This is a genomic window from Bacillota bacterium (genome assembly GCA_013178415.1).
Taxonomy (GTDB): domain Bacteria; phylum Bacillota; class SHA-98; order Ch115; family Ch115; genus Ch115.
Genome location: JABLXA010000014.1, coordinates 1 through 57671, shown reverse-complemented (window position 1 = coordinate 57671; position 57671 = coordinate 1). Strand labels below are relative to the sequence as shown.

51 protein-coding genes, 2 tRNA genes and 1 pseudogene (1 of these 54 running past the window's edge) are annotated in these 57671 nt (G+C 50.4%); 7 read left to right on the top strand and 47 right to left on the bottom strand.

The genetic code is table 11. The features are described 5' to 3' along the window. The 4 genes from HPY52_11645 to HPY52_11630 form a co-directional block, all read right to left on the bottom strand. Positions 1–1645, bottom strand: the 5' portion of a protein-coding gene (locus tag HPY52_11645; protein NPV80910.1) for a glycoside hydrolase family 2 protein. The gene continues 842 nt to the left of window position 1, outside the view; only the first 1645 of its 2487 coding nucleotides appear in the window; the start codon lies at positions 1643–1645; its stop codon lies off the left edge, out of view. A 17-nt stretch (positions 1646–1662) separates the two neighbouring features. Next, positions 1663–2271 (bottom strand): hypothetical protein, encoded by a 609-nt coding sequence (locus HPY52_11640; protein NPV80909.1) that lies wholly within the window; start codon positions 2269–2271, stop codon positions 1663–1665. After that, positions 2268–2987 carry a hypothetical protein gene (locus HPY52_11635; protein ID NPV80908.1) on the bottom strand — a complete coding sequence of 240 codons (720 nt, stop codon included), beginning with the start codon at positions 2985–2987 and terminating at the stop codon, positions 2268–2270. Before HPY52_11635 ends, HPY52_11640 begins: the two co-directional genes overlap by 4 nt. A gap of 70 nt (positions 2988–3057) precedes the next feature. After that, complete coding sequence (locus HPY52_11630; GenBank protein ID NPV80907.1) at positions 3058–4104, bottom strand: NAD(P)-dependent alcohol dehydrogenase; 1047 nt, start codon at positions 4102–4104, stop codon at positions 3058–3060. 936 nt (positions 4105–5040) lie between these two features. On the opposite strand from HPY52_11630, the gene HPY52_11625 reads away from it, so the two are divergent. Further along, positions 5041–6678, top strand: coding sequence for a hypothetical protein (locus tag HPY52_11625; GenBank protein NPV80906.1), 1638 nt, complete (start codon positions 5041–5043; stop codon positions 6676–6678). A 79-nt stretch (positions 6679–6757) separates the two neighbouring features. Here the strand turns inward: HPY52_11625 and HPY52_11620 are convergent, their stop codons facing one another. Further along, positions 6758–8371, bottom strand: a complete 1614-nt coding sequence (locus tag HPY52_11620; GenBank protein NPV80905.1) for a PIG-L family deacetylase — start codon at positions 8369–8371, stop codon at positions 6758–6760. Between the two features lie 212 nt (positions 8372–8583). On the opposite strand from HPY52_11620, the gene HPY52_11615 reads away from it, so the two are divergent. Beyond that, positions 8584–9432, top strand: coding sequence for a sugar phosphate isomerase/epimerase (locus HPY52_11615; GenBank protein ID NPV80904.1), 849 nt, complete (start codon positions 8584–8586; stop codon positions 9430–9432). Between the two features lie 562 nt (positions 9433–9994). Here the strand turns inward: HPY52_11615 and HPY52_11610 are convergent. The 10 genes from HPY52_11610 to HPY52_11565 form a co-directional block, all read right to left on the bottom strand. Further along, positions 9995–10070 (bottom strand) — tRNA-Ala (locus HPY52_11610). A gap of 138 nt (positions 10071–10208) precedes the next feature. Then, positions 10209–11732, bottom strand: a complete 1524-nt coding sequence (lysS, locus tag HPY52_11605) for a lysine--tRNA ligase (protein NPV80903.1) — start codon at positions 11730–11732, stop codon at positions 10209–10211. A gap of 23 nt (positions 11733–11755) precedes the next feature. Continuing rightward, positions 11756–12232, bottom strand: a complete 477-nt coding sequence (greA, locus tag HPY52_11600) for a transcription elongation factor GreA (protein ID NPV80902.1) — start codon at positions 12230–12232, stop codon at positions 11756–11758. A 238-nt stretch (positions 12233–12470) separates the two neighbouring features. Beyond that, positions 12471–13613 (bottom strand): hypothetical protein, encoded by a 1143-nt coding sequence (locus HPY52_11595; GenBank protein NPV80901.1) that lies wholly within the window; start codon positions 13611–13613, stop codon positions 12471–12473. A 130-nt stretch (positions 13614–13743) separates the two neighbouring features. Beyond that, positions 13744–14646 (bottom strand): quinate 5-dehydrogenase, encoded by a 903-nt coding sequence (locus HPY52_11590; protein ID NPV80900.1) that lies wholly within the window; start codon positions 14644–14646, stop codon positions 13744–13746. A 122-nt stretch (positions 14647–14768) separates the two neighbouring features. Then, positions 14769–15341, bottom strand: coding sequence for a transcriptional regulator (locus HPY52_11585; protein ID NPV80899.1), 573 nt, complete (start codon positions 15339–15341; stop codon positions 14769–14771). Between the two features lie 176 nt (positions 15342–15517). Then, positions 15518–16558, bottom strand: coding sequence for a tRNA dihydrouridine synthase DusB (gene dusB / locus HPY52_11580; protein ID NPV80898.1), 1041 nt, complete (start codon positions 16556–16558; stop codon positions 15518–15520). Between the two features lie 73 nt (positions 16559–16631). Then, positions 16632–17414 (bottom strand): type III pantothenate kinase, encoded by a 783-nt coding sequence (locus HPY52_11575; GenBank protein NPV80897.1) that lies wholly within the window; start codon positions 17412–17414, stop codon positions 16632–16634. Positions 17415–17429: 15 nt separating this feature from the next. Then, positions 17430–17717 (bottom strand): TMEM165/GDT1 family protein, encoded by a 288-nt coding sequence (locus tag HPY52_11570; GenBank protein ID NPV80896.1) that lies wholly within the window; start codon positions 17715–17717, stop codon positions 17430–17432. Between the two features lie 240 nt (positions 17718–17957). Further along, positions 17958–18779 (bottom strand): M55 family metallopeptidase, encoded by an 822-nt coding sequence (locus HPY52_11565; GenBank protein ID NPV80895.1) that lies wholly within the window; start codon positions 18777–18779, stop codon positions 17958–17960. 220 nt (positions 18780–18999) lie between these two features. On the opposite strand from HPY52_11565, the gene HPY52_11560 reads away from it, so the two are divergent. Next, positions 19000–19986: a magnesium transporter CorA family protein gene (locus HPY52_11560; protein NPV80894.1), complete on the top strand. Its 987-nt coding sequence runs from the start codon at positions 19000–19002 to the stop codon at positions 19984–19986. Between the two features lie 49 nt (positions 19987–20035). On the opposite strand, the gene HPY52_11555 is transcribed toward HPY52_11560, so the two are convergent. The 10 genes and pseudogenes from HPY52_11555 to HPY52_11510 form a co-directional block, all read right to left on the bottom strand. Continuing rightward, positions 20036–20536, bottom strand: coding sequence for a class I SAM-dependent methyltransferase (locus HPY52_11555; protein ID NPV80893.1), 501 nt, complete (start codon positions 20534–20536; stop codon positions 20036–20038). Positions 20537–20631: 95 nt separating this feature from the next. Then, positions 20632–21756 (bottom strand): glycosyltransferase, encoded by a 1125-nt coding sequence (locus tag HPY52_11550; protein ID NPV80892.1) that lies wholly within the window; start codon positions 21754–21756, stop codon positions 20632–20634. A 13-nt stretch (positions 21757–21769) separates the two neighbouring features. Further along, entirely contained in the window at positions 21770–22288 is a 519-nt protein-coding gene (locus tag HPY52_11545; GenBank protein ID NPV80891.1) for a hypothetical protein, read from the bottom strand. 9 nt (positions 22289–22297) lie between these two features. After that, complete coding sequence (locus HPY52_11540) at positions 22298–23464, bottom strand: glycosyltransferase family 4 protein (GenBank protein ID NPV80890.1); 1167 nt, start codon at positions 23462–23464, stop codon at positions 22298–22300. A gap of 99 nt (positions 23465–23563) precedes the next feature. Then, positions 23564–24241: pseudogene (locus HPY52_11535) on the bottom strand (glycosyltransferase). 158 nt (positions 24242–24399) lie between these two features. Next, positions 24400–24861, bottom strand: coding sequence for a hypothetical protein (locus tag HPY52_11530; GenBank protein ID NPV80889.1), 462 nt, complete (start codon positions 24859–24861; stop codon positions 24400–24402). Positions 24862–24970: 109 nt separating this feature from the next. Further along, the gene (locus HPY52_11525) at positions 24971–25735 is read right to left on the bottom strand and encodes a hypothetical protein (protein NPV80888.1); all 765 of its coding nucleotides are present in this window, start codon (positions 25733–25735) and stop codon (positions 24971–24973) included. 189 nt (positions 25736–25924) lie between these two features. Next, positions 25925–27178, bottom strand: coding sequence for an MFS transporter (locus tag HPY52_11520; protein ID NPV80887.1), 1254 nt, complete (start codon positions 27176–27178; stop codon positions 25925–25927). Positions 27179–27221: 43 nt separating this feature from the next. After that, complete coding sequence (locus tag HPY52_11515; GenBank protein NPV80886.1) at positions 27222–27665, bottom strand: hypothetical protein; 444 nt, start codon at positions 27663–27665, stop codon at positions 27222–27224. Positions 27666–27778: 113 nt separating this feature from the next. Then, complete coding sequence (locus HPY52_11510; GenBank protein ID NPV80885.1) at positions 27779–28861, bottom strand: aldose 1-epimerase family protein; 1083 nt, start codon at positions 28859–28861, stop codon at positions 27779–27781. Positions 28862–29186: 325 nt separating this feature from the next. Here HPY52_11510 and HPY52_11505 point away from each other — a divergent pair, with 325 nt between their 5' ends. After that, positions 29187–30275 (top strand): DUF362 domain-containing protein, encoded by a 1089-nt coding sequence (locus HPY52_11505; protein ID NPV80884.1) that lies wholly within the window; start codon positions 29187–29189, stop codon positions 30273–30275. A gap of 46 nt (positions 30276–30321) precedes the next feature. On the opposite strand, the gene HPY52_11500 is transcribed toward HPY52_11505, so the two are convergent. Then, positions 30322–30993, bottom strand: coding sequence for a Crp/Fnr family transcriptional regulator (locus tag HPY52_11500; GenBank protein NPV80883.1), 672 nt, complete (start codon positions 30991–30993; stop codon positions 30322–30324). 247 nt (positions 30994–31240) lie between these two features. Between HPY52_11500 and HPY52_11495 the strand changes: the two genes are divergently transcribed. After that, positions 31241–31318 (top strand) — tRNA-Arg (locus HPY52_11495). Positions 31319–31351: 33 nt separating this feature from the next. Here the strand turns inward: HPY52_11495 and HPY52_11490 are convergent. The 8 genes from HPY52_11490 to HPY52_11455 form a co-directional block, all read right to left on the bottom strand. Continuing rightward, the gene (locus HPY52_11490; protein ID NPV80882.1) at positions 31352–31552 is read right to left on the bottom strand and encodes a hypothetical protein; all 201 of its coding nucleotides are present in this window, start codon (positions 31550–31552) and stop codon (positions 31352–31354) included. Positions 31553–31723: 171 nt separating this feature from the next. After that, on the bottom strand, positions 31724–33013 hold the full coding sequence (locus HPY52_11485; GenBank protein NPV80881.1) for a hypothetical protein: 1290 nt from the start codon (positions 33011–33013) through the stop codon (positions 31724–31726). Next, positions 33014–34021: an ABC transporter ATP-binding protein gene (locus HPY52_11480; GenBank protein NPV80880.1), complete on the bottom strand. Its 1008-nt coding sequence runs from the start codon at positions 34019–34021 to the stop codon at positions 33014–33016. Then, positions 33999–35015 (bottom strand): ABC transporter ATP-binding protein, encoded by a 1017-nt coding sequence (locus tag HPY52_11475; GenBank protein NPV80879.1) that lies wholly within the window; start codon positions 35013–35015, stop codon positions 33999–34001. Before HPY52_11475 ends, HPY52_11480 begins: the two co-directional genes overlap by 23 nt. 23 nt (positions 35016–35038) lie before the next feature. Further along, on the bottom strand, positions 35039–35887 hold the full coding sequence (locus HPY52_11470; GenBank protein NPV80878.1) for an ABC transporter permease: 849 nt from the start codon (positions 35885–35887) through the stop codon (positions 35039–35041). Between the two features lie 15 nt (positions 35888–35902). Next, positions 35903–36916 (bottom strand): ABC transporter permease, encoded by a 1014-nt coding sequence (locus HPY52_11465; GenBank protein ID NPV80877.1) that lies wholly within the window; start codon positions 36914–36916, stop codon positions 35903–35905. 348 nt (positions 36917–37264) lie between these two features. Then, complete coding sequence (locus HPY52_11460; protein ID NPV80876.1) at positions 37265–38974, bottom strand: ABC transporter substrate-binding protein; 1710 nt, start codon at positions 38972–38974, stop codon at positions 37265–37267. A 113-nt stretch (positions 38975–39087) separates the two neighbouring features. Beyond that, entirely contained in the window at positions 39088–40302 is a 1215-nt protein-coding gene (locus HPY52_11455; protein ID NPV80875.1) for a GntR family transcriptional regulator, read from the bottom strand. A 323-nt stretch (positions 40303–40625) separates the two neighbouring features. On the opposite strand from HPY52_11455, the gene HPY52_11450 reads away from it, so the two are divergent. Next, on the top strand, positions 40626–40856 hold the full coding sequence (locus HPY52_11450) for a hypothetical protein (GenBank protein ID NPV80874.1): 231 nt from the start codon (positions 40626–40628) through the stop codon (positions 40854–40856). Between the two features lie 233 nt (positions 40857–41089). Here the strand turns inward: HPY52_11450 and HPY52_11445 are convergent, their stop codons facing one another. Continuing rightward, positions 41090–42352 carry a Glu/Leu/Phe/Val dehydrogenase gene (locus HPY52_11445; protein ID NPV80873.1) on the bottom strand — a complete coding sequence of 421 codons (1263 nt, stop codon included), beginning with the start codon at positions 42350–42352 and terminating at the stop codon, positions 41090–41092. Between the two features lie 424 nt (positions 42353–42776). Between HPY52_11445 and HPY52_11440 the strand changes: the two genes are divergently transcribed. Next, positions 42777–43508 carry a type II toxin-antitoxin system Phd/YefM family antitoxin gene (locus HPY52_11440; protein NPV80872.1) on the top strand — a complete coding sequence of 244 codons (732 nt, stop codon included), beginning with the start codon at positions 42777–42779 and terminating at the stop codon, positions 43506–43508. Between the two features lie 188 nt (positions 43509–43696). Here HPY52_11440 and HPY52_11435 read toward each other — a convergent pair whose 3' ends face one another. The 12 genes from HPY52_11435 to HPY52_11380 form a co-directional block, all read right to left on the bottom strand. Further along, the gene (locus tag HPY52_11435) at positions 43697–44422 is read right to left on the bottom strand and encodes a trehalose utilization protein ThuA (GenBank protein NPV80871.1); all 726 of its coding nucleotides are present in this window, start codon (positions 44420–44422) and stop codon (positions 43697–43699) included. Positions 44423–44612: 190 nt separating this feature from the next. Further along, positions 44613–46493, bottom strand: coding sequence for a DUF4091 domain-containing protein (locus HPY52_11430; protein ID NPV80870.1), 1881 nt, complete (start codon positions 46491–46493; stop codon positions 44613–44615). A 132-nt stretch (positions 46494–46625) separates the two neighbouring features. Then, a complete protein-coding gene (locus HPY52_11425) occupies positions 46626–47687 on the bottom strand; it encodes a uroporphyrinogen-III decarboxylase-like protein (GenBank protein ID NPV80869.1) in 1062 nt (353 codons plus the stop codon). A 46-nt stretch (positions 47688–47733) separates the two neighbouring features. Then, positions 47734–48573, bottom strand: a complete 840-nt coding sequence (locus tag HPY52_11420; GenBank protein ID NPV80868.1) for a carbohydrate ABC transporter permease — start codon at positions 48571–48573, stop codon at positions 47734–47736. A gap of 69 nt (positions 48574–48642) precedes the next feature. After that, positions 48643–49932 (bottom strand): ABC transporter substrate-binding protein, encoded by a 1290-nt coding sequence (locus HPY52_11415; protein NPV80867.1) that lies wholly within the window; start codon positions 49930–49932, stop codon positions 48643–48645. A gap of 148 nt (positions 49933–50080) precedes the next feature. Then, positions 50081–50896, bottom strand: coding sequence for a sugar ABC transporter permease (locus HPY52_11410; protein NPV80866.1), 816 nt, complete (start codon positions 50894–50896; stop codon positions 50081–50083). A gap of 210 nt (positions 50897–51106) precedes the next feature. Next, positions 51107–52255 (bottom strand): Gfo/Idh/MocA family oxidoreductase, encoded by a 1149-nt coding sequence (locus HPY52_11405; GenBank protein ID NPV80865.1) that lies wholly within the window; start codon positions 52253–52255, stop codon positions 51107–51109. Positions 52256–52297: 42 nt separating this feature from the next. Beyond that, the gene (locus tag HPY52_11400; GenBank protein NPV80864.1) at positions 52298–53266 is read right to left on the bottom strand and encodes a Gfo/Idh/MocA family oxidoreductase; all 969 of its coding nucleotides are present in this window, start codon (positions 53264–53266) and stop codon (positions 52298–52300) included. A 14-nt stretch (positions 53267–53280) separates the two neighbouring features. Beyond that, positions 53281–54066: a sugar phosphate isomerase/epimerase gene (locus HPY52_11395; protein ID NPV80863.1), complete on the bottom strand. Its 786-nt coding sequence runs from the start codon at positions 54064–54066 to the stop codon at positions 53281–53283. Positions 54067–54104: 38 nt separating this feature from the next. Continuing rightward, the gene (locus HPY52_11390) at positions 54105–55109 is read right to left on the bottom strand and encodes a Gfo/Idh/MocA family oxidoreductase (protein ID NPV80862.1); all 1005 of its coding nucleotides are present in this window, start codon (positions 55107–55109) and stop codon (positions 54105–54107) included. A gap of 158 nt (positions 55110–55267) precedes the next feature. Further along, positions 55268–56116, bottom strand: a complete 849-nt coding sequence (locus HPY52_11385) for a sugar phosphate isomerase/epimerase (protein NPV80861.1) — start codon at positions 56114–56116, stop codon at positions 55268–55270. A gap of 121 nt (positions 56117–56237) precedes the next feature. After that, positions 56238–57458, bottom strand: coding sequence for an ROK family transcriptional regulator (locus HPY52_11380; protein NPV80860.1), 1221 nt, complete (start codon positions 57456–57458; stop codon positions 56238–56240). Between the last annotated feature and the right edge of the window lie 213 nt (positions 57459–57671).

Below are 57671 nucleotides of genomic sequence, written 5' to 3'. Positions count from 1 at the left end.
CTTCCACCATTTTATTATGGGCAAGCATAACAGGACTGAGAATATGTCTATCCTCAGGTGCAGTAAAGGATAGCACCGTTCTCCAATCTGGCATGGCCTGGAATCCAAATTCGCTCAGGAAACGTCCGGTATCATGCACATACTGCCCGTAGTCTATCCATCCAGACCAAACATTCCACGCATGCCTGTCACCCTCTGCCTCGCTATTAGGATCTTCCCCACCATATGGGCTCGAAACCCAATAAGGCCGTGATGGATCAAGCTCTGCGCAGACCCCGGGAAGAATCTGCTTATAAATATAGTTGCCAAGAAATTCGGGATCTCCAACCTTCCACCATGAATGGAATCCCCAGTTGTTTTCATTGTTGCCGCACCACAGCACTATGGACGGGTGATTGCGAAGGGCCTTGACCACAGACACAGCCTCTTTACGAGCGAGATCCCTGAACCATTCAAACTGGTCGGGATATTCGGCGCATGCATACATGAAATCGTGCCATATCATGATTCCGTAACGATCGCAAGCCTCATAAAATGCCTCATCCTCATAGATCCCGCCGCCCCAAATTCGGAGCATATTCATATTCGCATCCCTGGCGAGCCTTATATACTCATCATAATCTTCTGGGGTCAGGCGCGGGAGAAGATTATCAGCGGGTATCCAATTAGCGCCTTTGGCAAAGACCTTGACCCCATTTATCTCGAATATAAAGCTCGTGCCCTGGTCATCTTTCTGCTGCAGAAGCCTTACTGTCCGTATGCCGGAGCGAAAGCTCTTCTCATCTATCGCTCTGCCTTCTTTAAGCAGAGTTATTTTTATCTCGTAGAGGGGCTGTTCACCCACGCCATTGGGATACCAGAGCCTGGGAGAGTCAATGGAAAAGAAAGCGTCTATCCCCTCCCCGCCTCTTTCGGGCTTTACCGGAACCGTACAGGATGCCACGTTTTCTCCTTCATATGCAACCTCCACCCTGGCGGAAAGCTCTCCATCAACATGCCTCTGTACCTCCGCTCTGACACTTACAGAAGCTTTCCCGTTTTTTATCTCACGAGTGAAGAAAAATGGATGTTCGATCTTGGCATCCTCTATGAGTTCCAAGTACACAGGACGCCAGATGCCTACCTGAGCGATGCGCGGACCCCAGTCCCAACCATAGGAATACTGGGCCTTGCGCACATATGGCCGCGCGGATTCGCTGCTCGACGCAAGCCGGACAGGGCTATTCCTTTCCATAGCCTTTATTTCGTTGATGGGAGAAGCAAACCTGACCTCAATGATGTTCTTTCCGACCACCAACGTATCCGTAACGTCATATCTGTATGGTATGAACATGTCCTGCGCTCTGCCGAGATAATGCCCATTGATATAGATGTCAGCAAATGTATCCAAACCCATGAAGACCAGCTCAGCCGCATGATATTTCCCGCCCGCGAAATCAAATTCTTTCCTGTAAACCCATTCCTTATCTTCAAGCTCGTGAGCATAATGCTCATTCATCCTGTAAAATGGATCAGGAAGTTTTCCGAGGGCCATGAGATCCAGCTGTACGCATCCTGGCACTCTGCCAGCCGCCCATTTACCATCCCGGGCCTCAGATGCCTCAGCAAACTGCCACTCGCCGTTCAAAGAGATCCTGCAAATCAAATTAGCTCCCTCCTTGCTCATTTCATCAAGCGTACGCGTCCCACGGACGCCGTAGTGAGGCCGCCAAGGCCGCCGGCCGTCTTTTGGATCCCCTCAGGAGCCTCAACTCCTCCAGGCGTCGCAGGAACACGAATTCTCGACGCTGCAAACAGGTTCATAAATGCTACACAAGCTGCCGCAAGAAATACATACTCGAACCCCATTTTCTGCCATAGCAACCCACCAAGGGCAGGAACACTCATGGAAACCACATGGTCCATAGAAATGCCCATAGCAAGAGTAGGCGTAAGATCCGCCGGAGTATCAGCGATCTTATTGAGGTATGTAGTCCGCGCAATACCGACGGCCATCATGAGCTGATCTAAAACAAAACATGCGCAGGCAAGATATAGACCAATATTCATACCCCATAACCTCACCCCATCGCCCGTACAGTAGCCAAGACATATCAGGATAAGGACTACAGCCTCACCCATAAGGATCTTACGCTCGCCCAGGGAATCGACCAGTCTACCTAGTATGGGTTTGAAGAGGATTCCCAATGTGGCAGAAATGATCCACAAGAGCGCGATGGTGGAGGCCGGCTGTCCGAAGATCTTGATAAGCACCCATGGCCCGAAGGTCAAAAAAACCTGCTTTCTAGCGCCATAGAGCACGTTGAGGACGTAGAATAGGCCATATTTGCGTTTGAGAACCAGCGCCGTCGTGGAGGTGAAGCAGGAGCGGGACTGTTATCGTCACGAGAGGGCTGGATCTTCATGAGGAGAAAAGCGATTGCCGCAAGAGAAGTAGAAAGTGCCGCAAGACCGAAGATGGATCTATAGCCCACCCCAAGGAATCGGTTACCGATCATGATGAACCCCGCCCCGGCGATCACTGCCGCCGTATTGGCACCGGCAAAGTTACCAAGATATCTTCCAACTTTACCCTTTTCCGCGACACTCACGCCAATGGCCTGGCTGAGAGGCATATAGAGGTGCGTCCCGATGCTCCAGAGCATCATCCATACCACCAGCATGGAGAAACCTGAGGCGAAAAAAGCAAGTCCAGCAAGGCCGGCTGCCCACATGGCTACGGCTAATGAGGCCATTTTGGTTTCCGGCAGGAAACCCAAGAGCATAGATACAAAGACGATACTGACTCCTGGGAATTCCCTTGGAAACTCCAGCCAGCCTCGAGTGCTGGCTGACATCTTGAAGACATCATTCAGGTAATTGTTGAAGGTTGAGTCATACATCCCCCCTGTGACCCCGAGGAAAATGCCAGCTGACAAAAACAACAGCCAGTTCCTCTGCATGCTCGACATGGGTCGGGCATCACGGAAAAGAAAGGGTTGTCTCAATTCTTCCTCGCGCTCCTCTCAGGACAAGGGCTTATCAGAAAAAGGGCTTATCGGCATAAGGGCCTATCGACTATGGATTAACAATGACCTTTATCGCCTGGTCCTTCTTTGTATCTGCCAGTTCCAGCGCCTCTTTTGTCTTCTCGAGGGGAAAATGGTGAGTGACCATGGTCTTGAGACCGATCTTGCCTGCTGAAACCAAATCTATCGCCTTGCGATAGACATTCGCATACCTAAAGATTCCAAGGACGTCCAATTCCTTGCCAGATACATCCACCACGTTGTATTCAACCTGATCTTTTGCAGAGAGCCCTATCAAAACCACCTTGCCGCCCCTTCTGGCGATCCTGGTTGTCATCTGTATCGTGGGCACAGCCCCTGCAGCCTCAAAGACTACATCTGCTCCCCCCTGCCCTATGGCTTCTAGCACCTTATCCAACGCATTCGCGTCTCGAGAGTCTATTACGAAGTCTGCCCCGAGCTTCCTTGCCATGTTCAACCTGAAATCACTTATATCCAACACTGCCACGGGGCCTGCGCCATAGGCCTTTGCCGCCTGGAGGGTCACGAGGCCGATAGGTCCGGCTCCCAATATCACGGCACTAAGGCCCGGTTTGATACCCGCCCGCTCGGATGCATATATGCCTACGGCGAGGGGTTCGATCAGTGCCCCTTCATCGAAGGAGACATTATCAGGGAGCTTGAATGCAAAATCCTCAGGGAAGGCCACATATTCGACAAAGGCGCCATCAACAGGCGGAGTTGCCATAAACACGACATCTGGGCAGAGGTTGTAACGTCCCGTCTTGCAGAAAATGCACTTCCGGCATGGGATTCCGGGCTCCAGGCTCACCCTGTCGCCTATCTTTAGCGACCTCACCCCCTTGCCAGTCTCCACTATTTCGCCAGATGATTCATGCCCAAGGATGATAGGCTTCTCAACCACATATGTACCTATTCTGCCGTGCCTGTAATAGTGAATATCAGAGCCGCAGACACCAACAGACTTGATCCTCACGAGCACCTCGTCATCAGCCGGCTTTGGAACAGGAACATCTTCGATTTCAATGACGCCGACTTTTTTCAAGACCGCGGCTTTCATGGAAATCCCCCCGATGGATCATGCTATTTCACACATTGATTATGATTCCTCATTGATGATATCACGGCTCAAAGGGGGTGTCTATATGGATTCATGGGACCTGCAATCTGGGGCTTTCACACATGATGCTGCTGCTGCATATCATATGGACCGAGGGGGCATGAGAAAAACTCCCGCTCCCTCATGATGAAATCCACCTTTTCTGGTCTCTATGTAGCGCTGGGCTGATTGGCTTCGTAGATCCTTGACCCTATTCAGGCCAGGTCCCATAGACCCCGGCAAACTGATCGCAGACCGGGCGACCCGCATCCCCGGTCTAAAGTGGGTCGGGTCCTCGGGATCCAACCTGCTGATGGAGCCAGCAGCTCATGGTGGAGGTGAGCTAAATGGCAAGTTCTGGTAGTCACTGGCATTGGATTTTCATCCTTGCAGTCTTCACAATTGCAATCCTTGCTTTCTGGTGGGTATAAATGCGTTTTGACAATAACTCATAGGAAATCCGGCTTTCCTTCCCTCATTCCGGTCATGAAACGGCGGTGAGGGCAGCCCCACTAGAAATCGCCTTGAAGGCAGGGATAGGGAAATCCTATCCCTGCCATTCCTGAGAGGCTGGCCAATATATGCGACAATGGTATGCCGGATCGGCTGGCCCCTCGCGATGGAGGTGAAAGTAGATGGCAGATGAAGTAAGGACGAGTGAGGCTACTCCACTAGGGAGCAGTCCTGGTTTCTGGCCCTGGGTATTCATTCTGGCAGTATTCACCATAGCGGTACTTGCATTCTGGTGGTTCTAAGCCATTTCACACATGATAGGCAGGGACAGGGCAAACTTGTCCCTGCCTTTGTTTTTTCTCAGTCGTGTTTATTCAGATGCTCGAAAGGAGATAATACACAAACGATCAGAACATTAATTTAGCTTGGTGAGTTCCAGTGCCGGGCTGCCGCATACAAATGGTCATAACCGGGACTGTTCGTGGAACTGGCTTCCGCCCCCTGGTATACCGCCTCGCCTCTGAATATCCCCTTATTGGATGGATGGAAGATAGCGATGAAGGTATATGTGTCGTACTTGAGGGAACAGAGGAAGCCATAGCGCGGACGATCGCGAAATTCTATTCAAGTAACCCCCCCACCCTTCTAATCAAAGATGTAGAACTAAGAAGGATGGCCTCCTCGCTTTCGCGGCCTTTCGTCCATGCAGATGGCGCTTTTAAAGTCCTCAACGATCGTGGCGAGGAAGCTAATTCGCCGGCGATTACCCATTCGGGAGCAAATTCGCTGGCAAATATCCGTCCGGATCTCGGGAGACGTGTAAATGATTCAACCACCATGGCATTTCGTGGCCGCCGAAGGGTATCCACGCCGGACCGTGAATATGCCACATCACCCCTGCCAATTCTCTCTGGAAGCCAGGGGGCGACGACGCTTGGCTGGGGGGTTGATACCGGCAACTCTATTTGTATTCTTCATGAAGCAAATGCATTCTTGAGCCAGCCGGCTGGAGACATTGCAGCTCCCGAGGCCCGGGAAGAGGCTAGACGGGCGGCGCAAGAGTTCATTCGTTTGTTGCGCATAAGGCCCAATGTCATGGCATGTGATCTTGATCCTAGATGCAATTCAACCATTATAGCAAGGGAGGAGGCAAAGAAAGCGGATTATCCTCTCTTTGAAGTGCAGCACCAACATGCTCATGTAGCAGGCGCCATGGCGGAGAATGGGCTTACAGGTGAAGCCATAGGGGTGGTCTTCGATGATGCAGGTTACGGCACGGATGGAGGCATCTGGGGCGGGGAATTCCTTCTTGCCAATGCTGCGGAATTTTATCGCCTGGCTCATTTTCAATATGTTCCAATGCCAGGTGGGGGGAAAGCCATCCGTGAACCCTGGCGAATGGCCATGTCTTACCTTCGAGTGTGCGGTTTTTCCGAAAATGAGATCGATGAGATTCTATTCAAAACCGCAGCAGGCGCAGACACACCCACTCGGCATTCTGGGTACGGAGACTGGAAGATAGCATATCGAGCCTGCGAAGCAGGGATAAATTCACCACCGACATCGAGTGTTGGCAGGCTATTCGACGCAATAGCCGCAATCCTCGGGATTCGCCGAAAGATAGCCTATGATGGACAGGCGGCCCTCGAGCTTGAGAGCTACGCCGAAAGATGGAACCGGAAATCGCATGCGGTGGATAACAGCCTATCAAAGTCTATATGGAGATTCTCGATAGATACTACGGTCTTCCCATGGGTCATCAAACCGGCGCCGCTGATCAAGACGATCGCGGAGAGAGTGAGCTACAAAAGCAAATGTGCAACTATAGAAGATGAGGCCCCCAGGCTGGCATTTCAATTCCATGTAGCATTGAGCGAATTGATATTGAAAGTATGTGACCTTCTGGTAAAGGAAGGCTATCCTGATTCAATTGTGCTGAGCGGCACTATCTTCCAAAATCATCTCCTTTTTGAACTCACATGCTCGGCGTTGGAACGCAAGGGCTATAAGGTCTATTCAAATTGGAGATCACCAATCAATGATGGCGGGGTTGCTTTAGGGCAAGCGGTGATTGCCAGGGCGCTCATGAAACATTGACCAGCGGCCACAGGGTCAGGCCGGTACATGAATATCGGGCCGATATCTGAATTTCAAACCGATATCTGTCCGGGACATTCTAATGAAGCTCAAGGATTCGCCAGGTGGTGCGATCAACCATCATTCCCTGGAACCTACTTTCTATTCCAAGAAACAGGCTTCGGGGATTGCCGATAAGCCCAAGTGGAACTGCTATCTCGATTGTCTTTCCATGACTTGCAGCCTTGATCATCCTGAGATCGAGTTCTTTATGAGCCGGAGCAATAATATGAACCGGCCCTTTCTCTCTTGGCCTGAAAGTCAAGTCTATATCCCCTTCCGGCCCTTCGTGTCCACGGACATCTACCGAATGAAGATGCAGGCGATATAGAATTTCCCGGGACGCTTCGGTCCTGAGGTTCATGGCAAGATATAGTTCTGTTGCGTCTTTCCCCACCAGTATGCTCTCGAAGTCCCCCCCGCCTTCCACTTTTCTCACCAGACAATCCATCACAGGCTCCCTCATCGGCTTGATGGCAGCAGGCCAATCATCGAGCCTGCCATCAATGATGAGACCAGACGATGAAATATCAGGCACAGAGACTACCGTGGCTTCCCCGAATAACTCCGTAGCACGCGCAAAGCTCAAAAGGTAACTGGCCATAATGGACATCTGACTCTTATATGCTCTAATCGCCTCGCTTTTCGCAAGGACAGCCTCAGCGGAAAGCCGGTATACATCCCACTCAAAATCAGCATAAGCAAGAGCGTTCAATGGCAGAAGCCCTGTAGCAGGACGAAAACCTCTAGGATAAGGCCAGTTTCCCCTGTGGACCAGGTACCATAGCACATGCGGCCCGGGCCCCGGCAGCATTCCCTTCTGCGCAAGGCGTTCGATAACGTAAAGGGTGAAATTGTAGGTCGCCCAATGATCGGGATGCATATCAATGGGGGAAGCAGTCAGGATGATGGTGGGTCTCACCTTCAATATTATCTCCTCAAGATCTCTACATACATCCTGGCCACAATAAGAAGTTTCGGAATGATAGCTGTTGTAATACGGGCTCTTGGTTGCTTTCGTGAACCTGGAGAGATAAGGAGTGAGCCAATTCTCATGCCACATGGGGGCAAGGCCCCTATCTGGATATCCAAGAAAGAATACATTCCCCGCGGGTACCCCCAGGATTCCAAGCGCCTCAATGGACTCCTCCTGGCGTTTGTAGCCCAGCTCTATGAATTTTCTGGAAGTGACCCGTAAGATGCGAAATTCCCTATTTGCCGCAAGAGTGAATCCATCACCATTTGTCATCAAGGCCACATAGGCTGAGGCTCCACGCCTTATGGCGTCATACAAGAATCCGCCCGCCCCCAGAGTCTCATCATCACTATGAGGCGCAATTACCAGTATCCTGTCGCCGGGAGATGGTGCTATGCTCCTGAATGTGCCAAATCTCTTCATCATCTCCTGAGCGCGAGCAGGCTCAGGAATACCCTGGCCATGGCCCCCCAAGGCCGCAAGCATGCGCAAATATAGGAACAGCAAGGCCAGCGCGGATGCCAGCGCGACCCGAAGTTGATAAGCAGTCCTACTCGATCCAGAAGATCCGACATGATATCGGGACAGCGTCATAGAGATCTCCTTTGTGCTGGCATTGTCTAATTCTATCCCCGGACCGTGATGCCGGTTATCAGGCGTTGCATTCACTATCTTCATTCATTAAAGAAGCGGGGAATGCCACGTTCATTATACAGTATTTCAACCATGTATCGGTATGAAAGTCATTCAGTTTTTCAAGGCAAGATGGTAATTCGGGAATGAATTTACGGAGGCAAAGACAGCTTCTATCCTAAGATCGCAGGGTGTATCATCGCAGTTGTGAAGTACTGGAACATATGGTAGACTATTTTCAGAGGGAGGTGCCCCGAATGCGTATCGGAAGTTCCAGCTATTCATTCAGGCGGTTTGATTACGGCGGAAAAGAAGAAACACAAGTTGCATTGGAAGACATAATCCCGCTGGCCCATGAATATGGTCTCGATGGACTCGAGTTATTGGCGGTGCAGTTTACCTCAGAGGATGACGAATATGTGATGAGGCTCAAACGTCTGGCTGCTGAGCATTCCCTGGATATTTACGCATTGTCGCTCCATAACAACTTCGTTGCGCCCGATGAAGACGCTAGAGCCGCTGAAATCAAAAAGGTCCAGAAATGGATCGCCATCGGAGCCAAATTGGGGGTACCCATCATACGTGTGTTCGGAGGACGATGGGGTACCATCAAGAGTTTCATTGATTTAATGGCGAACGATGGGAAAGAACCCCCTCTATCAGGATATTCTTACGAACAGGGGGTACAGTGGAACATAGACTGCTTGAAGGAATGTACGGAATATGCACGTCGACATGGCATCATATTGGCGATTGAAAACCACTGGGGTCTCACCTATTCGGCTCAGGGTGTGCTGGATATCATCAACGGGGTAAATAGCGACTGGTTAAAAGTCATCTTGGACTGTGGGAACTTCAGAGAGAAAATGTATGAACAACTTGAGGCACTCGCCCCCCATACAGTACTAGTTCATGCAAAAACATATTGGGGTGGGGGGATTTTCTATGATTTCGGGTTGAACCCCGACTATGTGAGAATCTTAAGAATGCTTAAGCAGCATGGCTATAAAGGTTACCTATCCATTGAATTCGAGGGTAAAGCACCCTCAAGTGAAGGTATCCCTGCAAGTATACAGCTATTGAGGCAGGCTCTTCTACTAAGCTAGTACGCAGGATTACCGGTTCTGTAAGGCACTCAGCAATTACCGCTTCCTGAGTCGCCGCCTGACAAGACAACAACTCGTAACATTGCTATTATAGATTGCCGAGTCCAAAGTTGAAAGATAACCCAGCTATGTCACCACGCGGTTGCCAGGCGCGCCGCGCACGATTAGCTCATATTTCCAAATTCGAGCTTGGTCATCTATAGCTGACAGTGTCCCGGGGAAACTCATCGCACCTCAGCCACACTAATTGAGGGGGGCCTTACCTGTATCTGTTTGGCAGAGAGGCAAGGCCCCTGCGCCTTTGCGTACTCCGATGCAGGCCGGCCCCTGGAGTTGCCCCGATTTCGTGGACATGTTGACTTTTACAATAATCGGCATCATGAAATATATCTTTAGACATGATCCGACATTTTTTTAATATATCCGATATATCTCCGGCTAGGTATACTCAAAGACAGATATGATCATGGGGAATTGATGCAGATGATGAGCGGATCTCACTAGAAGAAAAGATTCCTGATTGCATGTTCTCATTCCCAATTCTTGTAACCCCTAAAAATATTGGTGGAGACGATGGGATTCGAACCCACGACCTCCGCAATGCGAATGCGGCGCTCTCCCAACTGAGCTACGTCCCCACACAATATCTTATGACTATACTATGTCTGCAGTCGCTATCTTAACATGATCCCACCCTAGCGTCAAGGTCCGAAAAAAGACCTGCCCGCCGAGAATATCCTCATTTATCATTCATCCGACGGTGCAGCCATGGAGGACTATCCCCTGGGCCGCATAGTCGGGAACAAAATCACATCTCGAATCGATTCTGCGCCGGTCAGTAGCATGATAAGACGATCAACTCCTATGCCAAGCCCCCCGGTAGGAGGCATACCGTACTCAAGCGCTCGCAGGAAATCCTCATCGAACATATGGGCCTCTTCGTCGCCGGCCTCTCTCTCCTTGAGCTGCTGGATAAACCTGTCACGTTGATCAATAGGATCATTGAGCTCCGAAAAAGCGTTGGCGATCTCGCGCCCGGTTATTATGAGCTCAAACCTATACGCATATCGTGGGTCATCCTTTTTCCTCTTCGCCAACGGGGAGACTTCAACCGGGTAGTCGATCACGAAAGTAGGTGACACTAGCTTTGGCTCGACTAGTTCTTCATAGATCGCAAATATGACCTTTCCCCTCGGCGCCGACTCGTCTACCTCCACGCCAAGGTCACGCGCGACCTTATGAGATTCAACATCCGAGGTCACACTGTCAAAATCTACCCCAGTATGGGTGCGAATCAATTCCACCATTGGCACCCGTGGCCATGGGGGTGTAAGGTCGATTTCCTTGTCATACCCCCTCAAAAATGGTGTCCCGAGGATCTCCATGGCGACGTTGTAAATGAGCCTTTCCGTCAGATCCATCATGTCTGTATAATCTGCATACGCTTGGTAAAGCTCCAACATTGTAAACTCAGGGTTATGTCTTGTGGAGATCCCTTCATTTCTAAATACCCGGCCTATCTCATATACCTTCTCGAGCCCTCCTACTATAAGTCTTTTCAAATAGAGCTCGATGGCAATCCTAAGGTAGAGATCCATATCAAGGGCATTATGGTGGGTGATGAACGGCCTGGCGGCCGCCCCACCGGCAATTGGGTGCATGCAAGAGGTCTCAACCTCGAGAAAGCCCTGCTGGTCGAGATAATCCCTGATAGCCTTGATGATACGGCTTCTGCGGATAAACACTTCGCGGCTCTCAGGGTTTACTATAAGATCAAGGTAACGCTGACGGTACCTGAGGTCGACATCCTTGAGGCCATGCCATTTCTCGGGTAATGGCCTGAGGCACTTGGTAAGAAGAACGAAAGACTCAGCGCCGACAGTAATTTCCCCTCTTCTTGTCCGGAAAACCTTCCCACGAACCCCTACGATATCCCCGATGTCAAGAGAAATAAAAAGACCATAGCCTTCATCGCCGAGCTGGTCAAGCTTGCCATAGATCTGAATCTTTCCCCCCAGGTCAAGAAGATCCATGAATGTTGCCTTTCCATGCCCTCGGATAGCCATGATCCTGCCGGCCACGGAAACACTCTGCCCTTCAAGCTCGTCGATCCCATTTATTATCTCGCTTGAAAGATGGGTCCTTTCGAATCTCCCTCCAAAAGGATCCAGGCCCCGGGCCCGGAGGTCGTCCAGCTTTTGCCGGCGAACCTTCATGAGTTCATTCAATTCCTCTTCCGCCGACTCGGCACTTTCGCCTGGTTCGACTCGTTCATGTATAGATTCGGGATCTTTGTTCATTAGATTTGACCTCCGGCTATTTCTTAGTGGACGACCTTAAGGATTTCCAACTCCAGTTTTCCCATCGGCACCTCGACTTCAACAATCGAACCGGCCTTCCTCCCAAGGAGAGCTCTGCCTACAGGTGATTCATTTGAGATTCTCAGTCTTGCCGGATCTGCCTCTGCAGACCCTACGATTGTATATTCCTTGGCTTCTTCCCCGTCTAGGCCCCTTACGGTGACGCGAGATCCCAATGTCACTGCGTCAGATTCCCCGTTGCTTTCGTCTATCACCCTGGCATTTCTCAAAAGCTTCTCTAATTGGATGATACGCCCCTCGACGAAAGCCTGTTCATTCTTGGCATCCTCATACTCGGAGTTCTCGGATATATCGCCAAATTCCTTAGCCTCTTTTATCCTGTTCGCGACCTCGCGCCGCCGAACCGTTTTTAGATAGTCAAGCTCCTGCTCAAGGCGTTTAATTCCATCAAGCGTCAGCAAGACTTCCTTATCTCCCATGAACTCCCGCTCCTTTATATGATCTCCTCCACTCCTCGGAGACCTTGATTGCCATGTATCCGCCCGACAAGACGGGTTGACCCCCGGATCCGGGCAATGGGATAAAAAGGAGTCGGGCAACCCACCGCCGTTATAAGCGGGCCGCCAGACTTCTACAAGTATCCAGCATTTGTATTTTAATCATGCAATTATTATGTCAAACGACCCAAGCATTGTCAAGCCATACTCCAGCATAAAATCAGGCATCTGAAATCGTTTCGTTCGCTTTTTGTCCGCTGGCAAGGGTCATTTTAGAGATCTCGGCCATGCTGACAATTCCACAGGCACTCTCAACAGCAACAGGGAAGAATCCTTGCCTATCCGCCAACTGCCCTATAGTATTGACCCATCCCATGGAGACTAATCGCCCCGGTGACCGTGTAAATCTTCCCGAATCCTCCATAGACAGGATCATTGGTTCAGCTATCCATGGGGGAACGACGGGATATTTAAGGAATGTGGCCGGTTCGATTCTCAAGTTGCCAGGAATGGAAAGATAGACCTCCTTTATCAAATAAAAGGGCAAGGCCTCCATTGATCCTTGAGCAGCTGCCTCTTGATCACATATAGGATATATTATGTTCTGATTTCCGATGGAATCTCGACGGAAGTCAAATAAGACAGCCCCTGAGCTGAGATATCCTGCGAGGAAACCGAGGTCGGGCCCCGCGGAATCACCCGAAAGTATGACCACCATGGCATCATCTAAAGCATATGTCCAATCACATATCGTGACAGCTAGGCCGCTTTCATGAAGGATCCTAGACGCCGTTATCTCGAGCCTTGCCATGCTGCTTCCGGAGATCGCCAGGTACCGGATGCGCTGGGCCAGGTATCTAGCCGCAATCGCCCCGATGGGGTGGTCAGCTTCCAAGACAGCTACCTTTTCGTCGGCCAGGTCAATGCCAAGTTCAAAGCATACCATCTCAACCGCCTTGAGTCTGGCCGCGGTAGACAGGCCAAGCCCCGCCGTAACCATAATCTGGTCATCCTGAAGGACAAACTGCCCATATCTTTCCAGAAAATGATCCAATGAACCGATTCCTACGACCGTAGCACCTTCTCTTTTTGCCCAGGAAAGCGAATCATTGAGTTTTCGCCTCAATAAGGGTGAACCAAGAGTTTGTAGCTGCCGCCCGGTGGCCGCTATCTCTATTGCGACGCCCTCAGCCACATCTCCGGCGATGGACTCTACACCGGCGATACGGCCAATAGAACGGGGCGGGAGCATTGTCAGGATCGGTTCGGTCGCCCAAGGGGGAAGCCATATTCCCTTGAATGGAAATCTCTCCTTAGCGATCGCGGCAGATGGAGGATAAGTAATAAAGGCAAACCGCCCCATTTTGGACCCTCCTCCCGCCCGCTTTCCAGAAGATGGCTCCTCCCGCCACAGCCCAGCTTCAGCGCAAAATGAGATGTCTTACCTGCGTGTCTGAGTTGTTCAATGATAGCTGCGCCATTCAGCCCCCTGATCAATTGAGATGCTCAACCCGCGGCTTAAACCCTGCCTCATCCAATAGGGCAACGTAATCTTTATCAGAAAGGCTGCCGCCAGGTTTTCCAGAAAGGACCACCAAGACTGCTTCTATGACGTTTGTCGCAAACGAGCGTCCCTGAATTTCGGGAGTGCCCGTGACCAGCATCTTTACTCCCCTTTGCCTCAGGGCATCAACATCGTCACTGGTTACCGTATTGGTTATGATCATCTTTCCAGACAAATCATCGGGCATGTGTCTCTTTATGAAATGGAAATCGCCTCCGATGATCTCAGCCCATCTATATGCATTTTCATATTTGGGCCGTATTTCGTCTTGGCTTTTCCCCACTGGATAAAGATATTTGATAGGGACAAAGCTCAAAAGCGGCATGGCGATATCCGCAACGACTTCGATGGTCCTCAGAGAACGGAGCCAGATGGGTATTCCCAAAGCAAAAGCCAGATCCCCGTACATCATCTGGCAGCCTGATCGCTTCAGGGCCTCAGCCATCCCAAATCTATCGATCACGCAGACTATAAGAGCCTTCTTGCCGGAAAGCGGTATTTTGAGTTCATCACGAATATATTCAACCGCCCTGGACTCTATAATTCCCTTTAAGCGGCTTCCGTCCAAAATCGGTGTCTTCTGGGCCGCCTTCGCTATCTTGATGGCATCTCTCAAAAGATAGGTCTTGTGACCTGCAACAAAGTGAAGGTCAGTACCTCCCATCCCGAAAGCGTCGACCTTACCATCCAATTCCCTGATTATGCTTATTGCTTTCTGGATATCCCCATCAGTGCCCACACGCTCTATCTTGAATTTCTCACCCACAAGCTCGATTTCCGCCACATGGTTCCTTTTAGATGAACCCAGGCTCACACTCACTATGTGTTTCATTTTCGAAGCCTCCTCAGCCCATATATCACAAAGGGGGCCAATTCGTAGATCCGCCTCGAGATGGCTCGGTACCGGCAGGAGCCCTTCTGGCGTCCGCGATAACAGAAGATATCAAACCCGGTTCAAAATTTGAGCTGATCTACTATCTCCTCCAATTTCGCAGGATCGATGCGACGATCCCCCTTTATCGGGCTATGACCTAGAGTAATCCCGATGACCTTATTTCCCAGGATAGTCTCAGCCAATTTCACCCGGAAATCTGATCCGGCGAAGATAACCGCATCAAATTGCCCAAGCTTGATGATTATCTGCATGACTTCATTGAAAAGCTCAATCCCGCTCCTATTCTTGACAAAGGCCCATCTTTCCTCATCTGTGAATAATAATACATACTCTATGCCAGCCCTTTTGGCGGCCTCCATGAGTTCTTGTTTGTTCTCCACGGGGAATGCCACAAGGGCTATTCGCTTACCCCTCCGGACCTCGCCGAGGGTCTCGAGACGAGAGATAAAAGTGCGATCTATTCCGAGATGGTCCCCTACCTCTTGCTGCGACTCGCCGGCGCACCGGAGCTCAAGGATCCTATCCACGATCCGGTAAATTCTTTCTTTGTCGATGAGTTTCTCTCCCACTCGAACAAGGTCCACGGAATCAACTCCTTTCAAAATGCATTGCCATAGATTGAAACCCTCCATGACTGAAGCCGCGACTGTGCGCCTGACTTTTCATCAATGAATGTTCACATTTCTGTGCACATATGTATTATACCAAACCTCGTGAGATACGGCAAGATAGAGATATCATTGTATGGGGTCATTATCATATCGTGGCCTCAAACCTGTAATATGAAACGCGGCCAAATGGGGGAGACTCAGGAACCCAGACATGGTTCATGGTCATCTGCCAATCCAGGATCCTCACCTAGATATAAATCGCGATTTTCTCTTACCTCGAGGCTCTCGAAATATCCGGCAATTGTCTTGCGTATTACTGATGGATCTCTTTCCACGTTGATGGCGTCTCGCAAACGGGCCGCCCCTGGAAGCCCCTTGAGATACCATGCGAAATGCTTCCTCATTTGGAGGACTGCAGTCTTTTCGCCTTTTGCCTTTATCATTTCATCGAAATGATGCAGCATCACTGACAGGCGCTCCTCCAAAGATGGTCCGGGAGGGATCTTCCCGGTCATGAGAAATTCCCGAGATTGTTTGAAGATCCACGGATAACCTAACGCCCCCCTCCCGATCATTACCGCATCGCACCCTGTCTCATCTAGCATCCGTTTCGCGTCCCTTGGTGATCTGACGTCGCCATTGCCGATCACCGGTATGGATACTGACTCTTTCACAGCGGCGATGATCCCCCAATCAGCATGTCCGCTGTAAAACTGGTCCCGCGTGCGGCCATGCACCGCAATAGCCTTGGCCCCTTCCCCCTCGGCGATTTGGGCGATCTGGACAGCATTTACACTCCCGCTATCCCAGCCCTTCCGAATCTTTACCGTCACAGGCTTGTCCACCGCCGATACCACGCTTCTCACAATCTGAGCTGCCAGGTCTGGATTTCGCATCAAAGCCGCTCCTTCACCATTCTTTACGATCTTAGGAGTCGGGCATCCCATGTTGATGTCAATGATATCAGCCCCGGCAGCGCTCACAATCTCCGCAGCTCTGGCCATAAATTCGGGGTCCGAACCGAAAATCTGACAGGCGACTGGCCTCTCACCATCGTTCAATCGGATCATTCCCTGCGTCTTTTCATTGCCAAAGACCAATGCCTTATCACTGAGCATTTCCGTATATACCAGATCCGCGCCCATAGACCTGGCTATACGTCGAAACGGCCCATCCGTGACCCCTGCCATGGGGGCAAGGATCAGGGGCCCGTAGATCTTTACCTCGCCTATGTTTATTGTATATAGCCTACCTTTCATGAATCCATGGTTCTCCCAACACAGGGCAATGACAAGCCCCTGGCCTGTTCTATTATGAAGCAACGGGCGTTGATCTGTTTTTATGATATAGCATGCGCAATCCCTCAAGGGTAAGATATGGATCGATCCGGTCGATCCCTTTACATTCGCTACCTATCAGGTCGGCATAACCGCCAGTTGCCACCACAAGAGGGTTTCCGCCCATCTCCCGCTTTATGCGACCAATGATGCCATCCACCAGCCCGGCGAAACCGTATACGATCCCTGACTGCATGCTGGTTATGGTATTGCGTCCGATGACCGTCTCAGGCTTTGCAAGCTCCACTCGCGGTAGCTTCGCTGCCCGCTGGAAGAGAGCCTCGGTGGCAATGCCGGCACCCGGCGCGATGACCCCTCCCAGGTACTCAGCTCTGTCAGAAATAGCGCAAAATGTTATGGCCGTCCCAAAATCCACTATGATCAAGGGGCCTCCATAGCGTTCATATGCCGCTACAGCGTTCACAACCCGGTCAGCGCCGACCTCTTTTGGATTTTCATACTTGATCACGAGGCCGGTCTTGGTACCAGGTCCCACTACCATCGGATCGACACCGAAATATCTCTTGCACATCTTCTCGAATGCGCCAATGACCGGAGGCACCACACAGGATATTGCCACGCCCTTGATATCGGAGAATGTAAATCCTCCCGTATCTAGCAACTGCCGAAACAGCATCCCGTATTCATCTGCCGTTTTTTCCCTATCGGTGGAGATCCTCCAGTCCCTGAGCAATTCATCGTTCTCATAAATGCCGACCACGATATTGGTATTTCCGATATCAATGACCAGAAGCAAGACGATCCCTCCCTCTCACGAGATGATGGTATGTACCGCCCGCCACAAGATCAAGACCCCCATTACAAGGAAGAAAGTCCCGGCGGCTATTTGCACATATGCAACAGGAACATACCGGGAAACTAGTTCCCCAAAGATGACTCCGATTAGCGTGACCACGATGAGCGCGGCTGAGGCCCCTACAAATACCGAAAACGGGGATTTATATTGGGCCACCATGGTAAATACCGCGAGTTGCGTCTTATCTCCAATTTCAGCGAGGAACAACAGCCCAAATGTTATAGCAGCCAATTTCCAATTCATCAACAACTGCCACCATGAGTTCCTTCTGCATTTTAGTCAGTAAAAGCGCGAAATCTCTAATACAGATGCAGAAAGAAAAACGGCGGCCATTCTCCCTCCGTTTCTATCTACAAAGATCCTGGCTTCCCGAAACCCGTCGAAATCTGGTCGAGACGCGGGCAGGCGAATCATTGCTATTTTACCACAACATGCCTATTGTTACAGCGGCAGGTTATATGGTCTCGGGCGCGAACCCGACTTCTATTCCCTTACTGTACCAGCAACCATGAGGAAAACCCGCATCAGCTTGAAGATCTCGAGGAAATCCTTGCCCTCATAGGCGATCCTAAAGGCACCAGTTCTCTGGACAGAAGGAACCAGCTCCACCATATCAGCCATGGTGGCGGTCTGGAATTCCATTTCGAGCCGCACAGGTTGCTGTATGATCAGAGGTCGGCATTCAGCCCTTTTGAGAAGCCCTTCCCTGGCCCCGGCCTTGATCATCTCCCGGACTTTGGCAGGATGGGACTCAAGTGCCGCTGTCCTGACTATGCTTTTCTTTACGGCAACACCCTTCGCCCAGGGAATGATCCTTGAAGCCTCTGCTGCAACAGTGGAGTCACCGCTGACCATCACCACAGGAACTCCAAAATATCCGCATACCGCGGCATTGATGCCAGTCTCACCCATTACCATCCCGTTAATGACCACCTTCCTTACCACGCCAGAATAGGTATGGTTCAAGATCCCGCCGGCCTCGCCCGCGGCGGCGTGATACCCTGTAAAGATAGCGGCGTCAAAGGATGAATCCAGCCCTTCAAGCATGCTGAGTGGTTTCGGGGAGCCGGTGATGAGCAGGGCTTCAGTCCGCAAGTCTTCGGGCAGCAGGTTACGCATCAGCCAATGGGAATCATTTACCACAATATAGTCTGCCCCTGCTTCCAGAGCTCCCTCAATTGCGGCATTGACCTCACCGGCCATGAGCTTGCGCGCTCGTTCATATGCCTGACCCGTGCCACCAGTCTGTTCATTATGGACTACTCCACATACTCCTTCGATATCGGCAGAAATGTATACCCTCATCTCGAATCACTCCTCCATGCCGCCCTGGCTGCCTATTGAACCATCAGAATGTCGGCGATCTATATTCAAAGTATTATTCAGGACCAATGAAGAAAATCCTGCGCGGAAATATATTCAGTTACCTCATGCCAAGGCGCGAATACTATTGACTTTGAGCTGATCTGAGGGATATAGTGGATACGTCTCCTACACTCAATCTTCCATACAAAGGGGGTCTCCCATGATAAAGGTCTATAAGACGACAATTGAAGGTAAGCTGGAAGAGACTGCTTCGCTAGTTGACAAAGGGATCTGGATCAACATGGTCCACCCCAATGAAGAAGAGATCCTGCGGGTGAACCGGGAGGCCAACCTGCATATGGACTTCTTACGAGCACCCCTTGATGAAGAGGAAAGGTCCAGAATTGAGGTTGAGGAAGGACAGATCCTGGTAATAATAAATGTCCCTGTGATTACTGAAAACGAAAATGGCGTTGGCTCCCTTTGCGATACCGTCCCGCTTGGGATCATCATAACTGAGAATATTATCGCGACCGTGTGCCTCCGTGAAAACGAGGTGATCAATGAATTCATAAAGGGCGGACCCAGGACATTCTTTACCTTCAAAAGGACGAGATTTCTCCTGCAGATCCTGTTTGCTACCGCCACCCTTTATCTCAAGTATTTGAGGCAGATTGACCGTCAGAGCAATCGTCTTGAACAGCGCCTCCATAGGTCTATGCGAAACGAGGAACTTGTGCAACTCCTGAACCTGGAAAAGAGCCTTGTGTACTTCAGCACATCTTTGAGGGCCAATGAAATCGTCATGGAGAAATTACTCCGGTCCCAGCTCGCCAAGGTGCCGCCTGACACCGAAATAGCTCCAAGAGTGCTGAAGATGTACGCTGAGGATGAGGATCTGCTTGAGGATGTTATAACCGAGAATAAGCAGGCTATAGAGATGGCTGATATATATACCAGCATCCTCAGCAACACGATGGATGCCTTTGCGTCTGTGATTTCCAATAATCTCAATATCGTGATGAAGTTCCTGACTTCGGTTACCATAGTCCTTTCGTTACCAACGATGGTGGCGAGCTTTTACGGCATGAATGTGAAGCTCCCGCTAGCAAATTATCCCTTTGCGTTCCTGATGATCCTAGGGATTTCCCTGGGAATATCAGGGGCGGCGGTGGCGTTCCTCGCCAAGAGGAGGATGTTCTTCTAATCATGCCAATTCGATCAGCGCTATCGATGAAAGGGGGCCCCCAATCACTTTACAATTCATTGATTTTCCGTGCCAGGAAACACCTGTCCACGAGGCCCCCAAATCTCTCTTCCCATAGCAGTACAGGTTTAAACCCGCTCTTGTGAAGAAGACTCGTCATTTGTCTGAAGTTCAGTACATATAGGTGATCATCGGCTTCGATCCATGATTCATCTGGCAGGCTTACAAAAAGGAACTTGTCAAACCTGATGGCCCGATTCATAGAGATAAGCGCGATGAAAGGGCTGTAAAAGTGTTCTAGCGATTGCCGGCAATAGATGAGATCAAATTCGCGGCAGAATATTGAATCAAGATCGTGGGCATCGCCCCTTATGGCGAGCAGGCCACGCTCTACGCAGGCATCCACCCCGGCTTGATTCAATGTGATACCCATGGCATCCTTGCCTGCAGATCGAAATAGTTCAAGCGCATAGCCATCCCCACAGCCAACATCCAGTATCCTCTCAATACCCGGGATGCACAGAAGCCTCCCGATGATGATCCTGGTCATGCCTTCTTGCGGGAGGTCTCCCCTCACCTTGCCGATACACATGGAATCTTGTTGAAGTAAAGGCATAAGATACCCCCCTTTTGCTCATGAGAGATCTACATTTCGATATATTCACTGATCAGGTCCTTTACCATCTTCGCTCGGTTTTCCCACGTCTCATCTTTTACCGCCTCTGCCCTCAGCCGTTTCGCGTCAGGGTCCCGGCTTTGAGAGAGGGCCCATTCCAATGCATCAATAAATCCTTCAACCTGACCACTGCTAGAATCTATGATCTTTATATCGCCCAAACCGCGAATTTCAGGCAAGTCAGTTGATACAACCGGCAGGCCGCAGGCAAGGTATTCATACGCCTTTATCGGACAGGCACTGCGGGTAACTTCACGGACCTCAAAAGGAATAATGGCGGCATCAAACCATCTGGCGTAGAAAGGCAGGCTCAAGTGATCGCGATCCCCCAGGAATGTAATATTAGATAGGCGGGGAAGAATGCTCATCGGGAGACCTATAGAGCCTATAAACACGAAGTGCCATGCAGGTTTCCTTGCGGCTATCCTGATCACCAGGTCCAGGTCAACCCAGGTTGTGATGGCCCCCCAGAAGGCGATGAGCTTCTTCGAGGTAACCCTGGCGCTGCCGGGAACAGGATTCTGAATGCCGAGGATTGTTGAGATCTCAAAAGGAACCGGGAGGTTATACGATGGATCCCATGCCATGCGAAAGAGCCTGTAGTCCGCCGCATTAGGAACCAAGTGAGCATTTGGATGCCTCTGGCTTATATCATCATAGATGGCCTTTGAAGCAGCTATGGCCACATCTGCGCATGAGAGTTTAGCAGTCTCAAAGGGCGCGAATTCTTCAAATTCTTCTTTACATACGTCAGCAAAGTCGCTCACTACCACCTTTGGATTGAAGTCGACCACAGATTCAGCATATGGCCCATGCGTAAGCCACATTACGTCAGGCCTGAGGTCCTTGACTGCCGCGACATCGGTACAAATAATGAAATTGTCTGTTAGGGGAATCAGAGGCCCGGGAGGTTGATACTTCTCGCCCGCAGGCCATATATGCCTGCCGGCCCATTCAGCAGCACGAGTCGCATATGAAGTAGGCTGGCAATAGATTACCTGAAATCCCTGTTTTGAAAGCTCCCAGAGCAGGGATTGTGGCCTTTGCCTGTGATGGAAATAGTCAAAACATGGCAAATATAGAATGGCGGGCACCAGCAATACCTCCTCATAATGGGGCGCACGCCCCATATGGCACCAAAACCACTATCTCCTTATGTATTGTCACAATGGCATCCAGATCAATCTGAACTCCAAAAACAAAGCCTCGATCACTATACCACCATACCGGCACAACGAAGGCATCCACCGAGGCGTCGGCACGCCTATGAAAAACCACATCTGGTAATTCCATCATAAAGGAAAGGGGTATCAATGAACGGGTGAAGGCCAGGATTCCATCAGGGCGTACCCAGAAGATCTCAATGGCCAATTCCCCGGAGATTACGATCCCGGTGCCTCCGGAAGTTTTCAGAGGCACCAAACTGCGGGAACAAACCGCAAATGAAGCCCCTATCTCCTTGACGGGCGATCTATAAGGAATGGCATCCAGTAAAGATGAGAACCATGTTGTGCCCTTTCCCCGCCCGATTATCACATCTGTCTCCACCAGGACTTTCATCATTTCCGGGGGTTTGATCCTGGGCCTTATGAGATTTCCCACATTCCTGGCAATGTATGTGAACATCTTCCCAAATCAATTGAATACCTCTCTTATCTCCCTTATCCACCGCCTTCGCCAGATATCAAGGGTAAAGGCAAAGGCTACATCATGCGCCGCCTTCCCAAGACTGATACGTTCTTCCCGGTTTTCGATCAATTCGGCAAGTGTTTCTACAAGTTTAGAAAAGGTCGGCTTTATAAGCCGCCCATTATATCCATCTATGATGAGGTCGGATAGGCCCCCTGTATAGCCGGCGATGATGGCACACCCGGCCCCCATGGCCTCAAGACAGGATAGAGACGTCCCCTCTGTAGATTTGGACGGAATCAAGGCGATATCCATGTTTTTGTAAGTCCAGGGCATGAGATGAGGCGGTCGCCAATAGTAATATATCTTTGGATTATTGCTTGCCCACCTGATCATGTGGTTCTCTAATATATCATCATGCGCCCGGCCGACGAAATGAAACTCCACATTATCATATTCAGCGCTGAGGATCTCGGCTGCCTTAGCTGCTTCATTCACGCCACGCACCGAGGTAAGCCGGCGCGGAAAGATCACGCGGACCTGGTCCCGGGGCTCCGGGTCAGGGAGCATGTCATAGGCTGGCAGGTCTACGAAGTTTGGGATGTAAGTTAGCTTCTCATATAAACCTGGCCATGTGGCATTTATCCAGTGGATGGTGGCTGTGTCCACAGAGACCACCTTCCTGACAGCTGATAACGCCAGAAATAGCCGCCTCTTCCATTCATGACGCCCTTCCCGCGACCCCAGAAGGGATTCAAAGGTGGGATAATCCCAGTAGATGCCATGAGATATGCTTATGCTCTTCTCCAGCGCGTATGGATAGGCGAGGAAAGTTACGAAGTATATAGCGTAGTCAATTCCTGTAGCCCGTTCATGGAATGTATGATTTAGACGAGGCGCTGTTTGAAACTGGACGTCCCCTTCGGAGATGGAATGAACAAACACCCCCGGCAGGAGTTCGCGTTGCCATCCCGACCCAGCCTGCCACCATTCAACACTGAAACCCATATCGAGTAGAAGCCTAGTGAGCTCAATACCATAACGTTCCGCCCCACCATACACAACACGACTGCCATCCGGGCTGAAGTGATTTGTCGTCAGAATGCCTACCCGTCTTCTGAGGCGGGATTTCGTTGCGTGGGTGGTAAGGACGCTATCTCCGGACGTGCCCAAGACTTCATGCAATACCCCATTTTCGCCTTTTTCGACTGCTGGACATCCTGAAGTGTCCGGATGCCATGATAACGAATAAGTCAAGGGCTTTGAATCAACCCATTTCTCCAGCTTTATTTCCTCAGGCGGCGCCAATATGCTTTCAGTATGTTTTGAAGGCGACCCACGTAGCGCGATCTCTTTGGCACGGTAGAGTTCATACTTGGCCCGGTGATCCTCGGCCCTCACCCATCCCAGATGCTTGACCCTGATATCAGAATGGAACGTCAAGAGAGGTCCTCTATACTCAAGGGGCCATCGCCCACAATGAATCGGAAGATCAGGCCATGTGCATGGCTTGCCCGGCATATATCTTACCAGGAGTCGCACGAAACGCGACCACGGATTCCATTCACCATCTATACGGTAATATTCAAATGAGCCCCAGAAATCGAAAAGTCTGAATTCAACGGCATCATATGATGATTGATCAATAAGAGGGCGAATTTCGTTTCTGATTCGGTTCTCGAAGATCTCGTCCGCATCTATTGCCAGGATCCACTGAGGGCTGACGCTTTCCACCATACTCCACAATTTGGCCCTCAATCTCCCCTCATGCTCTATGAAAAGAGGCGAAGGATTTCGCTCATATTTTATGATTTTATCATAGCTCCTGCATAGATCGGCGGTAGAATCATCTGATGCGTCATCCAGGATGACGATGTCATCAACCCATGCAGTTAAATCGTCAAGCACCTGGCGCAGGTATCTACTGGCTTCATTCCTCACCACCATCATGGCCGTAACCCTTTCTTTCACGACGATTTCCCCTTTCCGAAACAAGGGGCGAGGGATCCAAAGATCTGCCCCGCCCCCATGATTTCTTGCGGCAACTATATGATATTCTCGGAATATTCTCGGAGGGCGACATTCGCTTTACGGGAAGTAGTGCCAGATTATGCCTGGGTCGCAACGAAGATGAAGTCTATCGAGAGATCCTGGTTCTGAACAAGGTTTCCTGCATCAGGTGATAGGGCCAAAGTAAAGGTTGCCTCCTGCACCGAGCCGAGCGGCAACGATTGCCCGCCCGACGGCTGGTCAACGAGGCCGGTCAAGGCTCCTGTATATATTGTCGTGGTCGGCGGGCTCGCTACAACGCTTACATTCAATGAACCCGCCAGGATCTGGGCCATGCTCGCCGTGGTCGTTCCAGCTGCCGCCCAGTTTGCTGATATGAAATACAGGCAATTCACATCGCCGGCATTTGATACTGCGACAGTGCCTACCACTGAAGCGCCCGGAAGCAGCGCAGGTGAAGCCAGTACCGCACTTTCTGGTGATATGGCTACACTTACGGTAGCAGTAAGCACCTGGTTGCCTGTGTTGGCTGCATCATTGGTAAAGGTAAATGAAGGCATTGTATCCCCCCTAGCTGGCAGGACAGCGTTACATGAATCGTCCTGCTGGAATATACAATATGCCAGGGGGGATCAATATGTGAGAGACAAGGGGTGTATGTAGAATCCTCTAGAAACGATCTGACAATCCAAGATAAGGGTAGCCGGCCGGAAACATGGCCTCTAACATGACCTCATAGCGGTGGGGCAAACTAAGCTTGAGCTCGTGAGCTAGGTTTCCAACCCGCTTGTAACCCATGATCAATGTAGTAAGCTGGGATTGGTCGATTTTGAGCACATAATCGGCCTGCGAACAACCGGATTCGACCCTCAGACGGCCATTATCAATTAGAAGGAGAATGTCCCCGATATCGGTGGAAATCCCAAGAGATCCCGACTCGTTCACCCCGCTTCCCATGAGCCGCTCCTCCAGTTCCGGCTGCAATTTCTCAAAGGTCGTCATGATCTCAGAGGTCGTCATGAGATTTATTACCCTTCCCATCCCGGCGCGGCAATTATGAAATGTCGCGTGGATGGTATAACCGAATCTCCTGCAAAAGTATGCAAACGGATGATCTGGAGGCGCGAAGACATTCACCGTGGCGGTCCTTCGCTCTACCGCCAGATCGGCGAAGAATTTGAGCAAAGCGGAATAGCCATCGCCATCCATCGCTGTTATTTCCGTCACATTTATATCCTCAGGCGTATTATCATAGGCGGCATAGCCCAAGATCCTGTCCCCTGACCTTATGACAACGGCCAAACTCGCCAGGGTCCACGCGCTTCCCAATCTGAAACCCTTCGATGTAGAAGAGTCTCGCACAATACTGCCAGTACGGTTACCGGTATAGCGATGATATAGGTCGAGAATCGAAGGGATATCCGCCGGTTTCATAGGAGTTGTCTCGTAGAATCTCTCAGCGCGCTCCGCTGCCCTTGTCGGTATTTCCATCTTGTAATCCGGAAGGACAGAGATGAAGCCAAATAGGATTTCGCCTATTTCTCGACTTCTCCTCCATTACTTCTCAGCAGTCCCCCATGCCGCTAGGGCGGCGCCATGTAGGACCGCTGCAACGGCATGAAGCTATACAACCACCCAGATCCCAATGGCGGCAAGCAGTCCCATGATGCCTCCAAAATAAAATGTCGCCTGTGGCCCAAAGGCATTCCAGAGAAGCCCGGCTAGAAGCGAGGCAGGGAAAAGCCCTATGCCAACCAGGGTAGCATGCAAACCAATAGTTGTAGCCCTTAATTCAACAGGCGCGATATCGGCGACCAGAGCTTTCTCTACCCCTTCGGTGAGCGCTATGTAAGACCCATAGGCCGCGAACAGGAGCCAGATCTGCCAGCTGGCATTTGCAAATGCAAACCCTATGTATACCAGGCCATACATGGCATAGCCGGCCACAAGAAGGGTCTTTCGCCCGATCTGGTCAGAAAGGCGACCGGCCGGATAGGATAGCAGAGAGTAAACAAGATTATATACTAAATATGTCAAAAGGACATCTGACGCGCTGAAATGTAAATTCCTGGCTCGAAGCAATAAGAATTGATTTGAAGAATTGCCAAGGGCGAAGATGAAGACAACAATCAGAAATCCTCTGAGGCGTCTATCTAATCTCGACCAACTCAGGGAAGGCAGTTTGGCCTTGCCGGAGAATCCTGTTTTGCGCTGCCCTGAAACTTCGGTACGTGAAGCATCCGCCTCCGGGGCATTCATCCTGGATGCCATTCCTGATGCCGCCTCTGATGATGCCGCGACTTCACCTGCCTTCTCCTGACGACCCGCGGTTTCCCGGGCGAAAAACAGTACGGCAACCCCGAGAATCGCCGGCACCATCGCCCAAAGGAATACCCTGGAGAATTCTCCTTTGTAAGTTGTCATGAAGTAATAGGCAAGGAATACGCCAAGGGACGCGCCGAGGGTGTCAAGTGTCCGGTGCAAACCATAAGCTCGCCCCCTCATCTCCTTATTTGCCGAATCCGCGATAAGGGCGTCACGCGGCGCAGTCCTGATACCCTTGCCGAACCGGTCAACGACCCTTGCCAGCAAGACCATGGGCCATGAGCCAGCTAGATATAGGATGATCTTCCCCGCAGTAGAAGATCCGTAGCCTAGGATGGCAAGAGGCTTTCTCCTGCCGAATCTGTCAGATATATAGCCAGAGAAAACCTTGAGGAGGCTCGCGAGACTCTCTGCAATTCCCTCGATCAGTCCTACAATCGCCGGGCTGGCTCCCAGGCGGGTTGTCAGGAAGAGCGGGAGAAGCGGGTAAACCATTTCCGTGCTTACATCTGTGAGGAGACTTACAATACCAAGGATGATGATATTGAACATAGAATATCCCTCCGATCTGGGCGGTCACGCCATAATCCGCGACTCAATCAGCCCGCCTGAACACCTCGGCCTCAAACTGATGCATCTTTGTCCTGCATTCTTCAAGGCTTTGTTCAACTCTCTCCCTGAGTGCCGCCCCAAAAAAATCCCGCCCCCTGGCCTTCTCAACCCATTTTTCTATGTATCCCAAGTCACCTTCATTTTCCTCTATCTCAGCAAAGGTGAACTTCCCCTTTGCTGTTTCTTGTTCGAGTTCATCGAGCAATCCTTTGCACCTTTCCAGGATCTCGTGATATTCCTGGTCACTCTGCGCCTTAAATCTATCGACCAGTTCTCCATCGGATTCAGTCAATGCAGAGAAAAGAAACGATTCTCCGCCAAGGTCTCGGATCTCATCTACCAGACCAGATATGGAGGGAACAAGACCGGGTGTATCTGGAAAGATACAGACCGCCTGCTGAATATATAGCCCTCCTAGTTCACGCACCCTCCTCCAAACCCTAACTCTAGCAGTAGAAGGCTCGACAGGAGTCTTATAGATCAGCAGCAGCCAGCGGATGCCTGATTACGGAATAAATTATTACCGAGACTGCCATATCTTCAAGCCTTGCAACTCCTGATGCGAGATTCGAGATCAAGGATATCCTGACGAGATGAGAGAACCCCGATTTCAAGATTGTATTCCCTTTTCTCCCCCGGAGCAAGGAATACCAGCGTTCCGCGCTCTCTTTCCTTCACTCTGCCTTCAACCAGGCAGTTGGCTGGTTCAAGCCCTACTACATATGTTCCCTGCCCCATCATCTTCCACTCAGTGAATCTCGGCAGCTCCATTTTCGAATATTTCACGTATATGCCGAAACCATCTCCAAGTCCCCTGTTCACCAGGCCAACATATACATTTCCTTCTGCATCGCTGCCCATATCATGATAATAGACTTTCTCTTTATATCCTGGCACGGGATTTGAAAACCGCGCGTACTGCTCCTTACCCTTCTCCACTTCTGCATCCCGGGGCCGGACATTTCGTGAAGGGCCCAGCAATTCAGTGCCATCATCCACTACTGGGAACCCCATGTTAATGTGATACAGGTACATATGTTCAATTGGATCGAAGCCCATATTTTCCACAACATCATGGATGAAGAATCGTTTCTCGCCAAGCTTGGCCCATACCCGACGCGTCAGGCGAATATTCTCCCCAAACACGGTGGCCTCCTTGACTCTTCCCTGCGCCCACATGATATAGTCGTCTCCTTGCCATTCCCCATCTACCCATGTATTTTTCGCCGGGGTATTGGAGATCCGCCCGTGAAGGCCGAGCTCTTTGCCGTTATCCACACATGGCGCGCCAGCATAAGTCATTCCACAAGTCACTACCAGCCCGCCGTGAAAACTCCTGAGCCAGCCAAATCCCTCAGGCTCGAAATAACCAGGCGCCACGTCCCCGGTCGGGGAACACCAGGAAAGCGGCATGCCCTTATACTCACACAAGGATATATCCATTCCCCGGCTGAGCAATACATTGAACCTGAGTCCCGCCCCGGTCCTGAATTCCGCCACCTCAACCTCTTTTTCGCTGCCATCCAAAAGTGTATAACGCCTTGCCCCACCCACCTGGGCAATATCGCCAACACGCTCCAGTAATTCCACTTTTGAATAACTACGTCCGTAAAGATCTGCCATGACGGCACCCCTTTCCATGATTTATGCACATTCCTATCCTAATCTTCGCACATGTATCTGGAAATCCTCCTACCCGCGCCTCAATAAAAGATAAGCCGGGTTATATGCGCCAGCCACCTGCCTGCTAATTACCCGAGTTTGCAGCCTATTGATCCATTCCCCCTGCTAAAGGTTGCCTCCTAATCCTTGCGCCATTTGTAATCTATTTGACATTTCTTCCGGGATTCTTATGCTAACCTTATGTCCAGATACAAAAAGCCGACAATGATTTCAATCAAAACCAGAGTCCTATTCTTCCTGACTGATAGGAGGGTAAATGGAACTTATGCCTGAAGATGTCCTTTTTGCATCCGCTTATGTGCCAAAGATCGATGCCCAGTCTTCCCTGCCCGCCAAGTTTGGGCGCATGCTTGAGAGGCTTCCTCTTTCGGAGATTGTAAAGGATAAGAGTGTGGCCCTCAAGATGCATCTCGGAGGCAATCTTGGCTATACCACAATACACCCGCTTTTTACCCGGATTCTCGTACAGGCATTAAAAGACGCCGGCGGGAAGGTCTTTGTGACAGATAGCGCATGGGCTGTCCAGACCGCCAAGGCCAGGGGGTATACCGAGGAGGTCTTGGGAGCTCCTCTGGTTGCCACCTCAGGGCTCTTTGATAAGTATTATTATAGCAAGCCTGTAGACTTTGAGACCCTAAAGGAGATCCAGGTCGCAGGGCATATCCATGATGCCGACGTGCTCATCGATTTCTCCCATGTAAAAGGTCATGGAGCCTGTGGCTACGGAGGGGCCTGCAAGAACATAGCCATGGGATGCGTTACGGCCGCGACAAGGGCTCAAATTCATAGTCTCGAAGGGGGCCTTACCTGGAATCCCGATAAGTGTGTACACTGCGAGATATGTATTAAGTCCTGCCGGTATGGGGCCAATACGTTTAACGAGAAAGGCGAGTACAAGATATTCTTCCATAACTGCACCTATTGTCAGCACTGTGCCAATGCCTGCCCGGAGGGCGCCATCACGATAAATAGATCAAAATTCAAGGACTTCCAGGAAGGAATGGCTATATGCACAGATGTGGTGCTTAACACTTTTGACCGGGAGAGGCTACTTTTTATAAATGTTCTTACAAATATAACCCTCCTTTGTGACTGCTGGGGATTCTCTATGCGGCCACTCGTGCCGGATATAGGGATACTTGCATCACGGGATATTGTAGCAATTGAACAGGCAAGTCTTGACCTGATAAAGAGCGAGGACTTTCTTCCGGGCAGTCTCCCTGAGGGGAGAAGCCTCGGTGAAGGGAAACACCTCTTTGAGAAGATTCACGGCAAGGACCCCTTTGTACAGGTGGCGGCACTAGAGGCCAAGGGGCTGGGAAGCAGGGATTACAAGTTGGTGGAGGTGGATTGATGCCCGGCTCGGTCAGGAACCCTGGGGCGGGCGGTTATATCTTCGTCTAGCCCGCCCAGGCCTCAAGGCCTGTTGCATCCTTGAGCACGATGCGACGCCTGCAGGTCTTGATAAGGCCTTTTCCCTTCAGGTCAAGCAGGAGATTGGTCACGGTGGGTCGCGAAAGGCTCGCGATGCTCGCCAGATCCTGATGAGTAAGTGAGAGGTCTATGCATACACCGTCTATTGTATCCTTTCCATATTCCGAGGATAACCTGAGAAGAATATTTGCCAGCCGACCTTTTGCGTCCCTAAAGGCCATATCTGTAACCTGATTCGTGGATTGGGTCAGCTTCTTGCTGAGGCTCTCTATAACCTTGAGCGCCATGGCCGGGTTGCGAAGGAAGATCCGCTCCATGTTAGCCTTCGTAAACACAAGGGTGCAGGTCTCTTCGAGGGCAGTCGCGGTGACCGAATAGTCCTCCCCACTAAAGGCCGAATCTTCCCCAAAGATATCATCTGGCCCAAGGAATCCAAGAATGAGCTCCTTACCGTCTGACGACAGCTTTGATAGCTTGACGGCTCCCATCTTCAGAATAAAGATCTTGTCTGCAGGGTCTCCTTCAAGAAATAGTACCTGGTTTTTTGTGTATACCCTTTTCTCCGCACACTGCAGCATCTCCTCAAATTGTCCGTCATCAAATCCCCTAAAAAGACTTAGTTTTCGGATACATTCCATGTTTCCCAACCTATTTCACCTGCTTTCCCTCCGCGTTTTCCCTCTGCAAAAGCCCCGCCGCCGGGCAGGGGTGGCTGGCCCAAGAGATTTGAAATCTGGGTCGCCTGGTTTCAGTAACTTGTTACCAAATGCATATTACTATATTGCGCGGCGTGCTGGCAAGTCGAAGAGTTGAGGGAGACTCCGCGGGCCGGCTCCGCTGCGTCTTGACACACCAGAGCAGATCGAGTATTATACATGTGTGAGCGCGCCCATAGCTCAGTTGGATTAGAGCACCAGACTACGGATCTGGTTGTCGGGGGTTCGAGTCCCTCTGGGCGCACCAAGTTTTTCAAAGGATCCATGGGTTCTACGATGATCATTCTCCCAGGAAGATGTTCAACGTCTGCAGTAAGTCTGCGGTAGGATCAAGGCCAAGTATCTGCTCAATAGAGACGAAAAAGATCGCCGCCGGCATCCCGGCGGCGAATCGATGGCAGAGAAGAACCTCAATAACTATAGAGCTTTCCTCGCCGGACACCTTTACCTTATGTTGGAGATCCCCACCATTCTCGTTCACCGAACTTCCTCCCCTACTGAGCCAGGCGTCGAATTAGGGTCTATATAATCAGGTTCCATGGCCAACCCATATTGCCTGCTCTTTAATGAGCAGTCTTCCTACACCTCGATTGGCAATAGTCACATCGATTGGGTGGAACTCAGGACGTCGGCTGGACGTGCTCTTTTGCGATCACCGAAACATATAGGCCGATAGGGCAAAAAACATAAATGCCGTCAGGAGCTTGATCGCGGCAAGGCGTCTTGAAAACAGGCCTGTAGCTTTCTTTGCCGAGAGCAAGAGGGTGGATACTATCACCACAAGCGCCAGCGGTAAGACAAACATTACATTATATAGAACGAGGTAGATGAATGTGCCCGAGTCGCCAAGGGGGCTTCCTATTAGCGCCAGAGTGGGGAGATAAACTTGCCCTGTGCATGGAAATTCAATCAATGAGGCCAGGAGCCCCAATGAGAATCCGGCGATGACATTTGCCTTTCCCGAAGTAGCGTACCTACGGATAAGCCTATGGGAGAGGTTCTTCAACCTTGGAGGTAACTGCAGCTTCATAGCCTTGGCCCGGCCGCTCCAGGCTTCATAGAAATCAAAAAGGCTCAGGCAACCGAGCAGGAGCGTTGTAGTTCCCAGTAGAGGATACAGCCAGTCTGAGAGCGCGTCAAAGTAGCGACTCTGGACGATGCGCAAGATGCCGAGACCGATGGTAAAATAGGTTACGAAGGCACCGCCGACAAAACTGATGCCGGTGATGACAATAGGCCTTCTGTCGCTCATAGCCAGCGACAGGCAGGCCACCAGGAAGAGTAAAAACGATAGGGCACAAGGGTTTATGCCGTCCACGAGCCCCGCTGCGACGATGAGCGGGGCTATCACCTTCTTTGATGCCAGGATGCTTGATAGTCTTAGGGAGTTTGCGAATGATCTCAGCCACCCGGAAATCCCTGCAGATATCCCTTGAACTCCGCCTTGCGGTAGTGCGATCAGGGAACGTATCCCTTCCCTTATTGCCTCATATCCGACGAAAACGTCCTTCCCCACGAAAACCGCGGGCACGCGCATCTCGTCGTCCTTTCCAACTTCATAGAGTATGTCCAGGGTCTCACGGATCTCCTTTACTTCTGGTAGAGCCATATCCCTTGTCACAAGCTCGAGATACTCGGCATTGGCAACAACAGCCTTCAGAAGAGATATGGTTCTAGCGCACTCAGGATTATTTTCTAGGTAGAAACATGTCAGAACTACCTTCCCTCTATTTGGATCGTCAGGCGGGCATGCCGGGCATTTGCAAGTGGCCATCTCAGTTGAGCCAAGGACTAATCCGCTGGCCAGGATAGAGATTATGAGGACCTTGAATGCCCATTTCATGTTGCTCACTCTCCAGAGTTTATCATCGTGCCGCCCGCCTGAGAGAAGAGAGCTTTCGGACATGCATCCCTGATGAATCTCTTGCGGTCCGGAATCCACTCAATGCCCAGGGTGTCCCATGCCATGCTTACCGCTGGCTTGTTCATACAAGAAACAGCTTACCTCATGCTCGCCCTGCAATGTAATCGTGCCCGGCGCCCTGGTTTTGCACATATCCATGGCCTCCGGGCATCTAGCCGCAAAGGGACAGGAATGGTCTGCGCCATCCGGGGCCTCATTTGATACGCGAAAATCTAATTCTCCTGAAATCAGGACTTTCCTGTCTGGGTCAGGGGGCAAAAGCGCTTTTATGAGCAATTTCGTGTAAGGATGAGCAGGGGACTTCAAAATATCGGCTGTCTTGCCTCGTTCTACGACTCTCCCGCGATAAAGAATGAGCAGGTTTTCGCCCAGATAATGTGCAGATGAAAGATCATGGGTAATGAACAGGCAGGAGATGCCATAGTTCTGTTTGAAATCCAGTAGAATATTGAGGAAAAGGGCTCTGAGAGCTACATCTATCATTGAAATTGGTTCATCAGCTATTATGACCTTCGGCTTCAGGAGGTATAACCGAGCAAGCATTACACGCTGTCGTTCGCCGCCGCTCAACTGATGCGGGTAACGGCCCAGCACATCCCTGGGCCTTAGACCTACAGCCTCAAGGGCCTCAGACACGAGTTCCACTGATCCCGCTTTGGACGATGCCAGGCCGAATTTGGTAACTGCTAGTTTCAATACTCTATCAACCTTATAAAACGGGTTATATATCCCATATGGATCCTGGAAAACTGCCTGAATGTTATGTCTATACTCTGCCCATTCTCTGGGAGACATGGAATGGATATTCTTGCCTTGAAAGAGGATTTCGCCACTGGTGGGCGGGACCAGGCCAAGGATCATTCTCGCGAGAGTTGTCTTACCGCTTCCGCTTTCGCCCACCAATGATACAATAGAAGGCCTATCCTGAGATATAGAGAGGTTTACGCTATCCACTGCTTTGACTAATTTCTTTCCGCCGGCGCCGAAGGTCTTTGACACCCCTTTAACTTCGAGTAGCTGCGTCACCTGTAACACCTCCGTAAAGAAAACAGGCCACATAATGCTGTCTCTCATGCTCTATCATGGCGGGTTCATTCATGCTGCACTCAGTGCTGGCGCGAGGACATCGGGGGTGAAACCTGCAACCTGGAGGCCAGCTAATGGGGCTGGGCGCGAGACCTGAGATCCCTTCGAGCCTTTTTCTTTCACCGTCAATGTCGATCGAAGGGATAGATGTTAGAAGCCCTTCTGTATAAGGATGAAGCGGATGTCTGAATATCTCGGGAGTATAACCAACCTCCATCATTCTTCCTGCATACATAATGGCCACCCTGTCGACGAGCTGGGCATGGACAGCCATATCGTGGGTGATCAGTATCAGGGAAGCGTTTATCTTGCGGCAGACTTTGAAAAGCATGCTGAGGACCGAGAGTTGGTTTACGACATCTAGCGCGGTCGTGGGTTCGTCGGCTATTACAAGTTCTGGTTCAAGAGCAAGAGCCATGGCTATTATCACGCGCTGTTTCATGCCTCCACTCAGCTCATGTGGGTACATTTCGGCTACATCAGGACGAAGGTCCACCCCCCGTAAGAGCTCTGGAACCAGAGCGTTAGCCTCAGCGCGAGATTTGCCAGAATGCTCCATTATAACATCAGTCATTTGCTCTTTTATCTTCGTCACGGGGTTTAGAGAGTTCATTGAGCCCTGGGGTATATAGCTTATATGACGCCAGCGGATCTTTCGCAGGTCATTTTCAGGGACCTGTAAAAGGTCCACTTTTACCTCTCTCCCATTTTCACGGTAAGTGAAGAGGACTCGACCGGCCGGAACATATCCCGGGGGTTTTATAAGCCTCATGATACCCCCGACCAGAGTGGACTTCCCGGACCCTGATTCTCCAGCGATACCGAGCATCTCATTTGGATATACCGTCAGGGAAACCCTATCCACAGCCTTACTTTCGCCATTCTGTGTCTTATAATAGACACTCAATCCTTCGATGTTCAGGACCTCATCCATGGCCATTCCCCCCTGATATTGGTTCATCTGCGTAGCCTGGGATTATATGTGACCTCAAGGCCCATGTTTATCAACTGGACTCCAAGAAACACCAGGATCAAGACAAAAATCGGGGGGAATATCATGTTCCATTTCCCCAGACTCAAAGCGCCTTGTCCTATGGCGAGATTGATCATCATCCCCAGGGTGGTTATATTTGAAGGCCCCAATCCCAGGACTTCCAGTCCAGTAGCGGCCAGCATGGCGCCAACGACGCTCCCCGCGAAGCTGACGCCGAGAAATGGCAGGAGGTTAGGGAGGATTTCGAAAAAGATCACCTCGGCATCCCGCATATTGGTCAATTTAGCAAGGTCGATATAGGGGGCCTCCCTTAGACTCATCACCTGTGACCTTATTACCCGGGCAGAAAACGGCCAGCTGAATACAGCAAGGATAAGAGCCATAGTGACAATGTTGAGGGTTTTGACATATGCGGATAATGTCATCAGGATGGGCAAGGAGGGGATCACAAGAATCATATCAGTCATGCTGCGCAAAACAGTATCCATTCTCCCTCCCTTATAGCCAGCCATAAAGCCTACGATAATTCCTATGATCGTCGAGATCATCCCGGCCAGCGCCCCTATTGCAAGGGAATACTTCAGGCTGAGAATCGTTATGGCCAAAATATCCCTGCCCTGGCGGTCAGTCCCGAGGAGATGCCTTGCTGATGGCTCCTCATATACGGGAAACGCCCCCACGGTCAATGGATTCTGATCACCAAGTATGAGGGTATTCAGAGCTGGCTGGAATAGGGAGACTGCCAGCAGAATTGCAACAAGGATCAAGCCTCCCAGGAGCTTGCGGTCGAGATGCTTCAGCCTTGTCCTCATCTTAATCCCCTCCCGTTATGTGATTCTGATGCGAGGATCTATAAGTGGCAATATTAGGTCTATAACTAAGTTGGCTGTCAAGACAGTGACTATAGATAAGAGCATCACACCCTGAATAACGTTGTAATCAAGCACTCCTATGGCATTTGTGATCAACCTGCCTATCCCCGGATAGTTGAAGATCCATTCTACTATGTAGGCCCCGTTCATGATGAATCCGAGTGATATGGCCAGCCCTGTCACCTGCGGCAGCAGTGCATTTCGTAGAACATAACGTTTTAGAATGGTGGATGGTTTCAGGCCTTTAGCTTCAGCGAAGATCAGATAATCCTCATTTAGGATGGATATAACAAGGGCTCTTGTTGAAATGATCCACCCCATAGCTGTAGTCAGGACAATGGAAAGGGACGGGAGAATAGCATGCTGGATCACGCTTGCTATAAACCTTGGATTGATCCCTGGTTTGAGGAAGGCGTCATAAGCCCCCGAACTGGGCAATACAAAGAAAGTGTAGGCAAATATAAAGGCAAGAAGGAGAGCAAAGAAGTATTGTGGCACCTGTGAAAAGAATATGGCAAGCGAAGTCACAACATTTGAGGCAAGGAGATCTCGCTTCCATCCTATGAGGGTGCCAATTGCAAGGCCTATGACCCAGGAAATCAAAACAGAAACCCCAAGAAGTCCTATGGTCCATGGGAGAGATTCAATGATCAATTTCTGGGCCGGCGTCGGGAAAGCCAGCAGTGAAGGACCCAGATCTCCGCGAGCTACATTCTTGATATACCGTATATATTGCGTGAATAGACTCCCCTCCAGGCCGAACATCTCTTTATACTTCTTGATGACGTCCTCCTCGCTGCTTTGGAGCACAGAGGTTGAGTATCTTTGCTGCATGCTTACAATAAATGCCCCGATCGGGTTGCCTGGAACCATCCTGAAAAAGAAGAACATGACTGTGAAGGCTCCAAAGATGGTGAGAAAGTAAAAGAGAAGACGCCGTGCTAGATACAATCTGAATAGCTTATGCAAAGTCTCTCCCTCCTGCACAGGCATCCTGAGAGTTCGGGAAGCTATCCCTCGGGATGCCTAAGTAAAAATATGGAGATCAGCCGTACTTTCGGAATCAAATAGTTGGCGGCATTATCTCTCCGGCCCGGTATAGGATATTTCGATCTGCGACACCTGCCCGAGAAGCCACTGCCTGAGTCCGAATAGTATCAGCCTAGCGGCTTTGATCCGAGGCCCTGCTGCCCGAGGGCCTCGGATCACAGAGCGACCTGCAGCAAGGTCGCGTCCGACGGGACGGTATCACCATCACCGGCCATGCTGCGTCCGCCGAGAGGAGTATCCATGCCCCGGCCACGCCGCGTCCGCCGATCATCTGGCAGGCTGGAGCTTAAATGTCACAAACATGAAGTGTCCCCACCAGGTGAAAGGCACTGTATACATGTTGTCTGCTGTTGGCCAACCTTTCCAGTAATGCTGATTCCATGCCATCACATATATAGTCTGAATGACCGGTGTCGCAGGCAAGACTTTCATGTATTCTTCCAAGGTCTGAGAATAGACTTTGCGGCCTTCTTCTGAATCTGGGCTCATAACATCCAGCTTCTCCACGAGTTTATCGAAAGTTGGATCCTTCAGGCGCACCCAGTTACCTTTAACTGCTCTCTCCCCCAGTGGAGAAATCCGGTCACTGGTGAGACGCCGGTAGAGATTGTATGGATCGGTCCCCGCGCCACACAGCCAGTGAGATGTCAGGTTGAATTTCCCCGTCTGAGTAAATTCGTCAAATACAGGGCCCTCTAGGTGGCGGACTGTCATTGTCACGCCGATCTTCTTTGCTTCCTGGGCTATATCCTGAGCGATCTGATACTCGAAGCTGGCTGGCTGGGTAGGCGTTATAATCTCCAAAGTAAGAGGTTTGCCATCAGGGCCAACTCGCGTTCCGCCCGCTCCCATCTTGTAGCCGGCCTCATCCAACAGTTTAGCTGCCTTTGCCGGGTCAAAGGTGAGGTCATATTTCTTCAAGATCTCTTTATCTACGAACTTTTCCATGTATTTGTAGGCTGCCCACGGATATTTGCCAGGGGTGGTCTCAGGCATCCAGAGAACCTTAGCTATCTTTTCGCGGTTAACCAGATAGGATATGGCCCACCTCACTCGAGGATCTGCAGTAGGGCCTGACGCGCAATTGAACCAGATGCCTCGCGGGCAGGGATCAAGGAAAGGAGCAATGATTATCTCGCGGTTTCTTTTCATCGCAAGCTGCATTTGCGTGTAATCCAAGCAGTGAGCATGGTCTATGACATTGTTTACGAAATCTGCCAAATCAGCGTCTGGCGGTGGTGATGTTCTATAGACTACGTACTTTGGCGCCGGGAAATAGCCCAGCTTCTTTGCCCAATAATCTTCCCTGCGTTCCCAAATGAACATCTTTAGCTCTGGTATAACCTGTTTCAGTTTGTAAGGCCCTGTGGTGACAGGAGGATTATTCTTGAAGCTCAGCGGATCTTTACCTTCCCAAATATGCTTTGGCACTATCGGGGTGGCGGTGCATAACATGTTTATGAATCTGTAATGGAATCTGGGGTTTGGCTCTTTCAGCTTGAAAATGACATGATCAGGTCCCTGAGCTTTCACCTCCGCGACCTCACGCTTCCAGTTCTCTCCTCCAAACTCTGGTCGAGACATGATCATCCTGATAGTAAAGACCACATCATCAGCAGTAAAGGGTTTTCCATCGTTCCAGGTCACGCCATTCCTAAGGGTGATCTCGAATGTCTTGTAATCGTTCGAGTAAGCATATTTTGTGGCCAGCCATGGGACAACCTCGCCAGTCGCAAGATTCGCATACCACAGATATTCGGTGGAAATCTGCCAGAATCCGGCCGCAAATTCGGCTCCATTTGGAATGAAATAGTTGAAGCTGTCAAAAACGCGGAATGTGGCCGTATCCTCCATGAATAATGTCTCTTCTCTCGGGACCGGAAGGCTTGCGCTGGCAAAGACAGAGGTTCCGCACACCATTACGAGTACCAGCATCAGGCTGAATATCGCCGCGCTTTTCAGGAACCCGGTTTTCATTGAAATCTACCCTCCTTTAAGGTTTCTATGCATAGGATTTCTGTGCACGAAGATCTTCAGGCCCGTTTTTCCCGTATTGTCGCTCCATGACACCTCCTTCCCCGGCTCCTGCCTTATTGACAATTCCCGGCTGCACACTGTCTGGCAGGGCACCGCCAATTAGCCGCTGTGGAATCCCTGACCACCAGAGTAGTAGGCAGCAGGATCCTTTTCTCTTCCCATTGCTTATCAGGCATATGGCCGGCCTCAATTCTCTCCAAGAGGATCCGTGCAGCAGCGACGCCTATCTCCCTCTTGGGCTGGGCCACTGTAGTCAGAGGCACCTCTAAATATCTGGCCATCTCGATGTCATCAAAACCGACTAGACTCAAATCCTCTGGGATCCGGATACCATGCCGCTTGCAGACCTTTATCACGTCAATGGCCACAAAATCATTCAAGGCAAAGACTGCGCTCGGTCTATCTCTCCTGTCCAAAAGACGCAAAATGGGCTCATACCGTAGATCATCATCCAACTCGCTGGCCATGGTATTCTCCTCAACCAACCATGAAGGATAGGTTACGACGAGACTCTCGTCGAAATGAAGGTTATGCCTCTCAATGGCTTCCTTGTATCCCTCAAGGCGCTCCCTTACGCTGGTTGTGCTGAGGAATGGATGGGTTATGAAGCCGATATGTTGGTGCCCTAACTCAAAAAGGTGATCTATAGCCTGGTACACTCCTTTTCTATTATCGCATCCAACGAAATCATAACCTCCTATGTTATCGTAGTATCTATCAACCAACATAAGGGGAAAGCCTTCCCCTGCCAATCTTGCGATGGTTTCGTCATAGGGAGCATTTTCCACGGGAAACACAATCAGACCTTCAACCCCTTCCCTGCTTAGAGTATTTATGTGTCTTGCCTGTTCAGCCATATCATTGTCAGAATTGCAGAAGATCAGATTGTAATTACTTCCATCCGTAATTTGCTCTATACCGGCCAGTATCTCGGAGATAAAGAAATCGCCCAGATAGGGGACGATTACTCCGATGCTGCCTCTTCCTTTTGCCGCTCGTATCCCAGCCGGCTTTCGGGAATCGGACACGAATGTCCCCGTCCCGTGGACTCGGCGTAAGATCCCCTCGGCTACCAGGTCTGAGATCGCTTGCCTGACGGTATATCGGCTCAATTTGTATGTCCTGGTGAGCTCAATCTCGCTGGGGATCGTCTGCCCCGGCAATAGCCTGCCTGCACGAATTTGTTCTTTTATTATCTCTTTTAACTGGTGGTAGAGCGGGAGTGGGCTATTTCGGTCAATCCGCATATACATCCATCTCTCCGTCAATGAGTATTTAGGTGGGTGGAATTCAAATATCTGCGGCGTAGGAGATACGTATGTCCGGACATCTATCTAGATATAGTATTCGGTGATCTTTTTAGAATTCCTGCTTGAATTGCAGATTTTCTGAACAGAAATCTTGGGCATCAAGATTAAGTGAGAAAATATTATTTGAATTAAAGATTATTGTGAAATTTCATCCAAGGTGTATAATGAAATTGGGAGCGTGTCTGGTGTCATCACTGTAGGTTAATAGGTTATTTGTATGGTCAATGGCAGGTGAATAGGTCGTGACGTGATGTCTCATCTTTCCATAGGGGGTGATAGGCATGTCCGCATGGATAGGCTTCGCACTGGTGTTCCTTGCCGGTATTGGCATACGCCTGATCATGGCACTGGGTTTGTGGCAATTCAGGCGTAGCAGCGGCTATATCGGCGCGTATCCTCCCAAAAAGGTGAATATCATCGTTCCAGGGAAATCTGCCAGTTTGGATCGGAAAACCAAAAGGGAGAACATCATTGATAGCTATTCAAAGCATGATAGAATCATCCGCGGGTAAAGGCGCTATAAGAGAAGGGCCCCACCCGAAAGATGATGAATCGCTTCGGATGAACGCCCTATACTACTGCCATAGAAATGAACCGCTGCCATTTTCACCGCCCTGACGGTACCGCCATGGCGCCATGGGGATCTATTCTATTACAGCTTCCGGCCTTTTCTGCACTCCTCTAATTCTCCCTCTTCATGATTGACCGGTCTTCGCCTTTTTTCAATTCACCCAACTACGGAGTTTCAGCTCACCCAACCACGGAGTTTCAGCGCCTCGACCAACCTGCCCAGCGCTGTTATGTAAGCTGCGGTGCGCATATCCACTCTGTAGGCCTGAGCAGTCTGGTAGACGGCATTGAACGAAGCGACCATCTTTGCTCTTAGCCGTTCCGACACCTCTTCCGCTGTCCAGTAGTAATTCATCAGGTTCTGGACCCATTCAAAATAAGAGACAGTTACGCCTCCAGCATTGGCGAGGATATCTGGGATGACCATGATGTTCCGTGAGAACAGGATCTCATCCGCCTCAGGAGTTGTGGGGCCATTTGCCGCTTCAGCGATTATCCGGGCCTGCACCTTCCCTGCATTTGCCCTGGTTATCTGGTTCTCCAGTGCGGCGGGGATAAGGATGTCACACGGTAGCGTGAGAAGCTCTTCCGAACCAATAGGTTCACTACCGGGAGCGCCCAGTACGCTTCCTGTATTTCGTTTGTGCTCGCATATACTATCGATATCGAGGCCAGTAGGATTATATGCTCCTCCCTCGGAATCATTAACTGCAATAACGCTGGCTCCCATTCCGGTCAGGAGGCGCGCAGCGTTCATGCCAGCATTGCCAAATCCCTGGATCACGACTGCAGCGCCAGCAATCCCGATGTCTAGCTTCTTCAGAGCCTCCAGGATGGTGAAAACGCACCCCTGGGCAGTAGCGGTATCCCTGCCAAGGGATCCACCAAGCGAGACGGGTTTGCCGGTGATCACCCCCGGAACATTGTACCCCTTGAGACGGGAGAATTCATCCATCATCCAAGACATTATCTGACCGTTTGTGTATACATCTGGTGCCGGAATATCCTTCTCCGGCCCAATAATGGGAGCGATGGCCTGGATATAGGCTCGGCTCAACCTTTCAAGCTCTGACCTGGACAACTCTCTTGGGTTGCAAATTATCCCGCCCTTTGCGCCTCCATAAGGTAGACCTACTACTCCGCACTTGAAGGTCATCCACATGGACAGGGCTTTGACCTCATCTTCCGTTACACCGGGGTGAAAGCGGATACCTCCTTTTGTGGGCCCAATGACATCGGTATGCTGAGACCTGAACCCAGTAAATGTCCTTACTGTACCGTCGTCCATCTTAATTGGCAACGACACTGTAAGGATACGCTTGGGTTCTTTTAGAACCTCATAAACTGACATGTCTTCCTTCATCTGCACGATTGCCTTCAATAACTGTTTCTGGGCGATCTTCAATGGGTTTAGCTCTTCCTGAAATCGATTCTCCATTCTTCTCCCACCTGTCTGTTGAATTTGACCTTCCCTTGTCAGGAAACCTGATACGGCCTGAAAAAGCAAAAGGTCCAGACAGGGTGCCCTTAAAAAGAAAACACACCTGTGTGGACGCCATTGCCCGACACCTGCGAGATACACCATTGTATCCCGGAGCTTTGTATTTGGCATGAATTATAACATAGATCTAACATGGGTCAAGAGGAAATTTGCAATGTGTTATCGGTCTGTGATAATGTCACCCTGTAGGGATCTTGGAGATGCCATATGGGGAAGATTTCGCGGCATTTGCAGGGAGAATTCATAGATGCGGCAATGGGGCAAAACCCATCTTGACAGTGCCCGAACCGACCCCTATAATGGTAAATAGCTAATTTAGCTAAAATAGCCCCTCAGAAAGCATCCCCTTGGAGGGATTTCTATGATCGTGAGCGCCACCGATCTCAAGAATAACCTCGGCAAGTATCTAAGGCTCTCAGCTCGCGAAGATATCATTATCACCAGCAACGGCCGCTATGTGGCCAGATTGACCGCCTACGAGGATACCCATGCAACGGCCGCTCCCGGGATGAGCCAGGAGGAGGCGCCGGAATATATCCATGCCCAAAGGAAGGTTACATACGAGGAGTTTCTGCGCCTCACAGAGAACAGCGAGGAGAGATATGAGTATATCGATGGCGAAATCTATCAGCTGGCTTCACCGACGACTTCGCACCAGAAAGCTCTCGGCGAACTCCACATCATCTTTCATAATTGGTTCAGGGGCAAGCCGTGTCGCCCGATGTTGGCGCCTTATGACATTACGCTCAGACGAAACCCCGAAGACATCAACGTGGTCCAACCCGACCTTATGGTGATCTGCGACCTTGAGGAGAAATTAAATGAAAAGGATTATTATATGGGAATCCCCGCGCTCATAGTGGAAATACTCTCTGAAAGCACGCGCGGCAAGGACGCGATCCGAAAGCTTGATCTCTATATGTCGACGGGGGTAAAGGAATATTGGATCGTTAATCCTTTCAACCGGGAAGTAACCATCTACTTTTTCGAGAACAACGACTTGAGTCAAAGCGCGACCTATAGATATGGGGAGACCGCCGCTTCATACGCTTTTCCAGGTCTAGAGGCGAGCCTCGAGCAGATCTTTGCCTAGTCCGGGATGCTTCATCCCGGCGCGCGAAATGTAAAAGCCGGCGGGGCCTCCCCCAGAGCCGGCGTGTCTTTCCATCTAGAATAAGGGAACAGTCCTACCTATTTCGAGCGTTTCAGGGATGCCTACCATGCGCCCCGAGCGGCACCAATCCAGCATGATCATACTGGGGAGCCATCAGGGTAGCCCTATCATAGGCATTCCAGCGGCTTATAGTTCCCAAATGTCGGCTTAGGACCATCCCCCGGCGCAGCCCAGCGAACCGCATTTGCTATCACCTTGAGCACAGTCGGATTATAATACGTTGGGTAAGTCTCGTGACCGGGCTGGAAATAGAAGATCTTCCCTCGTCCACGATGATAGCAGCAACCACTGCGGAACACTTCTCCTCCGGGGAACCAGCTTATAAAGACCAGGGTATCGGGCGCGGGGATATCAAAGCGTTCTCCATACATCTCCTCATGCTCGAGCTCAAAGTATTCCCCTATACCCTCCACGATGGGATGGCCGGGCTCTACCACCCAGAGGCGTTGCTTCTCGCCTATCTCACGCCACTTGAGATTGCATGTGGTGCCCATGAGCTTTCTGAAGATCTTGGAGAAATGGCCGGAATGGAGAACAATGAGGCCCATTCCATCCAGGACCCGTTTATGTACCTTGTCAACTACCGCATCGCTTACATCTCCATGAGCCATATGGCCCCACCAGGTGAGAACGTCCGTGTTGGCAAGGACCTCATCTGTAAGACCATGCTCAGGTTCGTCAAGCGTCGCAGTTCGGACCTCAAACCCGGGCTGAGTTCGCAGATAGCTTGCTATAGCTCCGTGGATACCCTCCGGATAGACTTTGGCGATACGTTCGTCACTCTTCTCATGTCGGTTTTCATTCCATACGGTTACCCGTGTGACGCAACTCATGGCATTCCCTCCTGAAACCAGCCTCTCCTCATTGAAGAGGTCTGGAATAGTCCGCCATTCCTCTTCGCCAAAGAAGTAGATTTCCCTGCTGGAGCCACTGAGAAAAACCATGATCTTGAGGCAAAGAATCTGACCGCGCGAGTTTGCCATTATAAATAGGAGCGGCCCGATGAATAATCCCTCGAAGAGTCTATCGACGACCTATCCCCAGGTCTGCCAGCGCATCCAGCAAAAGCGCTGTGGCACGTTCATAGTCAGCGTCATTGAGGCTATATAATTCCTCACGCCTCAGCGTCCCGCGGGCTCTCTTCTCTTGCAAAGTCTCTCCCGCATTCCGCGCACTTTCCGCATTCCACGCGCTCTCCGTCCTCTGTGCGTCTTCTGCTTTCGATGCGCCTCCTGTCTCCTGCGCGCGTTCCGCTGCCTCCGCCCCCCGCGCTTCCCTCAATAACGGGCTTCGCAGGATCATTGAGAAATATTCCTGGATCTTATTTCCCATTCCGGCCTGTTTGACCATCCACAGGAGCTCAAAATCCTGAATTCCCTTGAGCAGAAGCTTATAGCGCAATGAAAGTAAAGGTCCACCGAAATTGCCGGGGTAGACGAAATTAGTATCGCCCGCCGGCCAGAACGGCGCGCGGAACGAGAGTCTCTCACGAGGTTTTTCAGGCCAGACAGTGTAGTTCCAGCGCAGAAAGCCGTCGCACCCCATAAAGAAGGTCAGAACCGGGATAAGGCGACTCTCAATCAATGGGGAACGTAGGAAGGTATTTGGCCATTCAGGCCCGCAGCATACATACCAGAGGAACCGCCCCGGAACCAGTTTCCGCAATTCGCCGAGATCATCCCAATTATCCCAGAGGAGATACAGAAAAGGAACGAAATCAGAGAGGTTGGGTGGTGGTGATAGTAACATCTCCTTATGGTTTATGGCTGCCTTGAACTTGAAACTAGGCGCAATCCGGCGGAGGTTTTCAAGGCGACGCTGGTAAAGCTCCAGATCCGCCGGTTCATCGGCGACAACTCTCACCCGCTCCAGCCAGCCTCTATTTGCGAAATGTTCCTCCAGCGCCTTGATATATGCCTCTATCTCATTTCCTTCACGTAAGAAGGCATAACTCCCGCTCGCCTCATCGTAGTAGCGAACGCGAATATCATCAATATAATCGACAGCGCCCGCAAACCCGCCTTCGCTGAATTGCCAGATATTGATCAGGCCGAAGACCTCTATTTCATCTTTGATCCCATGGCGCTCGCAAAGATCCACATAGCGATCCAGAATTGAATAATCATAGCGGAATTCGCCGCTGGCGTCCTTTCTGACACGCACCATGCTATACTCGAAAAGATCCGAAGGATACACCAAATCTCGGACAGAACCCTGCCCTGACCATGGGATTTCAGAGACGATAACCGTCGCCGCCTTCTGCCCCAACGCTGCCAGGGAGGCCACATATTTATCCAGGACATTGAAGTGAGCATCGCTCCATAAGGGCGTCTCATGCTTCCGGCTTATATTAGATGAATGCTGCCAAAGATCCAGATAAAAATGATAATCCTGCGGCAGCGGAAGCGTGACATCCTTCACTTCAATAGTGAAGCTTAGCTCTCCGAGTTTCTCCTCGGTGGCAAACATCCTGTGTCGCCAGAGGATCACCTTTCCTTCATATATACCGGCCGAAGCGGACTCCGGTATTTCAAACTCAACCCAAACGGGCTGCAGGTTTCGGCCGGCAACGAAGATTGCGTCTTGTGTAAGCAATAGATCCGCCTTCAGCTGTCGGTCATCATCCTCGATGAGCCCTATAAGCTGTTTATTGACAGCTCCGGGGAGCCGTCCCGAGACTTCGAGGCGAATGATATCCAATGGGCCAGATTTATAGAAAATGGGTGCATCTGTCACAGCCAGCATGAAATCTTGGTCCCCGTGAACTAGGACCTGAAATGCGCATAGCCCGCGGCGCGCAGTCACTAGCTTTATCTGCTGCTCCTGGCAAAACTCCGCGGGTGAGCCCCGCATATGACCACAAACATACTTGAAACTCGCCTCTTTTAGGCCGAAGACATACATCAGACCGCACCTCTTCCTTAGAGATTAACATTCGATAGTGATCCAGGGATCTCATACCCTCAATACTAATTTTACCGATGTGCAAACTTGCGGGATCCGAGCGAGGATTCGGAAGATACGAAAAGTCGCCCCCTACGGAGTCCATCCATATTCATATCCGATCTTATACATCTCTACAATATTCTCCGGCGGGCTAACGGCTTGAATATTATGGCAGGGAGCTAGAATATATCCCCCTCCCTCACCCAGGATGCCGAGGTTATCCAGTACCTCTTGCCGTACCTCGTCTATAGTGCCAAACGCTAGTGTATATTGATTGTCCACACCTCCATGGAAAATTAGCCTATCACCAAAATCATGTTTTAATGCCCTACGATCCATTCCCTTGCACTTCCATTGAACCGGATCTAGGACGTCTATCCCAGCTTCAATCATATCAGGAATAATCTTACGGATAGCCCCGTCATTATGATGGAACGCAAAAGCACCAGCCTGGTGAACGAGGTCAATCATGCGTTTCATGCGCGGGATGAAAAACTCCCGAATATGCGCAGGCGAATACATTAGGTCACTTTCAGACCCCATGTCTTCGGCTACATAGGTTATCAGTACCATCCCTGGAATCTGCTCATAGATTCGAAGGGTGTTCTCATAGCAGAAATTAAAGAGTTTATCAAGGCAATAATGGACGATCTCAGGATTTTCAATTAGATCAATAAAAGCCTGTTCATCTCCACGTAGATATTTATATATCAAAAAAGGTTCCGAGCCCCCACCCTGAATTGGACGATCCTCCTTGCCCCTTATCTGTTTGGGGATGACCGAATAGTCATACCAATCTGGGCTCGGCCATCTGTAATTTAGCTTTATTTCGTCAACTGTCTTATACTCTGCAAGCGGATGGTAAACACATTCCCTGTAAGAGCCCATCCCGTATGACACATCCCTATAACGACAACCATAGATGTCGGTATCATCAGGAATTGACGGCCCAATATATTCCGGGTTTACCACCACCGGCTGGTCGATATGCAACTGCCTAAAGAGGGCATCCAAATCCGAACAACCAAGGTACCTCATCAACCTGGCAGTCGCTTCATCTGTGGCTCGGTAATCCATTGGAACACGATCGGGCTTATGGCGGGTAAGCACAGCCAGCCAGCGTTCTCGCGGTGTCATTGTCTCCTTGTACAAGATGCCTCATACCCTCCTGAAACATGTGATATGAATGGAAATACTCCTATTCCTTTATGCCTGTTAGAGTTATACCTTGAATGAATGTCTTTTGAGTAAAGAAGAACAGCACAATTATCGGAAGCGTAACCATGGTCGCGGCGGCCATGAGGGCTGCCCATGCAGTGTGATATCCACTCTGGAATTGCTGCAAGCCCAGGGCTAAAGTGTATTTACTTTGATCTGTCAGGTAGATTAACGGACCAAGAAAATCGTTCCAATGCGCTATGAATTGGAAAAGGGCGACCACGGCCAATGCCGGCTTCGCAAGAGGGAGAATAACCCGGTAGAGGATCATGATCTCCGAACACCCGTCCACCCTCGCGGCGTCATCCAGTTCACTTGGTATAGTCATAAAGAATTGACGAAGCAAAAAAATGTAAAAAGGTATGCCGAAAAAAGCAGGAACTACAAGGGGCCTAAAGGTATTAACCCACCCTAGTTTATTGAAGACAAGATATACCGGTATCATGACTACCTGATAGGGAATCATCATTGTGGAGATCAGCAGTATAAATAACGCATCTCTCTCAGGCCATTGAATCTTAGAGAGCCCATAGGCAACCAGCGGGCATGAGACTAATGCGCCGAATACGGCTAGCCCACATATAATAAGCGTGTTTTTTAGGTATGTGAAGAAGGGAACAAATGTCCATGCAGTAGCATAGTTACTCCATTGGAGCGGACTAGGTATCCAAATGGGAGGAAAGGCAAAGATCTGCCTATCTGGCTTTAGAGAGGTAGAAACCATCCAAAAAAGCGGTAGGAGAAACACAAGACTAAGCATTATCAATGCCAAATAGACGGCCGTTTGCCGGATTATTCGGGTGCGCTTGGAGACTATCATTCTAAGATCCCCCCTATCTAATCAGGAGAGGGCCTGCGGGCGCATCCGCAGGCCCCTGACCCCGGCTCTTCATTTGATCTTATCAAGTTCCGCCTGAACCTCTTTAGTGACTCTATCCAGTGACTGTTTCGGAGTTTCCTGGAGAAGTCTAATCCGATCTTCTGCTTGCGTAAGTCTGTCACTATAGAACAATTCCACAGGACTGGCAAAGGATACAACCTGTCCGTTTCGTAGAAGGTCTACAAATACCTTGAAATGAGGATACTGCTTCATATAGTCCTGCGCCGCCCTGGCCTGCCATGGGCCATCGGCAAGAGGCATCCACCCGCCCATCGTCATTATCTTTGCGCGGTCTTCCTCGTACCCTTTACCTACCCAGTATAGGAGATATTGGAGAGCCTCCTTAGGATGTTTGGCACCCTTTGGAATGAGCCCGTAACCGGAAGGCACTATTATAGCGTTCTTTCTTCCGCCTGGGGGAGTAGGCAAAGGAACAATCCCGTAATCGAAATCCTTAGGAGCATACTTTGCTATGTCCAGAATTTTCCACTGCCCCATCAACTGCATCGAATACTTCCCCGAAATAAAGGGATCCAAAGCCCTTGCCCTTTCCTCGGCAAGACCTCCTTGGAAGGCTGTCAACTTTTTGACATCATATTTCTTGGAATAAGATGCAAACCATTCTCCAGCCTTTATGATTTCCGGATCATTTGCCGTTACCTTGCCTTCCTTAAACCAGTCGCCTCCAAATACTGCTCCCCACCAGAGCAGATTCTCGGGCAGAAAACCTAATCTCGTGATATTTCCCCTGCTATCATGGACAGTAAGCTTCTCAGCATAACTATCTAATGTAGCAATATCCTTGGGCGGCTCATTGGGATCGAGACCTGCCTGTTTGAAATGGCCTTTGTTATAGTATAGGGCCATAACATCAATAAATCCGTGGAATGTCCATAGATGTCCTTTGTATACATTTGCCTGCCACATGGGCCATTGATAGCGCTTATAGTCTGCCAGCTCTTGCGGAGTCATGAGCTCGTCGATCGGTATCATTGCACCACGCGCAGCATAAGAGGCAGTGTTGCCCATTGTGTAGATGATATCTGGCGGATTGCCGGCTGCAATTGCTGCCATAAGTTTGGTATCCCTCTCACCGTATGGAACAACTAGGGGTTTGACTTTGATACCAGGATGAGAATCGTTAAACATCTTCACTATATCATCAATAACTTTGGTCCAGTCCCCAGTCCATCCATGCCATAATGTAACTTCCACAGGTTTCGTGGCAGCATAGGCTGAACTCCATACAGATGAGATACAGGCAAGGATCACTAGGGCATAAATTACAGTCTTTCTCATTTATTTCTCACCTCTGCATTTGTTGTTTTGGAAGGGATCAATAGATACCGCCAAACCGCGAATTCCGCTAAATAGAGAGCATCCAAAGACTACTCTAGTTTGGTACGCGCCGACCAAATCCATACTTCTAACCCATTCCCCCTGCTTATCACCTCCCACCAGCGTAATAAACCCAGCTGCGCGAAGTCCTGAACACCAAGAGAGTCAACACCAAGATGATAATAAACAAAATCCATGCCATGGCAGAGGCATACCCCATTTTGAAGTACCGGAAAGCATTGTTATATAGATATAGTGAATAGAAAAGTGTCGAGTCAGCAGGGCCGCCCTGAGTCATTACATAAGCCTGAGTGAAATATTGAAGAGCCCCGATCAACCCCATCACTAATTGGAAGAATATTGCTGGAGAAATCATTGGCAGTGTAACATGCCTGAACTTATGCAAAGGGCTTGCCCCATCTAGTTCCGAGGCCTCATATAATTGGACAGGTACATCCTGCAAGGCGGCAAGGTATATTATCATGGATCCTCCTACGCCCCACAGGCTCATTATGATCAGTGAGGGTTTAGACCAGACGGGGTCGGTGATCCACCCAGGACCGTTGATACCGAGAGCATAGAGAATTCCATTGATAATGCCATATTGTGGATTTAGAAGCCACATCCATACAATTGAGGCGCCAACAATCGGCACTATAGAAGGAAGGTAGAAAATGGTTCTGAAAACTGCCAGTCCCCTAACTCGCTGGTTCAGTAAAGTAGCTAGTCCCAGCGCAACTAATATTTGTAGTGGCAGGGAGATAACTGCATAGTACAGAGTATTATAAAGCGACTTCCAAAACAAAGGGTCTTTACTAAAGAGGGTCACATAATTTCCGACTCCTACAAACTCTGGGGCATTCAAGACACTATAGTCCGTGAGACTATAATAGATCGATGCCGCAAAAGGATATAAAGTGAACATAAGGAACCCCAAGATCCAAGGCGAAGTAAACGCATATCCTAAAAACCTTTTATTTTTCTGCAAAGAATACTTCCGTGCCACGTTGATCACCCCCGATGGTGCGATATGGACACCGGTCGCCTCCAGACGAATTTCCTTGCATCCCAGCGGTCATCTAGTATCCGATTAGAGCGTACCAGGTAAAGACGAGGCGACCGGAATCTGCAACTTCTAACCTAGATCAGGCAGCGGAGCCACCTCAACCACCTTGCCGCCTGAGCGCATCGATTCGGCGGCAGCGCACCCTACAGCAACGCTCATTCTCCCAGCGATTGGCGTTGCTACAGGCTCTTTGCCTTCCAGAATCATATCCAGGAAATCCTCACAGGCGACAGGATCACCGCCGCCATGGCCTCCGACAGCGGGTTTGACCTCATAGGTGCGATTGGCAAGGGCCTTCCAGTCATGCGAATCCCTGGTCTTCACCCAGACCTTGCCTTCGGGTTCGGAATTCTCGATCCTTCCTTCTGTCCCGATGAAGGTATAGTTGCGGTGGTAATCTGGCGTGAAATGGCACTGGAGATACGAAGCCTTTATCCCATTTTCCAGCTCCATGATGACCACATTATTATCTTCTACATCCACTTCCTTGCGGAAAGCACATTGAATACGAGTGTCGGCCCTGGCCGGATCCGGGCAGGTACGCCGCTCGGGGCAAGTGGGGCACACCAGGTCATTGGGCTTATCTCCACCAAAGAAATCAAGGCCGCCAAAGGCTGCAACCCGCTTGCCGTACGCACCAGAGATCCAGTGTATGATATCTATGTCATGAGAACCTTTCTGGAGGAGAAGCGAAGTAGTATTGCGGCGCATGGCGTGCCAATCGTGATAGTAGAAGTCCCCGCCATGCCCCACAAAATGACGGACCCATACGGCCTTGATCTCCCCGATCGCCCCTGAATCAACGATTTCTTTCATCGTTCGGAACATATTCATATATCGCATGTTAAATCCTACCATGAGCTTCCTTCCGGAGGCTCGCCAGGCCTTGAGGATTCGATCGCAGCCCTCCACTGTAATTGCAAGGGGTTTCTCGCAATAGACATGCTTACCAGCCTCAAGCGCGGCCACCGCATGCTCCTCATGACAGAAATCCGGCGATGAGACGAGTACTGCATCCACATCAGGTCTTTCAAGAAGCCGGCGATAATCAGTCGTCACAAAAACCGAATCTCCGTAGCGCTCCTTGAATTCCTTCAAGTACTTTTCGTTAATGTCTGCACCCGCCACTACAACAGATCTTCCGCCTGGATTGTGCCAATGATCAGCCAAGCGACCACGACCACTGACCCCTATTACTCCAATTCGCAATTGCTCCATGCTTTCATGCCTCCTAATACTCGCCCCACCGCCGCGGGGAATTTATTCAATTAGATCCACAGGCTTCCCTAACCGTGCAGACTCATTCGCTGCCATGGTCACCCTGTGGGTTTCAAAAGCATCAGCATACGTAGATCTGATCTTCGACGTATCTCCTGTCTTCACCGCATCGATGAATGACTGATCTTCTAGGTTGTAGGGATTCACCCTTGTCCGGAATTCTTCCGTGTGATACGGCTCAATGCGTTTAAGGCTGGATCCGGTCATCTCCAGCACAAGATCTCGTGTCACTACATTGAGCCCAACATTATATCCTTGAGAAAGCATACAGGTATTGGAAATGGTCCCTATAGCGCCATTTTCAAACTCAAGGGTCACCGTGCCAACATCAGGAACATTCAAATTGGGCACATCCTGCAGGCTTCTTAAGGCATATGACGCAAAGACTCTTTTCACATTTCCAGCTGTGTATCTTGCGAGATCAACTATATGAGTGGTCTGCTCCACAAACTGGCCGCCGGACTGCTCCATCACTCTCCACCAGGCGACTCCTGGCAATCCGCCCATCCAGTAACCTAGCACCATCCCCACAGTCCTACCTGAGAGAAGCTCTCTTGCCTTGCCCACCGTATCAAGATATCTCCACTGATATCCGACAGAGCTTATGAGTCGCTTTTCCGCAATCACCTTCAAGATCTCTTTTGCTGTATCGATGTTGGTAGCTATCGGCTTTTCGATGAATAGGTGCAGGCCGTGCTCTGCGGCTTTGAGCTCGGGTTTTCCATGCGCGAAAGGCGGGAGAGAGATATATACAGCATCAAGATCTTCTTTATCAAGCATTTCTTCATAGTTCACATAGGCAGAAGCTCCATAGGTCGCGCCCACCTGTCTGGCCTTTTCTTCGGCAATGTCCGACACAGCCACTATCTTCGCATCCTGGGATTTTGCAAGATACTCCAAATGGACTTTTGAGATGCCCCCAACCCCGATAAAACCAACTCTAACAGACATGGCAGATCCTCCCCCTATATGAATTTCCTGAGGTATTCAGCGCACTTAGGGAGTTCCAGGTCCGGGTCGCCCGGCACCCCGCATTCCAGCGCCATGTAATTCCTGAAGCCTATCTTCTTGAGGGCAGTAAAACCTGCCTCGAAATCCGTGTGTCCGTATCCAGGCAGAAGTCGCGTGCTGTCGGCGAGATGTATATGCTGGATGTATGGGCCCGCTGCCTCGATACTCTTGGCTATATTCACTTCCTCGATGGACATATGGAAAAAGTCAGCCATAATCTGAACGCTGGGGCTCGCCACTTCCTTCACCACTGAGACGGCATCTTCAAGTGTCCGGAGGAAATGGGTTTCATATCGGTTAAGAGGTTCAATCAGGAGAATGGAATTCGCTCTCTCCGCATGTGGAGCGATATCTTTCAACAGTTTGACTAGAAGCTCAAATTCGATCTCGCGCGCCGTTTTCCAGGGAGAGAGGTCGGGCACCTTCGGCTGCCCAAAGATCGGCACCACTATCACTCCGATGGCGCCAATGTAACCCGCTACCTCCAGGAGTTCCTTGATATCTGCCATCGCAAGGTCCCTCTGCCCCTTGTCTGCATCCAGGGGAGAGCCCCTAAAGCCCGCACATATGGTGCTTGGCTTCACCTTGCTTTGCTCACATAGCCGCCTTATCTCCTCGGCTCTGGACTTGATGTTGCCGCCCCAAAACTCAATGCCTGCGTAACCATATTTCTCAAGGCGATATAACTTCTCTTCGAGACTCTTACCAGGGACGAGATTCTCCTGACAGGCGAGCTTCATATCCAATTCACCCCCATAAGGAATCTAATAGCCCTCTATTAGATCCCCGCATCCCCTCTCCCAGCAGATTCTATTGCGGCAAGCGCGATCTCCAGAGACTGCCTTGCATCCCTAGGAGTTGACATCTCTGGTTTTCTGCCTTCATTAACGCAATTCACGAAATACTCAATTTCGGCCTTATATGCATCTTCCCTACCCACTTCAGGATAAGCTATAGTGCCATCCCTCTTGTAGACCACAACGGGGTTCTCTACCTTGTCACGGGCCTCAATGTTGACACCCGCCCGGAATGTGAACTCCACGGTCCCTTCCTCACATACCGCCCTTAGTGCCATGGTAAACGGGAAATTCTGGGGCACAAAAAAGGTCCCTTCTACAAGAGCTACCCGCCCGTCATCGTAGCTTAACGTTGTAAAAATGTGATCCCATGCGCCGGCGACTGATCTAACACCGCGGGCGCTTACCCCATTTGGCTTTCCCCAGACCCATGAGACGTAATCTAGATCATGAATATGTAGGTCAAGGGCGGCTCCGCCACCACGGTTAGGGTCCAGTATCCATCTATCCCACGACCAGACTGGCGCAGTTCCAAGGCGTGTAGCTGTGATAGCAAGGGACTTACCCAGCTCTCCGCTATCCAGGACTTTCTTGATGGCAACGTATTCAGGCCAGAAACGCAGGACCTGGCCGATCATCATGCTGATCCCGGCCTTCTCAGCCGCCTCTATCATGGAATCAGCCTCTGCAAGCGTGAAGGCCATAGGCTTCTCGCAGAAAACATGTTTTCCCGCCCTGGCAGCCTCGACCGCGTAGCGGGCATGAAGGTATGTAGGCAGGCAAACATCGATTATATCCACATCAGACCTACCAATTACTTCTGAGCAGTCAGTGCTCACGTCGGCCCCGAAATTCTCGGCCAGCTTTTTCGCCTCATCCGCGTTCAGATCGCAGACAGCCACGACTTTGGCTTGAGGAATATTCGCATATGCCTGTGCATGCACTTTGCCTATGAAACCAGCGCCAAGCATTCCAATCTTCACCATAGCAGGTCATCCCTTCGCAAGTTGTCTTCATAACCAAATCCCGTTCAAGCACCCGGGGGATCTTACCCGGGGGATCTTCATGGATACATTCCTGGATCGCCGTCTATGGCCAATTATCCAACGCCGATCTCCCTGTTGTGTCAGTTTTCCCACGGCGGCTACTTCCGCGCCCTTCCTAAGATTTCATCAAGGCTGGAAGATACATCATAAATGAGCTTCTCCGGATAATAACGGTAGGGAGGCAATATCTCGGCGGTGAGGTATCCATCATAGCCAACATCTTGGAGAGCTGCCACCACTCCGGGCCAGTTTACGTCTCCCTGCAACAGATTTGTGAAACCTGTGATATTGCCGATTTCCACTTTGAAATCCTTGACATGCACCTTCTTGATCCGATTTTTGAGGATCTTGATCCAGTGTTCCGGATATCCAGAAACCAGGACATTTCCTACATCGAAATATGCTTGCACCCGCGGGTGCCCGATCTCATCGATGAATTGACACATTTCCAGGGGTGAGAGGAGGAATTTATTCCACACATTCTCTACGCCAATGTTGATGCCATATTGATCGGCGGTCTCAGTCAACGCCAGAAGCATATCCTTAGCCCGGCTATAGGCTACATCATACTCGACAATCTCTGATGAAGGGTCCCACGGCACATTCACGGCTCCAGGAACATAAAGGATCGTGTCAGCCCCAAGGATAGACGCGAATTCTATTTGCCGCTTTGCGATCTCCAAGGCCTTTGCCCGCACCGCTTGATCTGAGGATGTAGGAGAGTACTTCCAATAAAGACCTGTAGCCACAGATGGCACCTCTATGCCAATATCACGCGCAGCCTGCGCAAGTTTCGACACATATTCTGGAGAGGTATCGAGAGAGAATTCTCCTTTCTCCTCAAGACACAGTTCAAGCCCTTCAAAGCCAGCCTTCTCCGCAAGTCTCAGACAATCGGAAACACTCGTTGAAGCGGGAAATGACCATTGATTTATGCCCTTTTTCAAAGACCTCGCCTCCCTATTAAATCCTGGTGCGCCATCGGCCCCAGGTCTTCATGATACCATGGGAATGGACCGTTGCCATTTTCTCCACATGACGATGCCAGCCATAGATCGCCGTGACGGTCTATGCAGTTCCAAACAGATTTCTCCAGACCAATGCGGTTCCACCCATAAGTCCAGCGTCTCGGCCGAGATGCGATACGTCGATAGTAACAGCGCTTGCGATCTCAGCAAGGGCGCGTTGCTTGGCCACCCTCTTGACCTCGGCAATAAACCTCTCATCTTTTGGCCTGATCTGGCCGCCAATCAATATCACCTGCGGATTGAATATGTTTATCAAGTTGGCAACCCCGATCCCGAGTTTGCGACCGGCATCCTCGACAATTTCTATTGCGACGGGATCACCAGCCGCTGCAGCATCCAGGACCGACATAGGCGCAATCCGCGCCGGAGAACCAATGTTAGGATCAAGAGTCATTCCAGGGATTGAACTCCTTGCCCCCTGCATCAGAGCCCCCTTGGCGCGTTCTGAAATCGCCTCGAGTCCTGCCAGTCCCTCGAGGCATCCCTCGTTACCGCAGCGGCACCTGGTCCCGTCGGCCTGAATGCTAGTATGTCCAAACTCACCTGCCATCCCAGTAGAACCCGTATAGACCTGACCATTGAGCAGAATCCCGATTGCTATACCAGTCCCGACCCACACGTAAATGAGATTATCCACTCCTCTGCCTATCCCATACCACTGTTCTCCAAGGATAGCGGACTCTGTATCCTTCCCAATGAAAACGGGAAAGTCAAGCGCATTTTCAAGAATGGCTTTGAGCGGAACTCCATACCAGCCAAGACGAACTGACTTGATGACAGTGCCTGTTGCTCTATCAATAAGGCCGGGAGTGGTCACGCCTATACCTACTATTTTTGCAGGATCCACCCCATTTGCCTTCCTGAGTTCTCCAATAGCCTCTATGAGCGCGTCGACCGCTTGCCCGCTGTCGGCCGGCATATTCTTTTCCACCCGAGCAACGATTTCGCCAGTTATGGTCGTAAGAGCCACAGAGAGATTCGTTCCCGCCAGGTCTGCAGCCAGGGAATAGCGAGAACCCTTTCTGACCTGTAACAATCCCGGCTTTCTCCCACCTGAAGACTCCCCCGGTCCGATTTCCTCAACGAAGCCATCCGCTACCAATGCTCTGACTATATTCGTGATGGCGGCGGTAGTAAGATTCGTAGCCCTAGCTATCTCTGCCCGGCTGATCGGCCCCCTGGATCTTATTACCTCAAAGACTAGGTTTCGGTTATAGATGCCGACGTTAATGGAATTACCTCCGAAGATTCTAGATCGCATAAATCACCCATCAATCGCTTGCTCTATCGCAATAATAGTAAACTCGAAAACTCGGCTCGTTCAATCTAAATTTATCTGTAAAAGAAGCTATAAAGTGATTGTAAAACTGATTGATTAAGTTGTTGATGATCTATTTCTACAGGGAGGCTCAAAATCCTTCTTCTTGGATGATAAAAACCGAGAAATATATGTGGCGACTACATTATCTCCACC

What these genes read in the sequence shown, in the direction of transcription:
- HPY52_11545 (NPV80891.1), bottom strand. Translation starts at nt 22,288, where the DNA reads ATGTTCACATACATTGCCAGGAATGTGGGAAATCTCATAAGGCCCAGG.
- HPY52_11560 (NPV80894.1), top strand. Translation starts at nt 19,000, where the DNA reads ATGATAAAGGTCTATAAGACGACAATTGAAGGTAAGCTGGAAGAGACT.
- HPY52_11625 (NPV80906.1), top strand. Translation starts at nt 5,041, where the DNA reads ATGGTCATAACCGGGACTGTTCGTGGAACTGGCTTCCGCCCCCTGGTA.
- HPY52_11475 (NPV80879.1), bottom strand. Translation starts at nt 35,015, where the DNA reads ATGGATGAGGTCCTGAACATCGAAGGATTGAGTGTCTATTATAAGACA.
- HPY52_11530 (NPV80889.1), bottom strand. Translation starts at nt 24,861, where the DNA reads ATGCCTTCATTTACCTTTACCAATGATGCAGCCAACACAGGCAACCAG.
- HPY52_11615 (NPV80904.1), top strand. Translation starts at nt 8,584, where the DNA reads ATGCGTATCGGAAGTTCCAGCTATTCATTCAGGCGGTTTGATTACGGC.
- HPY52_11405 (NPV80865.1), bottom strand. Translation starts at nt 52,255, where the DNA reads ATGGAGCAATTGCGAATTGGAGTAATAGGGGTCAGTGGTCGTGGTCGC.
- HPY52_11620 (NPV80905.1), bottom strand. Translation starts at nt 8,371, where the DNA reads ATGAAGATAGTGAATGCAACGCCTGATAACCGGCATCACGGTCCGGGG.
- HPY52_11430 (NPV80870.1), bottom strand. Translation starts at nt 46,493, where the DNA reads ATGTATGTCTTCGGCCTAAAAGAGGCGAGTTTCAAGTATGTTTGTGGT.
- greA (NPV80902.1), bottom strand. Translation starts at nt 12,232, where the DNA reads ATGGGAGATAAGGAAGTCTTGCTGACGCTTGATGGAATTAAACGCCTT.
- HPY52_11410 (NPV80866.1), bottom strand. Translation starts at nt 50,896, where the DNA reads ATGTTCACTTTATATCCTTTTGCGGCATCGATCTATTATAGTCTCACG.
- HPY52_11395 (NPV80863.1), bottom strand. Translation starts at nt 54,066, where the DNA reads ATGAAGCTCGCCTGTCAGGAGAATCTCGTCCCTGGTAAGAGTCTCGAA.
- HPY52_11500 (NPV80883.1), bottom strand. Translation starts at nt 30,993, where the DNA reads ATGGAATGTATCCGAAAACTAAGTCTTTTTAGGGGATTTGATGACGGA.
- HPY52_11510 (NPV80885.1), bottom strand. Translation starts at nt 28,861, where the DNA reads ATGGCAGATCTTTACGGACGTAGTTATTCAAAAGTGGAATTACTGGAG.
- HPY52_11380 (NPV80860.1), bottom strand. Translation starts at nt 57,458, where the DNA reads ATGCGATCTAGAATCTTCGGAGGTAATTCCATTAACGTCGGCATCTAT.
- HPY52_11435 (NPV80871.1), bottom strand. Translation starts at nt 44,422, where the DNA reads ATGAGTTGCGTCACACGGGTAACCGTATGGAATGAAAACCGACATGAG.
- HPY52_11505 (NPV80884.1), top strand. Translation starts at nt 29,187, where the DNA reads ATGCCTGAAGATGTCCTTTTTGCATCCGCTTATGTGCCAAAGATCGAT.
- HPY52_11520 (NPV80887.1), bottom strand. Translation starts at nt 27,178, where the DNA reads ATGTTCAATATCATCATCCTTGGTATTGTAAGTCTCCTCACAGATGTA.
- HPY52_11440 (NPV80872.1), top strand. Translation starts at nt 42,777, where the DNA reads ATGATCGTGAGCGCCACCGATCTCAAGAATAACCTCGGCAAGTATCTA.
- lysS (NPV80903.1), bottom strand. Translation starts at nt 11,732, where the DNA reads ATGAACAAAGATCCCGAATCTATACATGAACGAGTCGAACCAGGCGAA.
- HPY52_11460 (NPV80876.1), bottom strand. Translation starts at nt 38,974, where the DNA reads ATGAAAACCGGGTTCCTGAAAAGCGCGGCGATATTCAGCCTGATGCTG.
- HPY52_11585 (NPV80899.1), bottom strand. Translation starts at nt 15,341, where the DNA reads ATGGAGGGTTTCAATCTATGGCAATGCATTTTGAAAGGAGTTGATTCC.
- HPY52_11450 (NPV80874.1), top strand. Translation starts at nt 40,626, where the DNA reads ATGTCCGCATGGATAGGCTTCGCACTGGTGTTCCTTGCCGGTATTGGC.
- HPY52_11590 (NPV80900.1), bottom strand. Translation starts at nt 14,646, where the DNA reads ATGAAACACATAGTGAGTGTGAGCCTGGGTTCATCTAAAAGGAACCAT.
- HPY52_11415 (NPV80867.1), bottom strand. Translation starts at nt 49,932, where the DNA reads ATGAGAAAGACTGTAATTTATGCCCTAGTGATCCTTGCCTGTATCTCA.
- HPY52_11445 (NPV80873.1), bottom strand. Translation starts at nt 42,352, where the DNA reads ATGGAGAATCGATTTCAGGAAGAGCTAAACCCATTGAAGATCGCCCAG.
- HPY52_11390 (NPV80862.1), bottom strand. Translation starts at nt 55,109, where the DNA reads ATGGTGAAGATTGGAATGCTTGGCGCTGGTTTCATAGGCAAAGTGCAT.
- HPY52_11565 (NPV80895.1), bottom strand. Translation starts at nt 18,779, where the DNA reads ATGAGGGTATACATTTCTGCCGATATCGAAGGAGTATGTGGAGTAGTC.
- HPY52_11570 (NPV80896.1), bottom strand. Translation starts at nt 17,717, where the DNA reads ATGAATTGGAAATTGGCTGCTATAACATTTGGGCTGTTGTTCCTCGCT.
- HPY52_11400 (NPV80864.1), bottom strand. Translation starts at nt 53,266, where the DNA reads ATGTCTGTTAGAGTTGGTTTTATCGGGGTTGGGGGCATCTCAAAAGTC.
- HPY52_11555 (NPV80893.1), bottom strand. Translation starts at nt 20,536, where the DNA reads ATGACCAGGATCATCATCGGGAGGCTTCTGTGCATCCCGGGTATTGAG.
- HPY52_11595 (NPV80901.1), bottom strand. Translation starts at nt 13,613, where the DNA reads ATGGGGCGGTTTGCCTTTATTACTTATCCTCCATCTGCCGCGATCGCT.
- HPY52_11525 (NPV80888.1), bottom strand. Translation starts at nt 25,735, where the DNA reads ATGAAACCGGCGGATATCCCTTCGATTCTCGACCTATATCATCGCTAT.
- HPY52_11420 (NPV80868.1), bottom strand. Translation starts at nt 48,573, where the DNA reads ATGATAGTCTCCAAGCGCACCCGAATAATCCGGCAAACGGCCGTCTAT.
- HPY52_11470 (NPV80878.1), bottom strand. Translation starts at nt 35,887, where the DNA reads ATGAGGACAAGGCTGAAGCATCTCGACCGCAAGCTCCTGGGAGGCTTG.